The organism is Thermococcus sp. LS2 (assembly GCF_012027375.1).
Lineage (GTDB): Archaea > Methanobacteriota_B > Thermococci > Thermococcales > Thermococcaceae > Thermococcus_B.
In genome coordinates this window covers 285008-340436 of sequence record NZ_SNUI01000001.1, presented here as the reverse complement: position 1 = coordinate 340436, position 55429 = coordinate 285008, and the positions used below count along the sequence as shown (strand labels likewise).

Here is a 55429-nt window from a genome sequence, read left to right as displayed (position 1 = left end):
GGAGGGAGGCCAAAGAAGGTTGTTGCTATTGATCCGGACAAAGTTTTTAGCGAAATAGAGCAGAAATACGTGAGGAAAGTAAGCCTTGTTAAGGAGATGCTCAAGGAGCTTTACAATCCCGGTGAAAGTGAAGTTGGCAGTATAATTGTTGTCAAGAGCAAGATAACCTTTGAGAAATATGTAAAAGAAGCAATCAAAAATGCTAAGAGGCACATCTCTTTAGCACTCCCATCTTCCTTCTTAATGCGGATTCAAGATGACCTAATGAGAAAGAAACAGATGGGCGTCGAGATAGATTTATTTGTATATGGCGTTGGTGAAGTACCCCCAGTTGCTCATAAAATAAAAGTCAGAGAGGTCTCTGATCCCTTCATTCTAATTCAGGATAAAGAGACCGGAATTTATGCACCGAGTGAGGCTTTGATGTCAAAAACCTCGAGCCTTCGCGGCTACGCGATGATAATTAAAGACGAAAATCTGCTTTTCATGTTTGACAGATATTTTTATTACGCCCTCTGGCCTACTGGAAAGACTGTGTATGAAGAGGAAAGGAATCTGGTGCTTCCGAAGGAGTACATCCACATAAGGAAGCTCGTCAGGGATATACGGCTCTTTAACTTGGTGAATTCAAAAGTTAAGATAATAGGAAAGTTTGTTAAAAGCGGAGAGCCCGTGGAAATTGAAGGCAGAATAGTTGATTACTACGAGGACAAAGCTAAGGTCATCTCTAATATCACTGTTGAGACTGAAGACGGTAAGAGATACATTGTTGGTGGCTGGAAATCTTCTCTTGAGGACATTGAGGCTGATTTGTTAATATTGAAAGAAAAGGGAAGCTAAATTATTAAAGATACCAAGTCCCAGATTGCCTTTTCTGGGTCTTTTGCTTTTGTGACTCCGCTTGCTAAGAGAACACCAACTGTTCCGAGCTCTAAGGCCTTCTTTACATCTTCTCCCGTTGAAATTCCAGCACCACAGAGGACTTTCACGTTTGGATTAACCCTCTTGACAAGGTCTACTGTATCTGTAATAACCTCTGGTTTTGCTTTGCTAACCGGTATGCCTGTTCCGATGAGCTCTGGCGGCTCAACAGCGACGTAGTCTGGGTCTAAGGCGGCAACAGCTGCTGAAACCTTTGGATTGTTTGAGCAAACCATCGTCATCAAGCCAACTTCTTCTGCTCTCCTTATTGCCGCCTCAAGGTCAGCCAAAATCATTCTGTTTTCGGAATGGTTCAAAAGGGTTCCAACAGCTCCAGCCTCTTTAACTGCCTCCGGTAAGACATGGCCCGTATGGCTTCCAGGCTTTATTGGATCGATATGCTGGGCAAAGACTGGAATCTCAACCTCTTGGGCTATTCTATAAAGATCTGCCAACTGCGGAGCGACAACGATCATTATTCCTGTCTCTTTGTAAACTTTCTCAGCGGCTTTTGCAATTCTCAAAGCTCCTTCTCCGGTAGCTTGAGCGTAGGTCTTAAAATTGATTGCAATAATTGGCTCTTTCAACTTCATATTACCACCTCCAAAATTGAATAAAGAATGAAAGCTCAAATAGTCCAATCAACTCCCAAAATTTCGCTGTAAGTATCAAGCACTCTCTTTAGATATTCCTTTGCCGTTCCGACTTTGTCCTTCTTGAACTTCTCCGCCCATTTCTCGTTGCCAAACTCTTCTGCACCTGCAGCAACTAAATCAATCACCCTCATTGAGTCCCAGAATACAGGTTCATAGCCAGCTTTCTTTGCGTAGCTTATTAATCTCCTTAACTGCTTCTTAGAATGCTCCTCCATTTCAACGTTCTCGCCATAAGCTTCGAGGAACAGAGCCTTTAATACGGGCTTAAGCCAACCTCTGTGGAATCTACACCAGCCAATGTTGTCGTACCAGAACTCCCAAGTTGCACTCGCTATAATTTTGCTCGCCAGCTCCTCAGGCTCAAGGAAGACTCCAAACTGGTAGAACGTCCAGTATCTTCCCTGGATTGGCAACGGAATATAATTGCCGATTGCCCAGTACATTGTTGGGCAAATCTCTCCATCCTCGCCGAGAGGTGTAAAGACTGCGTAGTCCTTGAAGCTCTCACCGTAGTTTAGTCTATCTTTGAACTTCTCATCAAGAATTGCACTTGCTTTTCTCTTTCCTAGGCCCAAAATTTTAGTAATCTCTGTCTCTGCAAAAGCAACTCTGTGAGCTAACTCAGCGACCAGTTTAGCGTTCTTTTCGCTTGCTTCAACAGGTTTTAGGATCAGAGCGTCTTTGCTGAACTCTGGCTTATCACTTAAGCCAACTTCCTCTGGTTTAAGAAGTCCTCTGTAAACGAGCTCAAGAACCCATGCAGCTAAGCCACCAAATTCGATTGCATCAAAGCCCATAGCATCAACTGCATGGACGCTTATGTCGCTTGCGTAGAGGTAGATGCTTCCGCTTAATGGACCGTTTGCCTCATAAGGCTCATATTCAACGTGATGCCCTTTGCGGAACTTCTTACAGACAACAGGACATGGTTCACCACATGTAGTCCAGTTCTTTGTCTCAATTGCTTCCTTGTTAAAAGGCTCCCAGTAGTGCTTCATTATGTTTTCGTGAATCTTGATTCTCTCCTCTTTGTTAATGTAGGGCATCTGCCAGTTTAGAATTGGTACGAAGTCTCCTTCAGCTGGGTAGTTTCCTCCAAAGGTCCCCCCGGTTTTCAGCTTTGGATTGTAGCGGTACTTGGTTGTTTTCTCTCCAATAACTTGGAACATTGGCTTCTTGTGGACTCCTTCCACTATCTGCTTTACAACTTTAACGTTTCCTATGTCCTCACCAGGGAACTTCTTCTTCGCCTTTCCACCGAAGATTATTGCGACGACGTTGTGAGCTCTAAGTAAAACACTTCCAGAACCGCCACGGGCGGCCCAGTCTTCTCCACCTTCAACTCTCTTTCCGTTCTTGAGAACTTGCGAGAAGATTGCGCCGAAGTTTGTGTTAAGAGAGGCAGGTCCAACACAGGCAATTCTAAATTCGCTGTCAAATTTGTCCTTGAAGTTGTCTATGAGGTATTCAGTTAGGGCGTAAACTCCCTCTTCTCCTTTGTATCCCTTCCAGATTTCAAGGACCTTTTCCAACTCTATTTCATGTAGCTCAACGCTGACGTTTTCTCCATCTCCTTGTAGCAGAATTACGGTTGGCTTCTCTCTCTTACCTTCAAGAACTACAAAGTCCACTCCAACTCTCTGGAACTGATACGCTGCTCCACCCATCGCTGAAGGGAAGATGACTCCGTAGAGCGGTGAGCGGAAGACGAACATCAATCTGTGTGCTCCCGGAAGGACAGAACCAGCAAACGGGCCCTTCCCAAAAACCGTAACGTTCTTCGGGTCATAAGGATCAAGCTCATATGTTTTGTAAACTTCATCGTGAAGGTAAAGAGCGTAGTCAATGATTCCGTAGATTCCTTCCTTTTCCACGCTTTCCATTTTGATATCTTCGCTGTCCAGCTTAATTTTGAGAACCGTGAACTTCATACTAATCCCTCCGTATCACTCTGAGTGTTAGTTTTAGAAAAGAATTATTTAAGGTTTTTGAATTGAGAAAGTTCGCAAAAGCATGTACAAATAAGTACGTGAAAATTAAAAAGAATAAAGGCTTTAGAGGGGCTCAAATCTGTCTTTAAGTCTTTCAAGAACGTGTGGTAGAGTTGTGTACTCCATCTCTTCAAGTGGCAATCTGTGTGGCTCGAATGGTCCATGTCTCCTTATGTAATCTGTAATCTCCAGTGCTTTTTGTCTTGCCCAATCAAATGCTGGATCGTCAAAGAGGTCAACTGGGCCAATTAGCTTTCCATCTTTGTTTATTTGCCAACCCAAAGCTATTACTCTTGGAGGACCATCAAACCTTGAGGGTGTTGCGTACTTTAATGGGACAGGCATTATTGGTCCGTTGTGAGAACCTCTCATCCAACCGCTTACCAAGTGTGGGAATGCGAATGGCTCTAAGACCTCTCCCAAAGCTGGCAAACCGCTCTGGGCTCTTACTATTGCAACTGGGTCGTCTTTTCCTACGTACTCACCGGCAATTTCAAAGAGCTTTTCAGTGCTGACAACAGCAACTGGCTCGTCTTTTGGGATTTTGTGTCCTTCTTTGGGGAATACCCCTTTGATTACGTACCTTGACTTTGCACCGATCAATGCTAAGATGTCGTAGAGTTCCTCTGGGGAGTTTAGAATAACTCTCTTGTGTTCTCTGATGTCCCAGATTTCAAATCTGAAGCCCATGTGCATGTTGGGGTCAATTACAAGTCCAGCAGTGTTGAATGGGTCAGCGAACATTCTGAAGATTGGCAGGTTGAATGCTCCTGGCTCAGTTTTGTCCATGTGGAACGTAACTATTGGCTCGCTTTTCCTTAGGGTAATTTCCATCTCAGCTGCTCCTGGACCCATTCCTCTAATATTTCCACTGAATGCATTTTTTAGCAAATCTTGTCCTGCTCCATAAAGGCCAAGCTCTTTGGCTACTTCAGTTGCCTCTTTGAATGCGTTCCAAGCCAAGCCGTGGATATCTGGGCTGTCAACTCCCTTCTTGTGCGTCATTATCAATTGCAAATCATCACCGCAGTATGTGACGTGGAAGTCAATGATTGTTCCCTCTTCTTTTGCTTGTGCTAAAACTTCCTTTGCCTTCTCTATCAAGGCTGGATGAACCTTGTGATGCCCTGGCCAGCCTCCAATATCTGCCTTTATAACGCTAATTGTTATTTTTTCTCCAACTGCCATTGTTCGTCACCAAGTAACCCTATGTTATTTTAGCCTTATAAAATTTTGTTAGGCAAAAATGTATCACTACAAATGATACAAAAATCCGAAAAAAGTTGCTGATTTATGAAAACATTTACTTGTAAAATATAAAAGAACTGGGGAAGATTCTTTATATTTATCACTCGCAGATATCAGTCCATCCAAACTCCTCTTTAACAACTTTGATTAGGTTTTTGAGCTCCTCTTTCTTGATGTTCACACTGCTTGTTGCTCCCACTAGAGCTATAATTCCGTGAATCTCTTCTTGTACTTGTATGACATCATCACTGACCTTCATGACCTTAAGTTCCCTCTTGGCCACCTCATCTTCGCTAATCTTAAATTTATCTTGTCCAATCATTATTACAGTCATTTCTACCACTACAATATTTTTGTAAGCTAAAGTTAATAAAACTTTCCGCAAAATTAGGGGTAAAACTTATAAGCTGATGCATAGCTAAGGAGTATTGGGTACGGGGGCGTGGTGTAGCCTGGTCCATCATCGCGGGCTCCAGAGGTGTGAAGACAGGCGGGTTTGCTGATTGGGGATGAGCCTTTGGAGCTCTGACCCGGAGAAACCCGCGGACCGGGGTTCAAATCCCCGCGCCCCCACCATTCTCTCAAACTTTGTCTGTGCGAAGTTTAATTAAGGTTCGTACGTCTCTTTTGAATTACTAGTCTTAAACGTGGACTCACTTTTCAATTGGCAGTTTTAGAGTGTTTAACTCAAAATAGCGCCCTTTGGGTGCGGAAAGAAGAGGAACAAAATCTAAAGTTCTGATTTTGGATTGAGCCCACATTGGTTGACCGTTAATAAAAGACGTACAAACTCATCCCAGCTTTTTGGAAGAGAGTTACACTTTGATCAAACTTTGCTCTGCAAAGCTTGTGCAGGGCTCATTCAAGTCCTCGCGTCATCATAAAAATCAGAAAGGAGAACGGTAATCATCGCCCTAGATAATCATATCTCCTCTTTTACAGTCACAAACGAAACCATCGTTACAGTTTGGTCAATACCCTTTATTTCCCGTAGCTTGTCAATGACTATCTTTCCAATATCTTCAGCTGAAGGAGCTCTAACCTTTATGAGCAAATCCCATTCTCCGGCTATAATGTGAACTTCATAGACTCCCTTAATGTTAGCCACTCTCTCTGCAACTTCTCTCTGACTTAATCCAGAATCTGGATCATAGCGTGCTAGTATGAATGCCGTTGTTCCTAGGTTAAGCTTTTTGTAGTTCGGTTTTATAGTGAACCTTTCTATAATCCCCTCCTCAACGAGCTTCTTTATGCGGTAGTGAACGGTTGTCCTGGGTATGCCCAACTTTTTGCTGAGTGTTGCTATGTTCTCTCTCGCGTTTTCTTTCAGCTCTTCAAGGAGTCTTAAATCAATTCTATCCAAGACTTCCCCCATTCTTAGTCCCTCACCTTGTTGTCATTTCTCCAATTTATGACCTATCATTTTTGTCGTTTAACCATTATATAAGGTTTTCTTTTAGCCATTTTGAGAATGTTGCAAGTGCCCTCCCTCTATGTGATATCTTGTTCTTTTCTTCAGTTGTCATTTCGGCAAAAGTTTTGTCAAATCCCTCGGGAATGAATATTGGGTCAAATCCAAAACCTAAGCTTCCTCTTTTTTCGTATCCAATTCTTCCCTTCACAATCCCCTTAAAGATATGCATCTCCCCATCATAATACCCAATAACGCTCTTGAAGTATGCTTTTCTGTTCTCAACGCCTTCCATGAGCTTTAGAATTCCCTCGTTCCCAAGGGTTTTAAAGACATATGCAGAATAAACTCCTGGAAATCCGTCTAATGCCTCAATGAATAGCCCTGAATCATCTATAAAAAACGGTTTGTCAAGCTTATCTTTGAGCCAGTTAAGTGCGAATTCAACAACATCTTCAAGCTCTTCTGCTTGAATTTCTGGATATTCAATTTTTTTCTGAATAATTTTGATTCCTAAAGGTGCGAAATATTTTTGAGCTTCTTCGACTTTACCTTTGTTTGAAGTTATGAACACTATCTCCATATTCCTCACCAATAACGGTCAGGTACTTCAATCCCAAAATAAAAGTTTTTTTGTAATTGGAAACATGGAGATAACAAAGAAGAAAAGGGATTGATATCATTCAGTCAATAATGTAGCCAATCTTTTCAACGAGTTCTCTTCTCTCTTTCTTCTGTTCTTCTGTCTCAATTTTGTTTGCTGCTTTGCCGTCAACTATTCCAAGTACGGCTCTTCCCAGCTCTGTTTCTGCAACTATAACTTGCATTGGATTTTCACTTGCTCCATAAACCATAGCAACTGCAGGGTGGTTTTTAACTGTGTTGAGAACGTTTATTGGAAATGCATTTCTCATAAGAATTACAAACACATGCCCAGCACCAATTTTTACAGCATTCTTTGCAGCAAGCTCCTCTAGTTCTTTGTCATTCCCGGTATATCTTGTCAGCTGTGGTTTTGCCTCATTCATGGCTATTCCAAATTTAATCCCTGGAACGGTTGTCAGTAATGCTCTCGCCAGGTCATCGACTGTGAATATTGAGAAATTGCCTTGTCCGATAATGCATTCAACGCCTTCTGGTTTTTCAATATCAACAACCTCAATCTTAACCATAACCACCACCAAAAATAATTTAATTATGAGGACATAAAACTTTTTCTTAGGGAGGTCGAATGAGCGAGGTAAAAATTGAAGAAGTCGAGTATCTAGTTGAAATCTTGGAAAAGTATCCGCGTGAGAGTCTTTTAAAGATAGCAAAGAACGAGGGCATAGATTACTATAAGCTTAAGAGGCTTTATGACAGGTATTATGGTAAATATGTTCATGTTTCTGCCATCTATGATATTGCAAAGCTTGGATTAAAGAGCTATGTGGCTTTTCTATCTGTCCCTAGAGAAGATATAAGAATGGTTGCACTTCAAATGTCCAAGAATCCGTTTATTCCTTCAATAGCAGCGATGTTTGGATTTAAAAACGGTATTTCCGCTGTTCTCCACGTCCCAAAAGAACAGACAAATCTGATAGATGAGCTCTTATCAAGATACTCTGACGACTATGAATATTACGAAGTGAGAGCTTATCCGGAGAAACCTAAGGAGTTTGGAGATTGGAATTTAAGCTATGAGTATGCTGTTTTAATGGACATACTGAAATATGATGCTAGAACTAGTCCAACAAAAATGTCAGAGATTTTGGGAAAATCTAGACCTACAATTAACTACATGATTAAAAGGCTCGAAGAATTAGGAATAATTAGAGGATACCATGCAATGGTTGATATGACTGCATATGACAGAGGCTTCTGTGGCATAACCGATGAGCTTTCTGATGTTATTCTTAAGAAGTTTAGGGATTATGAAATTCTCCTCGGAGTTCTAAAGCCTAAAGGGTATCTTGTTGAGTGGTATTTCTCTTCGAAAGAGGATATTGGGGCTAAGATATTCGAATTCAGCAGATATGTTAAGAAGGTTGCAATTTACTATTTTGACTTGCTGGAAGGAATTGAGCCAAACTACAAGTTTTCAGAGAGGGTAAAAAAGGATGGAAGTGGATATAGGTCAATTTTAGAGTTCTAAATTGCAGTATTCAACCCCAAATATATCTCCGCTCGCTTGGTATTCAAGTGCTCTGCAGTCATGGCAGAGATATTTGAATGGACAAGTGCTGCAGCCTTCAATGCTGTCTTTAGTCAGCTTCCAGAAGTTTTTGAGTCTTTTCTTCCTTAAAAGCTGCTTTATGCTTTCCTTCTTGGCATCTCCAACGATATAGTTTCTTAGGAGTGGACAAGGCAAAGCGTATCCATCAGCTGTAATTGCTAGCGTTCCAGCAAGGCAGTCATGATAAGTGTTGGCAGTTGGTGTATGGATTCTCTTCATCTCAATGATGTTGAAATTAATGTGTCTCAGCGACCCTGGGTAGAGTATGTCAAGATATACCTCACCCTGGAACTGGGGTGGATGCTTTATGAACTCTTTGTATTGGTCATATGTCAGCATTATGAGTGCTCCATGTACCCACTTAAGTTTTTCAAGCTTTTTGAGGTTTTCTTGAGAGTATTCGAGTTCTACTATAAAGTTAATGTCTTCCTCCGGAGATATCTTTTCAACATCTTCTAATCTAACGATGGCGTAAACTTCCTTAATCCCAAGAGCAGCGGCATACCTTGCAATTCTGGCTAGATACTCAACACTGTCATAGTTAGTTAGGTAAATCTCTCTTCCCCTAGCAAAATAAAACTCTTTAATGATTTCTTTAACTCTTTCAACACTTAATGGCTCCCTTCTTAGTATGAAGTTATTGTTCCCAATACACCCAATAGATCTTGGAATACCCGTAACTTCGGAGAATTTCCCTTTACCACTACCGAGCTGAAATATTAATCGCTCAAGCTTCCCCGAATGGGAGTAGTTGCTCCACGGTGGCTTTGCTATAGTTGCGATGTTCCATGTTCCTTTTATGCCGACCTGAGGAACATTGACACTGATTACCTTCTCCATTAGCTCCACCGGGAATAGAATAGGGAAACGGAGCTATATATACTTTTTCTATGCGGATTTTTATTACCACAGCACTTAGTTTGCAAAAAATGAAGAGTACAGAAATGTACAGCAATTAGTCTGCGGGTATTACCTTATCCCCTTCTATCCAGAATTCGCCCTCATCAGTTACCTCTCTCTTCCAAATGGGGACTCTTTTTTTGACTTCGTCAACTGCCCACATGCAGGCTTCAAAAGCTTCTCTTCTGTGCTTTCCGGCTGTGACTATTAATATTGTATTTTCCCCGACTTCGAGCTCACCATAGCGATGCCATATCAAGATTTCCTCAATTGGAAACTTTTCCTTTGCTTCTTGCCTTATTTTCTCCATTTCTTTGAGAGCCATCTCCTCGTAGGCTTCATAAATCAGCTTCTTCACTTTTCGTCCGTGGCTTTCTTCCCTAACTTTGCCTAAAAAGATTACAATGCCTCCAGTTTTTCTTGAAGAAACTAGCTCAATAGCTTTATCAACGTCAAAATCCTCTGGCTTTTTAAACAGCTTTGCAAACATTTTTAACCCTCCAGAAATTCATTAAGCGGCAGATTTTTCCTTGGATTTTTGAAAACTAAAACATCTGAAACCCCAAAGACTTCATGTTCCATCTTAGTTATGAGTTTGAAATCTTTAAAGAAAATGCTCCCTATACCTAATATTCCAGCTATATCCCAGAGTCTGTGCTCCTCTTCGCTAACTTTTTCAAAGCCAGGTATCTTGTAGTACGTTCTCTTGAACGTGCCTCTCTTTAAATTATACCCTTCGTGAACTGAAATCACAGTATACTCCTCTGTCTTAGTTTCGACAAGGAAATCTCTGTAACCTACCCTATAGAGAATGTTGAACACTCTGTCTGATTCCTCCATTAGGAAAATACCATCTTCTTTAAGAACATAAGAGACGTTAGCAAAAATCTTTATGGTTTCAAAAGGGTCAAAATGGGGCATTGTTAATCCCCATAACATGGCAACATCATAATGGGATTCTTCAAAATATCTATGCAGCTCTCTGATATCTGCTGTCACAGTGTTTGCCTTTGCATTCTTAACTTCATATGCTTTAATCCACCTATCAACGAAATGCAGGTCTTTTTCCCTAAGGTCAACAGCCGTCAGCTCAACTTTAACTCCTCTCTCACCAAGAACCTTGGCTAATGCAACACCAGCAATTCCAGTTCCAGCCGCTAAGTCTAGAATTACGATTTCCTCTTTGCTCTCGATAATCCCATCTTCGATTAAACTGCTAAAAACTCTCACAATTTTCTCAAATCTTTTTCTTGCACCTTCATCATCTGGGTGCATGGGCCAATGAAGAAACTCATAGAGTTCTTCAAGACTCATCTTAATCCCTCAACAGCTAATTCTTAGTGCAAGACTTTAAACCTTACCACTGATGTCAAAAGTTTTAAGTCGACAAGGTTTACACACATGAATTTTAGCTGAAATGCAAAAATAGGACGGGAAGTAAAAAGAGCTTACTTTTTCTATGTTCCAAAAATAGGGGTTAGAGCGCTCTTTGAAGATTCTGAATTACCAGAATATCTGCTTAAACATGCATTGGAGCTTGGATTGGCAAAAAACTTAAATAAGGAGGAGCTTCTCCAGAGACTGGAGGAATAAGTATGAATGGAGTTTCACTCATAACACTTTTCCTCAATAGAGGCAAATCACCTAAAAGCTCTTGGGAGTGGAAAAAGATGGAGTGGGATGAGTTCCTAAAAGAGATTGAAGAAAATCCTTTTCTCTTAATGGGATTGCTGATGATAGTCTTAGGTATTCTGTCTTTGAGCAAAATATTGGTTTGGATGGGTGTCTTCATGGTGATAATGATAGTGCTGTTGACGGGGGAATTCGACAATTAAAATAATGGAGATGCTGTTTGATGACAGTGATGAAGAAGATTGAACTGCTTGGGAGATACATGCTCATCATCTGCGGAATTCTTATGATTGTGGGTGCCTTGCTCTTAGGTAAAGCAGAGTTCATTGGATGGGGACTTTTCCAGATATTCACTGCTATGGCTCTCACCGAGCGTAGCGATCTCTGCAGGAAATTTGGAATCTTTGGTCTTCTCTTTGGAGGGATAATCATGCTCATCATCAGTGCCGCTGGAAGGGACACCTATTCCCTGGTGCTCAGCATATTTATGCTCAACCTTGGAATGCTGTTCTTAACGGGAAAAGCTAAAGGTGGTGGGTTTAAATGAAGACATTCCTTATTTTTGCCCTCTGGCTTGTGACGATCATTGTTCCTCCCTTGGTAATGAGATACTGGGGAAGGAAAATCCTCGCAGAAGAGCTGCCAAAGAAGGAGAAGAACTACAGGTTGCAGAAGATTGAGGTTCTCTGCATCTTCGGAGCCTTAGTTATTTATCTCCCAGGAATGATAGCCCTTGGAATCCTTGACTGGGCATCCAACTTGGTAGACAAGCTTCCTTTACCTGCGATAATTGAGGTTTTTGCATTTGCGGCAATTGTTCTCTTCCCGCTTCTCATCTCAATCTTCCTCATCATCTACGAGACCGTTAAAATTGGGGTAAATATTACGGAGGAAAGGATTGAAAATCCAAAAAAGGAAGTTTTAAAGGCTCTGGCTCTAATTCTTGGCCCAATCTTTGGCTTTGCCTTCATCTGGGTGTTGCTGATTCTGTATCTTCCAAGCAGTTTAACTTCAAAGTGGTGGTTTAACCTTACCATGTATGCTCTTTTGGTACTCATCTTCTTTGCTGTCTTTCCGCTTATTCTCATTAGGATTGGGCCGAGGAGCGACCTTGACCCTGATCTTAAGGCCGAGCTCGTGAAGTTCTGCGAGGAGCAGGGAATCATGGTTAGGGACATCCTCGTCAAGGGTAAGCCGGGGCAGAGGCTTGCAAATGCTATGGTGACGGGAATAATTCCCAGATACCGCTACGTTGTTCTAACGCGCGGTCTCGTCGAGAACTTCGAGGAAGATGAAATTAAGGCAGTTTTGGCCCATGAAATTGGGCACATAAAAGGAAAACACCTCTGGATTAATGCTACACTAACGATTGGCTGGTTCGTCTTCTGGATTGGAGTTGTTTATGCCCTTCACAAGTTCGGCATTAAACTCTTTTCCTCACCATGGGTCTTCTTTGGTGTTTTCTTCTTCGCTTACTTTACGTATCTCTTCATAATTGAAGCCAAAATTGCCCTTAGAAATGAGTTCAAAGCCGACGAATTTGCTGCAAAAGTCGTGGGTAAAGAGGCAACAATTAGGGCTTTAGAAAAGTTGGCTGAATTAAATTTAACTCCCAAAAGAACGGGTAAGTGGTTTAACTTTTTGAGCTTTCATCCTTCAATCGAAGAACGGATAAAGCATCTTGAGGAGGTAGAGGAATGAAAAAGTTGGGAATTCTGCTGGTTGGAATACTTTTAGTTGGTTTAGTTGCTGGTTGTATTGGAGAAAAAGAATCGACTTCCACAACATCAACGACTACTCAAACCCCAACACACTTAACTCAAGCAACTTCAACAACCCACTCAGAGACATCAGAAACAATGACATCTTCAACAACTACAACGTCAACTAAAACAATGACCCCAACAGAAACCCAATCTACAACTCCAACTCAAACACAAGTCAAGCCAAAAATTTACACAAGGGAAGAGCTCTTGGAAAACTTGGAAAAGATAAAGAGCTTTACATACTTGGAGAACACAAGTGTAACATTTGATGTGAAAATAGAGCAAGGAAATACCACAGTTAACGCTGGTGAAGTAAGCATAATTTCAAAGAAAGTTGGCTACATTGATTTAGAAGCTTATGAGGCAGACATAAACACAACTATGACGACTTTTCCTGGAGGGGGCTCGAGCTTTACAAGGCAGATAATAAAAAATGGGGAAGTTTACCTCTATGCCAACGGAATGTGGCAAAAGCTCACTAACGAAACCCTAGGGGTACCTCCAGAGAAGTTGCTCAATTTAACTTGGAAGTACAACCTTGTGAGCCTTGTTAAGCTCTACCTACAAAAAGAACCTCGAAATGCAACCATCGTTAACGGAAGCCAGATTTTCTACTACAACATAAGTGATGAGGACTTAAAGTGCATTATTGAGGCATTCCTTGGAACTGCTGAAAACGAAAACATGACAATAAGCTTCAGCAACGGAATAATGGAGGTAGTCTTCAAGAATGGACAGCTCTACGGCGGTAGACTGATGTACAATATGGAGATTAGAATAAAAGCTCAAGACTTGGAAGGAAAGCCGATGGAAATCATCGAGATAGGTAAGGAGTACGACGAATTTGTGATAAAAGAAGTTAATGTGAGGAAGAAAGTTGAAGCTCCAAAAGGGGAAGTCAGGGCTTAGATGAGCTCAACAATCTCAAAGGAGCCATGGGCTAAATCCACTATCAATAGCTTGTTTGCTAGCACTTCCCCATAACCCGTAATCAGCTTAATGACTTCAGCTGCTTGGATGGTTCCAATGACTCCAGCGGTTGCTCCTAAAATCGGAAACTTTTCTTTTTTCTTTGGGGGTTTTGGAAATATCTCTCTCAAACATTTTGTCTTTCCAGGAATTATGGTTGTAACCTGCCCAAACATGCCTTCAACGGCTCCATGAACCAGAGGAATTCCTCTTTTGTGTGCGAACTCATCTAAAAGATACCTTGTTTCAAAATTATCTAGGCAATCAACAATAACGTCAACATCATCCAGAACTTCTTCAATATTCTCTTCTGTAAGCCTTCCTACAAATGTTTCAACTTTTATGTCTGAATTGAATCTCTCAAGCTTCCACTTGGCCGATATTGGCTTTGGATTCTTATCTATGTCCTCCTCCCAGTGGAGTATCTGCCTGTTTAAATTGCTCAACTCTGGAGTCTGCTCATCAATTAGAAGTAAAGTTCCAACTCCTGCAGCTGCCAAATAATAGGCAACTGGACTTCCAAGCCCTCCAACTCCAACGACAGCTACCTTGGCTTTTTTGAGCTTTTCTTGACCATCTACTCCAAAAATTCTAATTTGCCTGTCATATCTTTCAAGGTCTCTTTCGGTTAGCATCTCAACCACCGCTTGCCGGCGGAAAGAGGGCAACAACGTCTCCATCTTTTAGTTCTTCATCAAAGCTTACATAGTTTCCATTTCTCGAAACATTAACGTCAGCATCTTCATTCTGGGCAAAAACTTCATTCTTGAACTTTGGATGCCTTTCTTTTATAATTTCGATTAAATCTCTCACCTTAGCGCCATCTGGGAGCTCTATAATCTCCTCGCTAACTCCTGCCAGCTCTCTGAAGCGGGCAAAATACTTTACCTTAACCTTCATGTTATCACCAAGAGATTTAACCATCTCACTTTAAAAAAAGTTTGTGTAAAGCTTAAATGTTTACCAAGGAACGCTCTTCCACTTCATTTTGTATGCAAATATGTTGGCAAACCAGTGAATGAAAGGTGTGACTGTCAGTAAAAACAAAACTTGCCCAGTTAAAAGTGTCTTTATGGGATACGCCAAAATTAAAGCTGTGATTAGGAATCCCCACTGGTCTAAGCCTACAGCTGGATAACCACGGGGCATTCCTATTCTTCTCTTTATGAAGCTACCAATTAAATCGCCGAGAAGAGCTCCTAACGATAGAGCAAATCCTAATTTTAGCGCCATGGTGAAAGAGCCGTAGAAATTGGGAGTTATATAATACTGAACAACAGCGATAAGGGTTCCTGTGAACAATCCTCCAAAGAATCCTCTCCAAGTTTTCCCATCTCCTAAAATTCGTCTACCATCTCTGAACTTCTTTCCAAAATCCATGGGGGTTCTTCCTTTAAATATCACCGGAGATGCATTTGCGAAGTATGCTGGGAGAATGTACCAAAGTGCCTCAAGCAGAGGATTCATTTAACCACCTGTATGATTTACTTGCTTTCCTTTTTAAGCTCTTCCTTTTCAAGCTCCTCCAGGTATAGTATCAGCTTCTCAAGGAGCTTTTCTTCATCACTCCTTATGAGTAGCTTTACAATTTTTTCAGTTATCTCGTTCCTTTTGAGCATAAATTTAAGCTTTTCCCGTATTTTTTGTGCTTCTTCACTTTTATCATTCTTAATTTCTTCAAGAGCTTTTTGAACATTTATCTTTGTTTGGTGGATATCTTCAAGGAGCTTGTTGTAATATGCTGCTTTCCTCCACTCTTTTAGGTTTTTTATTGCTGTGAAGTAGGCCTTTTTATCTCCCGGCTTTTTAACCCTTGTAACTAAGCCGACGCTTTCGAGGAGCTTTAAAGCAGAGCTTACATGAGAAATTGAATATCCTGTTTTCTCTGCGATTTCACCTAAACTTAACGGTTCATCTGCAAAGAACAAGACGCCGTAAATGTACCCATAGAGCTCGCTCAGTCCAAACCTTCTTGCGGCATTTGCAAAGTGGTTCATTATGATTCTCCTAGCTTCTTCGATTCCCAACACAATCACCTCGCAGAGATTAGAGTCTCAGTATATAAAATACCTCTATTTTCTTTTAAAATTTCGTTTCTAAGCTCGTTTAGTCTTTTCAGATCTTCAACTTCCACTTTGGCAATGACATCATAGTCCCCATATAGTACGTATGCCTCTTTAACCTCCGGAATCTTTTTGAGGTTTTCTGCAATTTCATTTTCCCTCCCGTTTTGGGCTGTAATTAGGATAAATGCTATCATTTTCAAACCTCCTAAGATTGTACCAAAAGATTTTTAAGCTTTCTTAATTATAAAACTTTCGGAAATTTCCGAAAGTTGGGGGGATTGAAATGCTCAAAAAATTATCAAAGATCATCGTCGAGTACAGAGTTGCCTTCGGTTTAATTGCGATATTCTTGCTCATCCTTTCATTCTACGGCATGACAAAGCTCAGCTTTGAGAGTGATCTATCTAAACAGCTTCCTGAAAACTTGAAGGCAGTGAAGGACTATTATGCACTTCAGGATGAATTCCAAAGCGGAGATGTTGCCATAATTATAGTGAAGGTTAACAGCGTAGAGGAAGGGGGTGTTTATGACATAAGGGATCCGCAAGTAATCCAGGCAATCTACGAGCTTGAGCAGAGGCTTAGACAACATGAATATGTAACGGGCACAATAAGCATAGCTGACATATATGTTCAAACTCTTGGAAGATTGCCAGAAAACGAAGATGAAGTGCGGTTCGTTCTGGATATGCTCCCTGAGGAAGCTAAACAAGGATTGATAAGCTCTGATTATAGAACAACGATGATAGTGGTGACCTTAAACAGAGAAAAAGATTCTAAAGTCTTGCAGAGGGTTTATGAAGAACTCCAAGAGGACATTAATGAAGTAAAGTTTCCTAAAAACGTTGAAGTTGTTCAAACTGGAACTGTTGGAATTGCCTATAGACTTTTGAAGCTTTTGCAGAGCGATTTAAATAAAACTATGGGAGTTGCTTTTCTGATTGTCGTTTTGATACTGCTCTACTTCTATCGCTCTCCAATAAAAGCCGCAGTTCCCCTTATTCCCCTCATCTTTGGGGTTATAATGACTCTCGGATTTATGGGGCTTTTGGGCATTCCCCTTGACATGGCAACTACAACCGTCGGTGCTATGCTGATAGGTATGGGTATTGATTATGGTGTTCACGTAACGAACAGATATTACGAAGAGAGAAAGAAGGGAAGGAGCATTGAAGATGCAGCAGAAGAAGCCATAGCTGAAACAGGTAAAGCTCTGCTTGGAGCTGCGTTGACAACCATAGCTGGATTTGCAGCGTTAAGCCTTTCCATATTGCCTTCACTGCAGAGGTTGAGTGTTGCTTTAATAATGGGTTTGAGCTTAGCAGCATTGAACGCTGTGGTGATAACTCCAGCGATCATAATTCTGGAGGAGGACTTAAGGAAAAAGTTCACTGGTCAGTATGAGATTCCAGAGATTAGAGCTCATTCAGGAGTTGTGGCTAGGGTTTTTGAAAGCCTTGGAAGAACAGTTAGGGATCATCCAAAGAGCTTCTTGGCGTTAGTGCTTATTGTGACTCTGTTCTTTGGGTACGGCTTGACCAAAGTGACTACTGAGGTCAGGCTTGAGAAGATGATTCCAGAGGGAATACCAGAGATAGAGGTGATGAAAGACGTTAGGTATGAATTCGGCGGTCAAGATGAAGTAGATGTTTTGGTGAAAGCAGATGACGTTAGAGATCCAAGCGTCGTTAGGGCCATTTACCGCTTTGAACAGAGCGTTAAAGCAGATTCTTACTATAACAACGTCTTTGAAGCTAATAGCATCGCCGACATTGTGATTCAGAAGTACGGCTACATTCCCAATGATAAGGAGAAGATAAAGAAAGCTCTGGAGGAATATCAAGGGCAGAGCTTGGTGAACTCAGATTATTCAATGGCAGTAATTCAGTTTAAAGGAAACTTCATGGGAGTTACACAAGATCAGTTTAGGGGAATAATGAAGTATTTTGAGAATGAAGTTGAAAATGCCGACTTTCCACCAGGAGTGCAGGTTTCTCTGGCTGGAGAGACTTATTTGAGCTATGTCTTGGATGACTTAACGAACCAAGAACTCGGTAAAATCTCAACCTACGGAACGCTCTTTGTGCTTCTCATAGTCATTCTACTCTTCAGAAACGCAAAGCTCTCAGTAGCGATGGCAATGCCGATGTTCCTTGGTGCACTGTGGACTGTCGGCTACATGGGCTGGGCCGGAATTCCATTCAGCCAAACACTGGCTGGAATTATCTCAATGATTGTAGGTTTAGGAGTGGACTACGGAATGCATCTAACTCACAGATTCATGGAGGAACTAGATGAAGGAAATCCGCACCCAATAGTTACTGCTGTCAAAAGCGTTGGCCCTGGAATCTTGATTGGTGGTTTAACAACTGCTGGTGGATTTTTGGCTCTGCTGGTTGGCCAGCTAACTCCAATCCACGATTTAGGAAAAACTTTGGCTGTTGGTATATTTTCCTCAATGTTCGCTGCTTTCCTTGTTACCCCTGCTTTACTGCAGATATTTTATGGAAAAAGGATTAGAGGTGATGGAGAATGAGAAAAATGGGAATTTTAATTGGTCTTTTGCTTATTTCAAGCCTCTTTAACGTAGTTTTAGCTCAAGATACATTGCTCTTTGAAGGTTACTTGAATAAAGGGGAGTACCTCCTCGTTGGTCCATTAGTGATAACGGTGGCAGATGTTCAGAAGAACTATCTAAACAATACATACCAAGCCTTAATCGTTGTCACAAAAGACGGAAAAGTGCTTAATACAGTTGCAACTCCAGTAATAACTCCAAATACAGCTTTAATTCAGAGTCTGCTCAGCAACCAAACCTTCTTAATCTTAATGGGAGAAACGCTCGGCTACAACATGACAGATGCACAAGACCAATTGGCATTCTACCAATGGCTACAAACAGCAAGCGAGGAAGAAATATTTAACGCGATACTTGCAACCATTCAAGCACATCCAGAACTCGGGTTGACCCCTCGGGATTTGGTCAACGTTCAGATAAAGTACAACTACATAAGTGAAAACGAGACAATTGAGCTTGATGTTGATGGTGAGAAAGTTACAATTACGGCACTTCAAATATATCCAAACGGTGCAAAGCTCAGCATAAGCGGTCCCTATGGATGGAAAGCATCAACATTGCCTGCTTTCATAACAACCAGCATAGAAATTCCAGAGAAGGTCAATCCCGGTAATGAGTTCACGATAAAGGTTCACCTAAAGAACGAAGGTGCTTTAAAAGCGAGATACATCAATGTTATAGTTTCCCCGATGCCAATGAGTATGAGTGAGGAGGAGCAAGGAAGTTCAAGCAATGCTTTAGCTCAAGCTTTAACTCAAAGCGGTGTCGTTCAAAGTCTTTTAATGCCTGTCGATACTGCAACGAAGTATATAGAGTATCTCGAAGGAAAGGAAGAGAAAACTTTGGAATTCAAATTTAAGGTTAATGAGAATGCTGCTCCAGGCATTTATCCGGTTTATGTAACTGTAATCTATTCAGTTGGAATGGGAGAGAGCTTGCAGCAGATGCAGAGCTTCAACTACGCTGGAATTACCGTTGCAAGGGAAAGTGATGCAACTTTTGTAATTGAAAGCGTTGAAAAGCCGGATGTTGTTTATCCGGGAGAGGACTTTGAGGTTAAAGTGAAGCTCAGGAACGTTGGTGGAGAGGAAGCTAAGAATGTTCTGGTAGCTCTTGAGCCAGTTATAACCCCGAACATTCAGGATTCCTCACAACTTCCAAAAGTTTCGCCTGAGAAAGCTATATTAATAAGCAACAACTCAAATCAGTACTACACTGCGATTGTAAGGGCAAATGGGGAAGTCGAATACAAGTTCAAGCTCCACGTTTCTGAGAACGCAAAGACTGGAAGCTATCCTGTAAACCTAAAGCTCACCTACTACAGTGGAGACGCAAAGGAGTCAAAGAGCCAGAGCTTTGAGTTCTCAGTTCAAGTGCTTAGAAAAAGAGAGGCATTTATAGAAATTGAAAGCATTGAAATGAGTCCAAAGAAAATTGAGCCAGGAGATGAGTTCACGCTTAAGATTAAGATCAAAAACGTTGGAGAGGAAACTGCAAGGGCCTTTGAGCTTAAGATTTTGCCCTACAAAGCTGAAGTTCAGGGAGAGATAAAGAACGTTGATTTGTCATCTCTTCAGAATTTGCCCATCCAAGGAAGCCAAGCTATAGGCGAAAACCTTCAAACAGCCTTAAACCAGATAATGCAGGAGTTAGCTAAGAGGAACGTTGAAGCGTTTTTGCCAATTGGTGAAGACAACTCAAAGTACGTCAGTGAAATACAGCCAAATCAGGAGGTAACATTGGAGTTCCACATAAAAGCTAACGATAGATTGGAAAACGGAGTTTATCCACTGAGAATAGGAATTGAGTATCTCTCAACTCCAGACGACGAGAAAGTGAGCGATGAGCGCTTAATGGGTATCAACGTCCTTGGAAAGGAGGAACTGATAATCTCAAAAGTTTCAACTTCCCCAAGCAGAGTTTTAGCAGGAACAAACAATGTTGAGGTAAGTCTTGAAGTTGAGAACATTGGAAGCGGAACTGCGAGATATATTCTCCTTAAGCCAAAGCCTAAAGATCCATTCGAGCTAAGCGAGACGAGCGAGCAGGTAATAAACCTTGGAACTTTAAGACAAGGGGATTCAGCTAAAGCTGTCTTCAGGATTAACGTAAAAGATGGAATTAAAGGAGGAACCTACGAGATTCCAGTTGAAATCACTTACAAAGACTCATTGGGAGAAACGAAGAGCATAACTCTAACTGTTCCAATAATAGTGAACGACAAGCCGAAGATAGTAGTTGAAAGCGTCAGGTTCGACAAAACACCGATGCAGGGTGAAGATGTCAAAGTTTATGTCAAAGTCAAGAACGTTGGCGGAGAGCAGGCAGAGAATGTTATCATTGAGGGAGTCGTTAAAGCCAGCCAGCCATTTACACTAACTAAAAGAACTGACTACATAGGAACTCTCGATCCCGGAAAGAGCGGAGAAGGAGTCATAGAGCTGAGCATAAACAGGGACGCGATTCCAAAGGAGTATACAATCCAAGTTAGAATCAGGGCTGTTGGAGACAAGGAAAGTGGAGATGACAACGTTTACGTCTTTGAGGACAGCATAAAGGTTCCAGTGGAGGAAAACACGAAGCAAGCTCACACACTGAAGTATCTTGGCGTCGGTATTGGAGTGTTAGCAGTTTTGGCAATTATTATTACTTATCTAAAGAGAAGGGAGTGAGCTTTTCCCTTTTTCCTTTTTTTAGAAAACTTTAAACGGTCTTTGTAGTGATTATCTATGTAGGTGGTGGAGGTGAGAGTTGTTAAAATAATAATTGGAGTACTGCTAATTCTGATAGTGTGGCTTGGATATTTAGGGTACTCTGCAATGAGCTTAAAACCCAAAATAACTGCTGAGTGGGGATATGTTGGCGATAAGACAACTGAACTGTGGCTTCACATATATTTGGGCAAGGGGTTACCGATTTCCATAGATGTGAAGAATGTTACAATAGAATGGGCTGGAGTTAAAATTGGAAAAATTGAGAACATGAAGCTCGGCTTTATGCAGGACAGGGTTGATGGAGTTCTGGTCCTTGACAACTACAAGGCTATTGAAGCTTTAGAGAACCACATAAAGAACGATGAAAAAAGCAGTGTGAAGATCACTGTTCAAGCATCAATATTTGGCGTCCCTCTCTTTAAAAAAGACTTCACCCAAGAAGTTGAGACAGACATCTTATCTTACTTCAACATAACGACGGAAAGTACTGGAGATTTGATAAAGACGCCAGCGGTTGAAGGAATTTCCTCAAAATGGGGACCAATAACGAACGATTCAATAACAATCTTCAGCAATATCAAGCTTTACAACCCAAACAGCTTTCCAATTCCAGTATCTGGTGTAGTGTTTGATACAGTGGTAGATGGATACAAAGTTGCTGACGGGGAGCTAATTAAACCAGTGATTTTACCCGCTAAAGGAACAGCAATTGCTGAAGTTAAGATAAAAATTGACACATCACTGCTTCCAAAAGTTTGGGCCGAGCATATAAAACGTGGAGAAGAAAGCGATGTGTCCATTCACATATACCTTCGTGCAAAGGTTCTGAACAGCGACATCAAGATTAAAGTTGCAGATGTCCAAAAGAAAATCAAGACAGATATCATTGACCAGATCAATTCTATGCTCCAAGGTTAAAGCTAAACTTTAAATTTCCTTTACCTTTCTCTTTTCTGGAGGTGAGAAGGTGGATTTACTTGAGATTCACAACTTGCTCAACTTTATCTGGGGGGAGATATTTAGGCTTAATGAAGAGCTGAAGGAAAAACTTAAGCCTTTGGGATTTGAAGTTGAGCCAGTTGAGGAGGTATTTAACGCTTACCTCTACCTTGATGGAGAATGGAGGGAAATGCTCTATCCTCATCCAGCCTTTGAAGTTAAGCCAGGTGGAGAAATTGGGGCAACTTTGCAAGGATTTTACTTTGTGTTTGGCATTCTCAAAGATAAGATAAGTGAAGAATTCATAAGGGAGTTTGTCCAAAAGTTCAAAAAATCATATATTTATGGAAGCGAGAACTTTCTTGAAGATTTTTACAATTACCAGCATCCTAAAGAGCTAGATAAAGTGTTTGAGGAGATAAGAGGGAGTAATGAAGAGCTCATAAACTTTGAAGTTGGGGAGCTGAGTGTTGAAGAACTAAAAGAGTATCTCTTTGAGTTTATTGAGCTCATCAAAAAATATGGTCTTTTTGATCTCTAAGGTGGTATCATGTATCTTGACGCATTTCCAGAAGAACTTCAAGAATACTATAGAAAGCTATTTGGGGGAGAGGCTGAAATACTAATGCAGAAGCTTAGAGAGCCTGTGGAGAAATATTACATAAGGGTCAACACACTTAAGATAAGCAGGGACAGGCTGATTGAAGAGCTTAAGAGGGAAGGACTTAAGCCCAAGCGAAGCCCCTATCTTGAAGAAGGCGTTTATTTTGAGAGGGAAGGCCCAAATTTCCCTGATAATTACAACCCAAATCTTCCAACTGTTGTTGCAAACAAATATGCAGCTGAAAGTGTGTATCAAGGCGCGATGCTCTATGCTCCGGGTGTCCTTAAAGCAGATAAGGGTATTAAAGAGGGCGATGAAGTGCAGATAAGAGATCCAAAAGGTCTTTTGGTTGGAATTGGGATAGCGAAGATGGACGCAAAGGAGATGATAAAAGCCACCAGAGGAGTTGCTGTTGAAGTAACTCTGCCGAAGTTCAAGCTCCCGAGCTTAAGTGAGCTCAAAAGCTTCGAGAAAGGTTACTTTTACCCTCAAAGTTTGCCTTCTATGATAACTGCCAGGATTCTCGAGCCCAGTGAAGATGACTTAATCATTGATATGGCAGCTGCTCCGGGAGGCAAAACCACTCACTTAGCCCAGCTCATGCAGAATAGAGGAGAAATCATCGCAATTGATAAATCTAGAAACAGACTTAAGAAGATGGAGGAAACATTAAAGCGCTTGGGAGTTAAAAATGTCAAATTAGTTCACATGGACTCAAGGAATCTGCCAGAGTTGGGCTTAAAGGCAGACAAGATTCTGCTCGATGCTCCGTGCACAGCTTTAGGAGTCAGACCTAAACTCTGGGAGAGCAGAACGCCGAAAGAGATAATGGCAACAGCTCGCTATCAGAGGCACTTTATAAATGCTGCAATAAAGAGCTTAAGGAATGGTGGGATTTTAGTATATTCAACGTGCACTCTTAGCTATGAGGAGAACGAAGGAAACGTTAAGTATATGCTTAAAAAGGGATTGAAGCTTGAAGGGCAATCAATTTTCATAGGCTCTCCTGGGATAGGAATCAAGGAAGTGCAGCGCTTTTATCCTCACAAACATTTAACTCAAGGATTCTTCATAGCAAAGCTGAGGAAGGTGAGGGAATGAAGAAAAAGAGAATTCCAATGATAATCATTGGAATTTTGGTAATATTTGCTCTCATCTGGTGGGCTGGGATAGATGAAACCATAATGTTAGTGATGAGTGCTGACATCAACTATCTTCTCTTAGCTTTGGCAATGCAAATCTTGGCGACTTTGGCATGGGCTTTGAGGTGGGGGGTGTTTTTGAAAACAGCGGGCATTCAAGTTGGATTTAAACAAATACTCATGGCCACCCTCATCGGTGTGTTTTTCAACAACATAACACCAGGAGCGAGAGCTGGTGGGGAACCTGCAAGGATGGTTGTTATCAGCAAAGAATCCAAAAGCGGCTATGGACAGGTTTTTGCAACTATAATGGCAGATAGGATCCTCGACGTCATTCCAGTTATGGTGTTTACGTTCATAGCTTTCAAATATGCCTTGAGCTTGAGGATACACATTTTGCTTTTAGTTCTTTCAATTTCGACAGTTTCGCTGATGGTAATTCTAACTGTTTCAATTCTATTGTCTTTCAATGAGAAGCTCGCAATGAAGTTCCTTAAGTGGATCATAGGTATCTTAAAGAGGATCTTCCCAAAGAAGTTTGAGGATATAGAAGAGAAGCTCGAAGAGAGGCTCAAAAAATCAATATTTGAGTTCAAAGAAACATTAGTTGAACTTTCAAAAGACAAAGCAGTTTTGATAAAGACGATGTTTTACTCATTTGCTCTCTGGATTTTCATGATTCTCAGGACGTACTTTGTCTTTGAGAGCATAGGTTATCCTCTTGAGCTTTACAAAATTCTCATGGTTCAGATGGCTGGGATAGCGTTGGGAATGATAAGCATCCTCCCCGGAGGTGTTGGCATAACGGAAGCAGTGAATTCGGCCCTCTACTTAAGCTTGAGTATAAACAAGAGCTTAGCAGTCACCGCAACAGTGATTGACAGGTTTATTTCCTTCTGGCTTCCGAGCATAGTTGGTGGAGCTTTGAGCATTTATTTGGGTGTTAAAAGTGGAGGAATTAAAGAAAAATCTTAACATTTTAGTCTGTCCTCGCTGTGGAGGTGAGTTAGGGCTTAAGGAAAATTATTTATTTTGTGAGCGCTGTAATTTAAAATATCCCATCGTTGATGGTATTCCTCAGCTTGTGGTGAGTGTTAATGAAGTTTGGCGTAGTGGCGAGAAGGGATAAGGAGGCGGCATTAAAGCTGGCGTACAGAGTTTACGATTTCCTCAAGGTTAGTGGATTTGAGGTTTTTGTGGATATCGAGACTCATAAACACTTTCCCCATTTTAACGAGGAAGATGTTGTTCCTCTTGAGAATATGGATGTTGATGTTATAATTGCGATTGGAGGAGATGGGACTATCTTAAGGATTGAGCACCGCACCAAAAAGGACATTCCAATTTTAGGGATTAACATGGGGACGTTGGGCTTTTTAACTGAAGTGGAGCCAAATGAAGCATTTTTTGCCATAAATAAGCTGATTGAAGGTGATTACTACATCGACGAAAGAATAAAGCTGAGGACTTATTTAAATGGAGAAAACACCGTTCCAGACGCTTTGAATGAAGTTGCAATCTTAACTGGAATTCCTGGTAAGATAATGCACTTAAAATATTACGTTGATGATGGGTTGGCTGATGAAGTTCGCTCTGATGGCCTTATAGTTTCAACTCCCACTGGATCAACAGGCTATGCGATGTCTGCAGGTGGGCCTTTTTTAGACCCGAGGATTGATGGAATTGTTATAGCTCCTCTTGCTCCAATAGCATTAAGCTCTCGCCCAATGGTCGTTCCGGCGACTTCTAAGATCAGCATTAGAGTCATGACTCTAAACAGAAACGTCATTCTGGCAATTGATGGTCAATTTTATACATATTTGAGCCCAGATGTTGAAATAACTATTAAAAAGTCTCCTAGAAAAACAAAGTTCATTCGCTTTTCTAAAGAGATATATCCAAAATACACTCTGAAAATCAAGAAGAAGTTTTGAATTTCTGCTTTTCTCTGATGATGTTAGCAAGTGGGGAGTAAAATTGGAAACACAAATCTTGTTGGAGTTTTTAGTGTTTTTAAAAAGATTAACTTAGACTGATTTTTAGATACATTAGAGCCGATATCGATAAAAAACTCAGTTACAAGAGTATTGTGTGGTGGTATTAGTGGTTGCATTTAAAAAATTATTAACATATGAGGGACTGGTAGAATATTTAAGAAAAAAAGGGTATAAAGAAATTAGAGAGGGTGAATTTGTTATCGGTTCTTATGATGGTGAGCCCGGAATCGAGTTGCTTGTTGTGAGGAAAGGCGATAGTTATAGAGAGTCTCTTGACAAATTGAGAAAGGAAATTGAAGAATCTGTTGGGAATGAGAGAAAGAAATATGGTATTCTTTTTGTGGATAATTATATTGTCTTTTTGAGAAAAGTCATGTGGGGTTTAGCTCCCAAAGTAGTTGTTCTTAGGAAATCCCTTGACAAAATAACCCCCGCGTTTGAAAAGAAATTCAAGAAGTTTTTGCAAGATGTAGCGGATCCTGAAAGATGGGAATTTCTATTTGATAGAACAGATGTCATTGAGGAATTCTACCAATTGTATCTTAAAGCAAGGGAAAATTTAATCAGAAATATTGGAGGAATCTCTGATGATAAAAAGAAGGAGGAGTTCGCAGATAATTTGGTGATGCAATTATTGATAATTTGGTATCTCCAAGAAAAGGGCTTTTTGGATGGCAACCCAAGATATCTTATTGACAAATTTAGGGAGTATAAGAATCTTGGGTTCAAAACCTATTATGAATTTCTGCTTAACCTTTTTGGAATTATGAAAAGTGGGCCCAGGAAAGATGTTGATGATAGGTTTGGGAAAATTGTTGTTACAGGTCCTGCTCCCTTTTTAAGTGAGGATGGGGACTTTGATGATCTTTTGCAAAAGGTGGAAATTCCCGATAATGTGTTTTATATTGATAACGCTACCGAAAAATTGATTAAAGTGGACCCTAAGGGGCTTACTCCAGAGGATGTGCCAATTCTGAACTTATTTGAAAGTAGGGATTGGGCTGAGGGTAATATTGATGAGTTTGTTCTAGGTGCAATCTTTGAGAAGCTGATGACCGCAGAAGAAAGAAAAGAAAAAGGTGCTTATTATACTCCCGAAGTAATTACAAGGTACATCTCAGAGAATACAATATATCCTTATCTCGTCGACAAAATAAACGAGAGATTTGGCACGAATTATAAAACTCTCCAAGAATTCTTTGAAAAAGAGAGGGATGTTGAAAAATACAAATATCTGTATGAGACTCTGCAGGATTTGAGGATAGTAGATCCTGCTTGTGGAAGCGGGCACTTTTTAGAGACTGCGATAGATGTTTTAGTTGAAATCTATGAAGTTCTTAAAAAGAAAGCAGAAGAGCTAGGATTCAATGAAGGCATTTTCTCAATAATAATAGCTGATGAAAACGGCAATATCCAAAGAGAGGATTTGTTTTCAATTTCTAATGAAGATGAATTTAAGCTAAAAGTGAAGTTTCACGTAATAATCCCAAAGAACATCTATGGTGTGGACATCCAGAGAAGTGCCATTAATGTTGCGAGGGCTAGGATGTTCCTAACTCTTGCAAAGCATTTTGATGCTAAAAAGAGAATCTTTGTTGAATTTCCTAACGCCCACTTTAATCTGAGAAGTGGAAATAGTTTAATAGGCTTTGTTGATTTCTCTGGTTTTGAAAGAAATGCCATAAAAGAAAAACAGACAACCTTAACAGAGTTTCTAAGCAGAACCACTAAGAAAGAAATATCAAAACCAAGAAGATCGCTTCATTTGAGTATTACGAAGGAACTTGAGGATTATTTAAAGAGAATGGATAAACAATTGGGGATCAGGATATTTGAGTTGGTTAAAGAGATAAAGAAAATATATGAACAGCCAGTTAGTGTTGAAGGTATCAAGAAGGTTCTTGAGTTCAAAGCCAAACTGATGAATATTATGCTTGTCTCCCTGAATTTAAAGTTTGCAAAGGAAATACGAGACCTTTTGGAGTATGTTACTGAGGCATTTAACAGTAACCTTAACGAGGAATTCTTATATTACCTCGAGAAAAGAGGAGTTATACTCACTCAGAAAGATTTAGAAAAAATTGGATACTTCCACTGGATATTGGAGTTTCCAGAAGTATTCTACGAGTCCAAAAAGGCTGAAAGAAGGGGATTTGATATTATTATCGGAAATCCACCTTATGGTGATATACTTTCAGATATTGAAAAAAGGATCGTTACTCGGTTATATGTGGTCAGTACATCTGAAGGAGAATTGAAAGGAACTAGAAATGCTGCAGGGCTGTTCATAGAGAGAGCTTTTCAATTATTAAGGTATCAGGGGTATTTTGGCATGATAGTGCCCAAATCCCTTTTGTATATTGAGGAATGGGGCAGAGTTAGAGCACTCCTGTTAACAAAAGTTGATCTTAGAAGAGTCGTGGATAACAGCAGGGCATTTGGAGACGTGAAATTAGAAATGTGCACGATCATCTATAAAAAGTCACCTCCCATCTCTGAGCATGTAATTGTGCATAACTTGTATATTGGCCGCTTATCTAAGTATTCTACTTCACCAACAAAGATTCCTAGAAGCTTTCTAACTACGGAGCGCTTTATTACGGAATTTGATGAGAATAGGTTAAGATTGTATGAGCTTATTACTTCTAAAAGCATCAGATTGGGTGAAATCTCTAAAAATTATAGGGGTCTCAGTTTAAACCGGTATGTGCAGGATTCTTTGTCAAGCAATGATATGATTCCGATAATTAGGGGCAAGGACATTGGGAGGTATAAAATAAGAGGGTTTGGCTATATTCATAAGAAGATGCTAGAAAAATCAGGTGGATTTACTCCAGGGGATATTATAACTCAGAGAATTGTCGCACACATTGAGAATCCTGTGCCTCATATTGAATTAATGAGCACAATCCCGCCATCTTCCAACGTCCCTAATGTTAATACTGTTACTAACTTTAAACTCAACGAAAAAGCCGCTGCACTTGGAATAACGCCAAAATACGTGGTGGCACTTCTTAATTCTGATATTTTAAACTGGTTCGTTTATAAATACATCTACGTGAACGCCATAAGGAGCATGGATTTTGTTGGGAAATACGCGGATCAGACACCGATTCTAATTCCAAAGAATGAGAAGTTCGTAAAGATAGTTGAGAGGATGGTAGATTACATTCTCTTTTTAGAAACCTTAAATGATGACTCTGAGCTGCGAAAAATAACTAGATACTTTAAAGGCCTAATTAATGCAATTATTTCCCTTGGATATCTAGAGGAGATTGTTGGAAATATAAATCTCTACAGTTTCGTTGAGTATTTAGATTCTAAATTGATACAAATTCCGTATGATAGGTATCATCATCTTTACTGGGAATCTACTTTAACACAACAAAGAATGCAAGAGGAAAACAGCTTAGATGAACTGAAGAAAGAAATTTTGGGGATGATTATCCGGAGTTATAATGGAGTTGTTAATGATATCTTAGTTAAAAGTGTACTCTCAACTTTGAAGGCACACCCCCTAGTACGGATTTTTAAGATACAATAATACTTTTAAACTTATAACCACTCAAAATATAACAATATTACTTTATGGAGGAAAATCAAATGACTCCATGGGCAGTAAATAGATCAAGAGATAGAGAGCGGGGAGAGAGAAGTGAATTGAGATTTAAGGATGAATTAGAGAAACACTCTTCTTATGAAGTTAGGCTAAATCAGCAAAATGTGAACGGAGCTTACAAAATATGTGGATATATTGGCCCAGATGCCCTTATTATTAGAGATAACTGTCCGATAGTATGGGTAGAAATAAAGAGAAAGTATCCAACTTCTACCTGCCACTTCGGAATTGAATTATACCGTTTGGCTGATTACTTGAAAATCGAGGAACTCTTAGGTCTTCCTGTGTACTATGTTATACATGTTGACTACGCAGAAGGTAAAAAGGGGGCTGAAAAATACGTTCAAAATTGTGGGCTATCTAAAGACATCTGGCTGTGGGCTAAATTTTCAGATCTTTGGGAAAAAGCAAAGGAGAATATTGGTATAATTAAACAAGACTTCTTAAGTTATGATAATGTGAAGTTTAACGGGAAAATCACTGATGACGAAATTTTAGGGTATATATCAGAAATACGAAGAAAAGAGAAGAGAATCTATATAGAATTTGATGAGGCATCAAAATTTTTAGAGGCTTGTGAAGATGAATATTCTCAAGACATTGCATTGATGAGACTGGCTGATAAAAGTTATTACAGCGGAAATAGGGGGACAAAAGCAACAGTTGTTTATTTTCCGGTACTATGGTTCAAGAAAGGCCTCAATGCCTTAAAGAGTGAGCTTGAGAGCACTGGATGCTTGCCTCAAGCGAGATATCTCTTAAAACAGTTGCCGAATTCTAATGATTCTCTCATTAAATTCCTTGAAAGGATAGACGTTGAAAAAATGAAGGCTAAAACTGGAGAGTTTCCATTTGAAAAAACGGCTGATGGATCTTGGATAGTCAAGTATGGTATAAAAATTACAAAGGACGGGAAACTGGAAAAATTGTGGTAAATGCGTATGAAAGTGAAATATTTTAAAAATGCTAGTATAACGCATTTGGGGAGAAAAAATGAATGAAATCTTGACTCACAATGAGTTGGTGGATGTGGTCTCACAAGCAATTTTGAAGAAGTACCGAGACCACTTTAAAGATATGTTCATAACAAATGTGTCTATCGATTTTCCAAAACCCGATTTTATATATATGCCCTATAGATTTGTTGAGATGAGAAAGATTACACCTAAAAAACTTAAAAATTTGGTAAGTGTTGATTCTGGAATTATGGTTCCAGTAGCCTTTGAGCTAAAGCCTCCTTATGCAATGAAGCATGAATATTTAACGGCTATTGGCCAAGCATTGGCATATACCCTTGTTTTTCCTGTTTCGTATCTCGTCATTCCAGAGTTCTCGATTAGAGAAGATTTCGACGGTGTTCAGTTTGTCGAAAAAATCATAACTAGGCATAATTTGAAAATTGGGATCATCTCATACAATAGCAATAATCCAAATAAAGTTGAGCTGATAAGAGAAGCTGAGCCTATATATGATACACTGGATTCGGATACTGTTAGTGCTATGATTACCAAAATAAAGCGCTCTTATTCTTATTGGAGGGATACAAGGCCTGAAGAGGTTTATGATGTCTTAAAAATAGTAGAGAGAGTAATGTTGGAAAAAAGAGAATCATCGAGTATTATGGATGATGTATTCAATCGTGTTTGGGAAGAAATATTGTCTTCACGCTTTAGTGAAGCTAGTAAGAATTCATACATACTCAATTACAAATTGTTTTTTGTCCAAAATGGATTGATTGACAAAAATGGTAAGATTACAGCTCTGGGATTGAACTTGCTACTGTTGGGGGAGAGATTAGGAAGTGATAGTAATGAATTTAGGGATTTGGTAACTTACGTTCTGCTTATTTATGGGGGCCATTATCAAGTTTTGTCGAAGATTTATAAAATTCAAGAAGCAATGAAGGAGACTATGAATGATGAGTGTCTACTAGATGAAAGCAAATGGCTTGAATGTATTAAAACAAATTGAAGGAAGAGTACAATTTTTACATAAGCACGGAAGATTTTAGATTTGACAGAATCAGACTTCCCTATGCTTACGATAAATATTTCGGAAAAATCGCTAGAAAAAAGTTCTATCCTGGACATGGCATGATAATTGACTTCCCTAGAATCTTTGATATCATAAATAAGGGTTCAACTCTGTTTAATGTATAGGCAATCTGACAGTAAGCCACATAAATTCACTCATGAATGGTGGAACTCTCTCCTTAATAGGGCAACTTCTGATTCTTTTAGTGTCATGGGATCGACGAATAGTATGAGCGTTGCTCCTTTTATCATCAGATAGTCTTTTAAGCTCACTAGGAACTTAAAGACGCTTCTAAAGCCATTGTAAATAATGAGATACTCCAGACAATCTATGATAACCGTAGTACCGTTGTTTTCAGACGTAAATCTTATTGCTATGTCTTGAAGAACATGAAGAGCAGTAGGTGAAACTCCTTTGGAATCTGCCGTTGTTATCCACACTATTTTAACGTTGTTGCTTTTGTTATATAGGTGAGGATGCCTGGTGAAAATCAGCACTGGGCCTTTGAGGTTTCGCATAAGCTTGGCAATCTCTTGAGTGATTTCTGAAGATAGCACAAGATATGCTGTTCCGGGGGGTTTTCTCTTTTCTTCAGAAGTGCCAATGGAGGTAAGGGGAATATAATAACTCTCTAGGGTTTTCATCATCGAGATGAATATCCAAATTAAACCTCCAATTGAGATGATATGAGTTATGACGTGAATTTCATTGGAAAAAGGTATGTGAATGAACAAAACCAGCACATCTACGAGCCTGCCAAGGGTTCCAATTGCTGAGAACACAGCAGCCAGCATCATTAAGAGCCTCAGATTTCTTGGGTACTTGTTAACTCTGAGGCTGATGAAAACAGTTAAAGAGAGTATCATTAGAAATAGAAAAACTCTGTAAAAGAGAGAGGTTATATTTACCATACCACCTCAACCTCATCTGTTCTAAACCTTTGATTGACAATCGTCTCCTCGATTCTAAATGTTATGCCAGCTTTGTACATTCTCAGACCGGTGTAGGCTATCATTGCACCATTATCACGACACAAATCGTAAGGCGGGACAAAGAACTTAACCCCTCTGTCCTCTGTCATTATCTTTAACATCTCTCTTAATCGGTTGTTTGCAGCAACTCCACCTACCAAAACTACCTCCTCTTTTTCAGTATGTGCTACTGCTCTTTCAGTAACCTCAACCAGTGCGGCAAATGCCGTCTCTTGGAAGGAATATGCTATGTCTTCGATTCTGTATTTTCCGCTTTTGAACTTTCTAACGGCTTCAGTTAAAAGACCTGAAAAGCTTAAATCCATACCTTTGACGGCATAAGGTAATTCAATGTATTTCTCTCCCTTTTGGGCGAGCTTTTCAATTTTAGGCCCACCTGGAAAGCCTAACCCAATCTCTCTTGCAAAAGTGTCGAGGGCATTTCCGATTCCGATATCCAAAGTCTCTCCAAAGACCCTGTATCTTTTGCCTTCGAGGGCTAAAACTTGAGTGTTTCCGCCGCTTACATACAAGCCGACAGGGTCTTTAATCCCAAACATCTTCGTTATTTCGACGTGGGCAATGCAGTGGTTTACGCCTACAATTGGCTTGTTGTACTTTATCGCTAGAGCCCTCGCTGCTGTGGCAACTACTCTCAGACAAGGCCCTAACCCTGGACCCTGAGAAAAAGCTATAACATCAACATCTTCAATTGAAATTTTGGCTTCTTGAAGGGCTTTCTTTAAGAGAGGCTTCATGAGCTTTGCGTGATGCTCGGCAGCTTCTTTGGGGTGAATTCCCCCTTTCTCAGTGGTGAGAGTATCAAATACGTTGGCGAGGACTTTATCTTCGGTAACTATCCCAATGCCCAATGTATGTGCTGTTCCTTCAATTCCTAAAGCAATCATTGTTTTGGGTGTTATTGTAGGAACTTAAAAACATTTAGGGTTATTGTAAACATAAAGAATTTGCAAGAAAAATTGACAAAACTTAAAACATAAAAACAGGTACTTATTCTCTTTATTCTGTTTTGTAAATCTTATCCTCAAAAGTCACAAAGTCCGTCCATGCTGCATGGGCTAGGAATTTGAACTTCAAGTTTGGCTTGCCATTTTTGAATGCCTCACCTTTGTAGCTCCAGCCAACAACTTCACTAACAAACCACGTGTGGTCACCATAATCCCTTGCATCAACAACTCTGCACTCAATGTTTGCCAATGCCTCCCTTATGCTAGGTGTGTCTATTTTCATTGAGGGTACCAAAGTAATGTTCATTTCCTTAAGCTTTGATGGACCGCTCTTTGTTCCGGCAATCCAAACATCTCTAAGCATATCCAAGCTTGGAACGCTCACAACGAACTCTTTGTATTTGCTGATTAGTCTGTGAGTATATCTCTTTGGTGAGACTGCCACTCCAACCATAAACGGTTCGTGTGATAGTATAGTTACCCAATCAGCTGCCATAACATTCACTTCCTCGCCGTGGCCTGAAACTATCAGATAGGTTCTCATCGGGTACAATAGCCTATATGCATTCACTCTCATCACCAAGTAAGAATAAAGAAAAGCTAGTAATTAAATCTTTTCCCTCAAGCTGAGCCAATACAGTGCTTTTGCCGCTCTTTCGGGTGTTAGAAAGTTCTTAATTCCTCTCTCCGCCAGAAGCTTAACTCCTTCTCTAACGAGCTCTCCAGCCATGAAGTTCACTATTATTGGCTTCTCGCATTTTGCATCAATTACAGCTTTTGCTATCTCTTCACTTGGGATGAAAATTGGAGGCACACAGATTACAAGCAAGGCGTCAACGTTTTCATCTTTCCCAACAATCTCAATTGTTCTCTTGTATCTTTCATAATCAGCATCCGCAATTAGGTCTATGGGATTCTTAACGGAACACTGGGGAGGTAGAAATTCTCTGAGAGCTTTTACAGTTTCCTCACTAAGCTTTGCAATCTCCAAGCCTAAGCGTTCAGCTTTGTCCGTTGCCAAAACTCCAGGCCCGCCAGAGTTTGTTATAATTGCTATTCTCTTTCCAGCTTTCTCATACATCTCAAAGGCCTTGGCGGCATCAAAAAGCTCCTCCATCTCTTCAACCTCTATTGCGCCAAACTGGGCAAATGCTGCTTTATAAATTTCATAGCTGCCAGCTAATGAACCAGTATGGCTCTGAGCAGCCTTTGAACCGCTCTCGCTCTTTCCAGCTTTTAAAATTATCACGGGCTTTTTGGATGTAGCATATTTCAAAGCTTCAATGAACTTTCTCCCATCTTTGACACCTTCAATGTACAAAGCTATTATCCTAGTATTCTCATCGTCAGCGAAGTATCTTAAAAAGTCGCTCTCCGTTAAATCTGCGGCGTTTCCATAGGATACAAAAGCGGAGAAGCCAATTCCTTCTTCATTCCCCATTGCTAAAGCTGCTCCACCAAAGGCTCCGCTTTGAGAAATTAAAGCTAAGCCCCCTTTTTCAACCCTAACCTCAAAGGAACCGAAGAATTTGCCATGAACTCCGAAGATTCCAGCACAGTTGGGGCCTATAATTCTAACTTCCTTCTCTCTCGCTTTTTTAACTAATTCTCTCTCAAGTTCAATATTTCCAATCTCACTAAAACCAGCAGAAATAACAACGGCACCCTTAATTTTGTCCCCAATTTCCTCAATTAATTCCGGAACTAGCTTTGCAGGAATTGCTATTATAGCAACATCCACTTTTTCGTCGAGCTTTTTCTTTATCCCAAACTTCTTTCCAGAAATTTCTAGTTTTCCCCCTTTTGGATTGATGGGAATTACCTTCCCTTCAAAGCCTCCCTCAACAATGTTTTTTAGAATTTCATAAGCTATCGCTCCCTTTTTGAAAGAACCAAATATCGCAACGGAAGAAGGATAAAAGAAGAAGTCTAAATCCATTGCTTCACCTCCTGCGTTTTCTCAGAAGCAGCGGTAGTAAAGCTAATCCCACGACAATCCCGGGCCCACAGATTTTCTTCTCCTCAAACACCATGGTGACCTTGTTTTCGGTAATTTTGTTGCTCACCATTACAACGTCTTGGTTATTAGGCGGCACTATGTGAACCTTGTCAAACTTGAAAGGTAGCTTTACCGTGACATTCCACGTCTTTTTTGTCAGGGTCTCCTTATATTGAAGCATTGGCTTTGCCTCTCCAGAAAAAGTTACGCCATTTTCTGTGCTTTTTATGTCAAATTTGATTAAATCCATGGTTCTGTTAAATTCATCAATGAGCTTTGCAATGTGATACTGCTGAGGCTTCATTCCAGTCATTGTTCCATTGAAGTAAACTACACCTCCGAAGGTATCGTATTTGATTGTTATTATTTTTGTAGTTTTGTTGAGGAACTCTTCAAATGGTATTATTGTCGTGGTATTTGACCTCTCCCTCTCAAAAACTGTCTCGTTGAATGTGAGCACGATTATCGGGAGGTAGTTTCCATTTTCCCAGATTGCAACATTCTCAGTAAACTCTTTTGGCGCTGGAGCTAGGTTTACAACATACATTTCCTTTGGAAATACAAGCGTCAGCTTCTTCCAGGTATATGCAAAGACATGGTTTTTGAATAAGAAACGCATTGGACCATATACAGAGCTCTGGAGTGTCTGATTTTTCTCAACGAGGAAATTGTATATCTTAAAATTCACAACTGCAGTCCAGTTTTTGCTAATTTTAATAAAACCTGTCTCTGGGATGACAATCATGGCTTCTTTGGATTTTTCTTCCACTTCTCTCTTGAAGTTTCTATAAATGAGGGAGTAAACCATCTTTTGGAACTCATTGTTGGCACTTTGGGGATTTGAAATGTTTAAATTGGTGAGGTATGCAATAAATGCGGGGTCTATCAGCTTAGCGTTTATTTTAACCATTGCAGTTCCGCTGGGATAGACTGTTATATACATTTCTATGTCAAAAAGCCTTTGTGGCTCGTAAGCAAAAGCTTGATTAGCAAAACTTAATGCAGTGATGAACATTAGAACAAGCACAAGGCCCTTTCTCATTTTTCTCACCTCCCTAAACTTTTTGTAAGTGGATACAAAAATTTATTGGTGCAAATGTTGAAGGGATAAACATGAGATACAAAAAAGTCGTAGTCGGTGGGACTTTCGACAGGCTCCACTTGGGTCATAAGGCTTTACTTAGGAAAGCCTTTGAAGTAGGAAAATATGTATACATCGGTTTGACTTCTGATGAGATGATTAAGAACAAGCTTTATGCTGAAAAAATTCTCCCTTATGAAGTCCGCTTGAGGGATTTAGTGAAGTTCTTTGAAGTTAACGGATACAAAAATTACCGCATAATAAAAATCCACAATGCGATAGGATTTGCTGACAAGCTGAAAAGCTTAGAAGCAATTGTCGTTAGTGAAGAAACCTATAAGGGTGCACTGATAGTTAATAAAGCGAGGGAGGAAAAAGGATTAAAGCCCTTGGCAATTGTAAAAATAGGAATAGTTAAGAGCAAGTTAGGATGCAAGATAAGCTCATCCCTCATAAGGGCTGGTCTTATTGACCCATTTGGAAATCCCAAGAGGTGATAAAATGAGAGTTGTAACAATTGGCGCTGGTCTTGGAGGTCTTTTAACTTCAGCATTTTTAGCAAAAGCCGGTCATGAAGTAGTTGTCTTAGAGAAATCATCTTTTATTGGGGGTAGATTCACGAACTTGCCGTATAAGGGTTTTCAGCTCTCAACTGGAGCTTTGCATATGGTTCCTCACGGTGAGGACGGACCGTTAGCTCATCTCCTTAAGCTTCTCAACGCCAATGTGAAAATAGTGAACTCAAACCCAAAAGGGAAATTCTTCATTGATGGAAAGCTTTATCACTACAGGGAAGGGTGGAAGTATCTTAGCCTGAAGGAGAAAGCTAAAGCAATGAAGCTTTTGGCAGAGATAAAAGCAAACCGTCTACCGAAAGGAGAAGAGGCTCAGATGAATGCTTGGGAGTGGCTGAGCGATAAAATTGGAGAGAATGAATTTGCTTATCTCTTCATAAAGAGCTTTCTCGGCTGGGCTGTGAGCTTAACCCCAGAGGAAGTTCCGGCGATTGAACTGGCTAAAGAGATTAAGGCTACGCTTAAGTGGGGAGGCCCAGGGCTGATTAAGGGTGGCTGTAAAGCTGTGACGGATGAGCTTGCTAGAATTGTCAGAGAGAATGGCGGAAAGATAATAACGAGAAAAAAGGTCGTTGAGGCTGAAGAGAGTAAAGTTGTTACGGCCGATGGTGAGGAGTATTTTTATGACATCTTAATCTCAAACATTGGAATTAAAGAGACTGTCGAGCTCTTTGGACGGGAGAACTTTGACAGAGAATATCTCAAAAAACTCGATTCATTAAAACCAGCGGAAGGGATAAAGATTAACATTGCACTGAAAGGAAAGCCAAGAATTGGGAATACAGTAGTGTTCACCCTCGATACAAAGAGAATTAACGGCTACAATGAGCCCTCAGCTTTGAGTCCAGAATTAGCTAAGGAAGGCTACACTTTGATTATGACTCACCAAGCTCTGAGGAGCAGAAACATAAAGAAGGAGCAGAAACTGGGCATTGAAGACTTGCACTACCTCTTTCCAGAGCTTGAGGAGGAAAATATTCTCCTAATGCAGACATATCTTGACGGAAATCCAGTTAACAGAGTAGCCTCTGGGCAGCACTTGGACTTTCCGATGGAGAATGTTTACATTGTTGGGGATGCCAACAAAGGTGATGGCGGAATAGAGGTCGAAGGAATTGCTCTTGGAGTTATGAAAGTCCTTCAAGCTCTAGGACTTGGAAGATTCGATGAGTGGTACCTTTAATTTTTCTTACCTTTGTAAAGCTTTCTGCAAATTTTTCGAACTTTTTTCTAAATAAAACATTTTATCACTAAGAAAGTCTTTTATCAAATATTTGTGAAAAATCCATTCAGAGGTGAGTGTCATGAGGAAGAGAGTTGTCATTGCATTGGGTGGAAACGCTATTCTCCAGAGAGGTCAAAATGGGACTTATGAGGAACAGATGGAAAATGTGAGGAAAACTGCAAAGCAGATTGTTGATATAATTCTTGACAACGATTATGAGGTTGTAATCACCCATGGAAATGGCCCTCAGGTTGGAGCTCTTCTTCTGCACATGGATGCTGGGCAACAACTTTATGGAATTCCGGCTCAGCCGATGGACGTTGCTGGGGCAATGACTCAAGGGCAGATAGGTTATATGATACAGCAGGCTATAACAAACGAGCTCAAGCGGAGGGGAATTTACAAGCCTGTTGCAACAGTTGTGACTCAAGTTTTAGTTGATAAAAACGATCCAGCTTTTCAAAACCCCTCTAAGCCAGTTGGACCATTCTACGATGAGGAAACAGCCAAAAAGCTTGCCAAAGAGAAGGGATGGGTTATTGTAGAAGATGCCGGTAGAGGGTGGAGAAGGGTTGTTCCATCACCAGATCCCAAGGATATAATTGAGAAGGACATAATCAGAGATTTGGTCGAGAAAGGCTTTATTGTGATTGCTTCTGGTGGTGGTGGAATTCCCGTAATAGAGGAAAATGGGCAGCTCAAAGGTGTTGAGGCTGTTATTGATAAGGATTTGGCTGGAGAAAAGCTGGCTGAGGTTGTTAATGCCGATATCTTCATGATCCTCACAGATGTGAATGGAGCGGCAATAAACTATGGAAAGCCGAATGAAAAATGGCTCCATAAAGTTACTGTTGAGGAGCTCAAGAAGTATTATGCAGAGGGGCACTTTAAGAAGGGCAGCATGGGGCCTAAGGTTTTAGCGGCTATAAGATTTGTAGAGTGGGGCGGTGAAAGAGCTGTCATTGCTGCACTTGATAAAGCAGTTGAAGCATTGGAGGGCAAAACTGGAACCCAAGTTGTCAAAGAGTGAGCTTTTTAGCGCTTTTAACTTTTTAAAGCATTACTTCCGCTTATTCTTTAACAATGGAAAGCTCAGCATAAATAACGTAAAATAAACCTTACTCTAGCAGTTTTGGATTAACCAAAATTTATAAACTCCCCATTTAGAGCCAAAAAGTTTTTATTTACTTCTTACTTTTTCACATAGCGAGGCTTAAATAAGGGTGAGAGAATGGGTAACTATTCTAAAATTGGGGAAGGGGAAGATACTATGCAAGTAAAAGTGGATCCAGAAGAAATTAAGAGAATAAAAGCAGAGATTGAAGCTCTTGAAAAAGAGAAGAGAGAAATTCAAGCCAAGCTTGAGGAGCTTCAAAAGGAGTTGAATATTTGGATACAGAAAAGAGATGAAAAGAATAATGAAGTTAAGCAGCTTAGACAAAAGGCTAGAGAATATAAGCAAAAGAGAGATGAAGTAAACAAGCAAATACAAGAGCTCAAAAAGAACAGAGAAGAGATCAATGCAAAGCTTGACCTTCTTTATCAGGAGATCCTTGAGTATAGGACAAAGAGGGATGAATATAATCAGCTGAGAAGACTTAGAATGCCAAAGGAGAAAATTGAAGAGAGAATTGAGAAGCTTGAATGGGAGCTTCAGACAAATCCAAACATAACTCCTGAGAGGGAAAAGCAGATTGTTGATCAGATTCAGGTTTTAGCGACGGAGCTTGAGATAATCCAGCAGGCAGAGAGATTCCACCAGAGGCTTCAGGAGGCCAGAAAGAAAGTCGAGAGCTTGAAGAAGGCAAGAAGAGCAATAAGCTTGGAGATTCAAAAGCTGGCAAACCAAAGCCAGCAGTTCCATGAGCAGATGATTAAAGCATACCAGCAAGCAGATGAGATAAAGAAGGAAGCAGATGAATATCACCAGAAAGTTATCGAGCTTAGGGAGAAAATAAGAGAAGTCAGGAGACAGCTCCGTGAGATTGAGAGGAAGATCATGGAATACGACGAGAAGCACAAGGAATTAATTGCTTACAAGCTTGTTGCAAGGATGAGGGCAAAGAGAGATGCAACATTTGAGAAAGCTGTTGAGGCACTGGAGAAGTTCAAGCGCGGTGAAAAGCTTACGCTGGATGAAATTCTGCTGTTGCAGAGATACAACCTGGTGTGATTCATGGAGATCCTCAAACATGAAGGCCCTGGAAGGCTGGGGTTAGTTAGGTTAAAGGATAAATCTTTCAGGACTCCTGCTTTGGTGAATGTAGACTTTACCTTATCTCCCTTCAATTCCTACTTCTATCCGAAAGACTTTTCTGAATATGACTTCAACTTAGCCCCTTCCATACCGATAAGCTTCTACACGCCGAGCGAGATTGTGGAAAAAGCGTTTTCCCGTTTAACTAACATTGATTACTCAAACTTCAATGCTTTTTACCTCCCAGCGATTAGAGACGTTGAAAAGCTTGAGAGATTTCTTGATGAAATTCTAGCTAACAACAGCTTTGATGCCCTCTATTTGGGCAATTCAAAGGTTTTAGTTAAAGATTATCGCAGATTTGTGCAGACCTTGAGAATGATTAGGGAAAAAGACCCCAATTTAATGATAATCACCGATCTGGAGCCCTTCTTTTATCCTTTGGCCGTTTATCTTGGCGTTGATGCATTCGATACGCGCTCTCTAAAGCTGTATGATTTTCACAAAAAAGCTTTCACTATGTATTCACCTCTGCTCTGGGAAGAGGGAGAGAACTCTTTGGAGTTTGCCCAGAAGGTTCTCTCCCTCGTGAGGAGAGCCCTTGAAGAAGGCAAGCTGAGGTATTTAGTTGAGAACTTCTTCTACACTCAGAGCCATGCAGGAATTTTGAGGATAGCTGATAAAGAGCATAGCGACTATCTCGAAAAGTACACGCCAATTCAGAAAGATACTGTCTATTTCATTAGCGATGCTTCTCAAAACAGACCCGAAGTTAAAAGGTGGCACCAGAGAGTAATAGAAAGGTTTGTTCCCCCAAAAGCTGAGCTTTTGCTTTTGTTCCCATGCTCAGCTAAAAAGCCTTATTCGAGATCAAGGAGCCACACTCTCTATAGAAAAGCTCTGCAAGAAGCTTTAGGCTCTGGGATTTATAAGATTCACGAGCTTATTCTAACTTCTCCTTTCGGTGTTGTTCCAAGGGAGTGGGAGTGGCTGGCTAAGTATGATATCGTAGTCACTGGGCATTGGAGTGAGGAGGAGATAAGCTCGGCAGCAGAGCTTTTGGCGAAAACCCTTGAGAAGTATCCGGATATTCCAATAGTTGCTCACCTCGATGAGGCTTATGTCGAGATTGCAAAAAGAGCAAGCGAAATGAGCGGAAAGGAAATAATTTTTGTCCCCGTTAAAAATGGCACAACGTCAAGAGAAAGTCTAAATGCTTTGAAGAAGACTCTTGAAGAGCTCGGCTTAGATTTAAAGGCTGGAAAAGAAGATAGAACTTATCGCTTCTATGAGAACATTAGGAAAATCTTTGACTTCTACTTTGGTATTGGAGCTGGAGGTGCTGTTCTTCCAGATGACGCCCAAATTAAGGGCTCAAGGATGCTGAGGATTTTCGTCGAAGGCAAGCAAACCGGAACTTTCCAAGATGGCGTAATAAGCGTAACCCCTTACGGAATGCAACGCATTTACGAGGCGACAAAGAGCTATTATGTTAGGATTGACTTCGATTTAAGGGGAGATGTATTTGCTGTTGGTGTGAATGAGGCTGATAGTAAAATAAGACCGGATGATTTAGTTGCTGTTGTGAGAGATGAGCAAGTTGTTGCCGTTGGAAAAGCTGTTCTAAGCGGGGAAGAGATGATTAAAGCTAAGCGTGGAGTTGCCGTTAAAGTTAAGAAGAGGGCTTAGAGATGCCCAAGCACATCAAAAAAGGCGTCAAGCTTGAACATCATCTCCTCAAAGGCATTCTGCCGGCTCTTGAAGAGATTGCGGAGATAGAGGGAGTTAAGAAAGTAATTCCGGGGAGGATTTATGCCAGCGATTCGCGAGGCTTCGAGATTAAGGTTGTTAGAGAAACGCTGACAGGATTAAAGCTTTTAGCGAAGAGTGACGGCAGTGTTCAGGAAATCTTCTTGGTTGTTGATAAAGCTGATAGGGAGCGAGTTAGGAGAGAGATAGAGAGGATTAGTGAAAAGTGGAAGAAATCTTAAAGCTCTCTCTTCCCTTCAAAGAACTCCTCAAGCTCTTCGTCGCTAATTTCCTCATCAGAATCAAAATATCCAAGCTCCCTCTTCTGCAACTCAATTAATCCCGGCGTAAGCAAAAGCTTTCCATTCAGCTTTGGGACGGCATAATGCAAAGTAATCTCACTGAATTCATCGAGCTTTATCGTTGGATTTTCTTCATACTCTATTTCCTCCAAGCGTTTGCCATCAGCAATCAGCTTTGCAACTATCGCTGCACCGTCTATAGAGTACTGCGGCTTTCCAATGTGCCTAACTTTTACACCTTCCATCTTCGAAGTTATGAACTCCTTTGTCCTCCCTCTCGGCACGGCATCCCCTAGAATTCCTCCGACAACAATTATTGTATCCTCCTCTATATCTTCGGGCTTAAGCTCTTCCTTAGCTTGCAGGTCAAGGACTATTATCTTTGACCTATCAAAAGGAAACTTTGTAACGCTCTCTGTAATAACGCTTCCCAATTTTGCGAGCTTTTCTCTTTCATCTTCTCTAACATTGGTGAAAATCAGCTTATCCTTCCACCACTCGCTTACATGCTTGTATTCGAGCCAGAGCCACTCGCTTATCTCCTCAAGGTGCTCGATAACCAAATACACCATTTCACTCACCGCTGAAAATTAGGGAGACTCTTTTAAAAGCCTATGCCCACTTATTTTCATGAGCTATCGGAGAAAATACGCTAGGATTGCAAGGTGGTATGAGCTGTTAGAGAAGCCTCTTGACAGATTTTTCTGCCCACTAAGGAGGAAAGCTTTAAGTTTTGCCAGAGGGAAGGTTCTTGAAATCGGCATAGGGACAGGAAAGACGCTCAAATATTATCCGAGGAACGTTGAACTCTATGCCGTTGATGGAACACCTGAAATGCTGAAAATCGCCGAGGAGAAAGCTGAAAAGTTGGGAATTACCGCTAAGTTCTATATAATGGAAGTTGAAAATTTGAAATTTTCTTCAGAGAGTTTTGACACTGTGGTTTCCTCCTTTGTGTTCTGCACAGTTAAAAATCCCAAAAAAGCAATGAAAGAGATTAGGAGAGTTTTAAAGCCCGATGGTAGGGTGATATTCATTGAGCATACGAAAAGTGATTCAAAGCTGATAAATTTATTCTTTCTGCTTCCGATGAAGCTCATTCTGTATCCTATCTTGGGGGATGACACCTTGAGGAATACTCATGAGCTCATTAGAGAGTTTTTTGATGTTGAGCTTGAGGAGAGCTATTACAAAGGGATAGTGCGGCTGATTGTGGCTAGGAAAAGGGAGTAGAGCTTACATCACACAACATTCGTAGATTATTTCAACATCTCTTATGGTTTTGGCCCATTCAATGACTTTTCTTGGGGGATTCGTTATTCTATCCACCCCAGCTAAAATTGCACCTTTGTCGAACTCTAAACGCCATTTTCCAAGGGGGCGCATGCAGCCGATGCTCAGCTCTCCATCAAACCTTTCTCTTGCATATCTGACAACTTTCAAGCTCTCTTCAACGCTTGGCTTTTTAACATTCTCCATCTCACTTCCCTTTGTTGGAATCAGCACGTCCAAAACGAGGACATCTATTGGATACTCAACGAGCATGTCTATTGCTTTATACTCCCACCAAATTTTTCCAAAATCGAGCCCAATGGTTATATGCGGTGCAACTCTAACGCCGTTTTCTGTTAAGATGTCTAAAATTTTGAGATAATCTTTGACAGTTTTGTCAATTTTGTATACTCTTTTTATCACTTCATCAGCCCCGACAAAATCCAGAGATACTGCATCAACGTATTTAATCCACTCTAAATCTTTTTCATCAATGAAACCAACGTGAGCATTGAGCTTCAGCTTAGTTTCTCTCTTGATGGCTTTTATTTCTTCAGCAAACTTGTCAAGCGGAACTTTTAACCGATTATCAAGTCCTCCGCTGAGGAGACAACCCACACAGCCTTCCCTTTCGAGGCTTTTGCAGTATTCAACTAAAGATGAGCGGGTAACCTTCAGCATTCCCTCTAAGTAATGTCTCCCGCAGTGAGCGCAGTTCAATGAGCAATAGTTCCCGGTGAGTGAAATTGAGGGGAATTTAATTCCGGGGATGTAAATCTTGAGCTTTCTCATGGGACATACCTCTTTATTTCATAAAGTTCCACTCATCTCTCCCATAGCGCTCTTCAATCAGTTTTTCAGCGAGTTCAAGCTCATAATCTGTAAGTTGACCCTCTTCAAGTGGAAACTCTTCAAAGAACTTCTCCTTTAAAAGCTCATAAGCATCGCTTCTGCTGAGCTTTATCCCTTCTCTCTCAAGTGTTGTAACCCTCTCCCAGATGCTCTTCACTCCTTTATCGGCAAGCTTTTTCTTTGAGACCTTTAGCACTGAGGCCAGAATATCAAGCCTCGTTGCATACATAAAAGTTCCATGCTGTAGAATTACTCCCTTCCTTCTCGTTTGAGCAGAACCGCTGATTTTCTTTCCATTTGCTATGATGTCATTCAGTCCAGAAAACTCAGCCTTAATGCCAAGTTCCTTCAAAGCTTCAACTAAGGGAGAAGCTAGCAAGCGATAGCTTTTGTATATATCTCTTAAATCTGGATGTAAATCCTCACCAACTACAACGCTGTAGGTTATCTCCCCATAGGCGTCGTGGAAAACGCTCCCTCCGCCGGTTATCCTCCTCACAACCGGAATGTTAAGCTCTTGGCATTTCTCTAAGTTAACATCATGCTTAATGCTCTGAAACCTCCCAATGGTTATTGAGCTTGGCTTGAAAACATACAATCTGACTGTATCTTCGACTTTACCCTCAATTCTCGCTCTTAAGATTGCTTCATCAATTGCCATTTGAACTTCAGGGCGGGCAATAATCAATGGGATGAACCTCATAATATCACCAAAGATTAAAAAGAATTGAGAGCTTAAAAAGGTGTGCGATGATGACGCCTAAGCCCTTCTGAAGGGTGATGAAAGCGGTCACCACTGAGCGGTCAGGGGCCGATTAGGTCATCACAGTTCAGCTACCTACCCTCACATCATCCCGGGATATTCAAGTTAAGCCCAGCCTTTCTCTGATTTCCAGCGGGATCAGACCAATCTTTGGAAAGACGAGTAGAGCTTTTGCCTCAACAGCCTCTTGTGGAACACATGGTAGGATTTCTCCACCATATGGATACGGATCAGGTGCAGGGTTGTTGTCTCCCCAAGTAACAAAACAAAGCTCTTCCTTACCGTTCAGCACAAGCTTTTCAATTGCCCTAACTCTGTGGATTATAGGATACTTAGTGTATGGCCTTTTGTAGACAACTACATCGCCGATTTTTATATCCTCTGGCTTAACCCCTTTGAGAAGCACGACATCGCCCCTATAAAACACGGGCTCCATTGAACCGCTTACAACGATGACAAGGGGCGAATCGGTGTGCAGGACTATTTTTAGCCCGTTGTGTATTGCAAATACGACAATTAGTGAGATTATAATGAACGCAAGGTCATTTTTCCAGTTTTTTATCTTCTCATCCATTTTAGCGCCTCCATTAAAGTCCTAATTTTAGTAGGTATTGCTCCTATAGCAGTGCATGTTTCTAAGCTTATTCTTTTGCCATCTGTTATGTCCAAGTGGTACTCAGCTAACTTAAAGATTTCCTTTGGAAGTCCGTGTCTTCCCAAGCCGACAATCAACATAAAGCTCTCTCCTTTTAGGGCTCTTTTAGCAACTTCTATGGCTGTTATTTCTTTATCCTCATTGGGCTTTCTGGTTGTTGCTATTATATTGCCAAACTGGGGTGGAAATCCTCTTTTTGGAAATTCTAACAGATGAAACTTATTTTTCTTAGCAAGTTCAAGAAGATATTTTCCTCCTTCTCCAATTGTTGTATTTTCGGATATTCTCTCTGCCAAGTCAAGTGGCTTATCATCGAATGGGAATCCAATTAGAGCTAAGTGAAAATCGAATGCATAGCAAATTGGAGCTGCCCTAGCAATTGCCCTTAAATGTGCCTCATGGATTCTCTTAGGATCATATGAGTTGTATAGCGCTAAGGTGAGCATTTTTATCACCACTGGCACTAGGCAAAGTTATTAGACAAAGGTTTTATAAGGATTTAGGGAAAATATAAGTATCATGACTACAATAGACGATATTTTAGTCCTTATAGAGAAAGGTCTGTATGAAGATGCCTTGCTAAAAGTCAGCGAACTTGATGACAATTTAGAGAAAGTCCGTGCACTCAGTTTAATTGCTCTTGATATTTATGAAAAATTTTCAGATGTTTCTCTTGCTTTAGAACTCATGGAAGATGCTGAATATTTTGCGAAGAAGATTAAAGATCCCTTTGATAGAGTCGTTGCTCTGAGCAGTATTGCATCCACTTATTTAACAATTGGTGATAAGGAGAAAGGGGTTAAGCTTTTTGAGAAAGCTCTTGATGAAGCGTTGGACATAGAAGACAGCGGGAAAAGGGTTATCGCTCTTGGAAAAACTTCTTATTATATGGCCATATCCGGGTTTGTAGATAGTGCATTGGAAGCATTTGATGTTGCTTTTGACACATTGATTAGGTCTAAGATGGATTACACTCAAAAGACTGACTACTTAATCAAGCTTGGTGAGCTTTTGGAAGCAACTGGGGATTCTTTGCATTCTAATGATGCTCTGTCTTTTTATGAGAGGGCTTATGATTTATTTGACAAGCTTCACGTGAACATTAAAGCAGCCGTGCTTGAGAAGAAAATTGCCCTTGCAAAGACCATGAAGAAAACGGGAAGTCCTGAATTACGGAAAGCCCTATTGGAAGGAAGATATAACTATGCAATTGCCAAAATTACAAATTTATTCAGAGGGGAGGAGCAGATTATTGGACTCTTAGAAGTTGCCCTTTGGATGAAGAGGGTTGAAACTTCTGAATATAAACAGTTAATCAGGGAAGTCTTGGAGAAAATGAACGCTGTTGATTTTTCTCAAGATGGTATAGGATATATTGCAACTCTGCTCACAGAACTGGGTAGCATTAGAGAGGCTTTAGTATTTGCGAGCAAGATTGCAGACATTAAAAAGAAAAGTGAGGCATTAAAGGCTATTGCTCTTGAGCTTGCTAGAGAAAAAGAACTGGAAGATGCATACAGAGAGTTGTTGAAGCAATTCCAGATGGGGAGGTTAAAGAGAAAGCCCTTCAAGAGTTAATAGAAATTGGAGCAATGCTGTAAACGTTAAATACTCTAAACTCGTTCTTCTCTTGGTGGTAGCATGATCTTTGATGCACATTCTGATTTGCCCACTTATGTCTATGATATGCGAAAAGAAGGGAAAAGCAGGGTTCTTGACAATGAATTCGAGAAGTTCTTTGGGGAGTACATAAAAGCTCGTGTTATGGCAGTTTGGACGAGACCAGATAGAAGGCATCAAGCTTTGAGGTATGGGCTTGAGGTTATAAACCAGCTCTACAAAGATGTCCTTGAAAGCGAAAAGTTTGCAGTTGTAACCACTGTTGAAGAGATGAGAAATGCCATAAAAAACGGTAGGGTTGCTCTATGGCTTGGCTTGGAGGGTGGAGAGCCAATAGAGGACAGCTTGGACTTGCTTGAAATATTTTACGAGCTTGGATTGAGGGTTCTAACATTAACATGGAGCTTAAGAAATGCAATAGGGGATGGTGTCTTTGAGAGAACTAACGGTGGTTTGACTAACTTTGGAGTTGAAGTTCTTGGAAAAGCCGAGGAGCTTGGAATAGTGATCGATCTAAGCCACATAAACGAGAAGGGCTTCTGGGATGCCCTTGAAACGACAGCCTTTCCAGTTATAGCTTCGCATTCAAATGCAAAAGCTCTCTGCGACAATAAGAGGAATTTAACAGATGAGCAGATTAAGGCGATAGCTGAGAGAGGTGGAGTCATCGGGGCTGTGGCGATTCCAAGCTTTGTTGACAAAGAAAAGCCGACGCTTGATAAATATGTTGAGCACATTGCTTACATGGTTGATTTAGCTGGCTATCAGCACGTGGGTCTAGGTTTTGACTTTGTGTATTATCTGAAAGGCTGGAAAGGAGACACCATTGAAGGATTTGAGGATGAGAGCAAAATCCCAGCGCTTTTAGAAAAGCTGAATGAGAAGTTCAGCAAAAAGGAAGTTGAAGCAATAGCTTTCAAGAACTTCGAGAGGGTTTTTGAAAGGGTTGTTGGTTAGGGGCGGAATTTATTGTTTGTGTTTTTGTGTGTTATTTTGTTTTCTTTCGCTTCAGTCCTCTGAGGGCTATGAGGTATGCTGATGTTGTGTGCTTGTCTAGTCCTAATTTCCTCTGCAAGGCTTTTGTTCCGGTAGAAGTTCCAGCGGGATTCACGAAAACTACATCAAACCCATACAGAGGGGCTTTGTATACAATCTTCTCAATTACTGAATTCCTGAACGTGGCAACCTTGTAATTATAATCCTTCCCACACCGTTCACCGTTCCTAATCCAGTAATACTTCAAGTAGCCAAGCACTTTTGGATTTTCAAGAGCAATGGTTGAAACACCGTGATAATACGCATACTTCAAAACCTTATGAATACTCTCGCCAAGCAGACTCCATGCCTTTTTCTTCGGAAAACCTCTTGCCGTAATTTCAGAAAACCAGACCGTGTACGTGTCGAGGAGTTCACCACTCCTGTTCACGACAGCAAGGTTTATTCTATCAGTATTTACATCAATTCCACCAACATTATCACCCAAAGGGCTCTCGAATCGCTTCATGACTTCATGGTAAAAGTCAAGACGAATCATGACTTGAATTTCTCCAAAAACATGCATGCTGTGAGGGTAAAAGTTTGCTTCTCTCACAATAACTCTTGCCGGGTACGCGAGTTCTCCACTCACCGAAAGCTCCACAACCCTATCAAGAACCATCCTGTACCCTCTCGGAAACTTTATATCAAGCATTATCCTCTCAGGATTCTTGGAGTAATCAAAAGTGAGCACTTCCACCTTGTCCTTGTAGAGACGAATGTTTTGATTCCCCTTCTTGTCCTTCTCACCCTCACACTGGAATAAAAGCCAATCCGAAAGCTCAAGCTTTTGAATATCCACCCCAAGCTTTTTCGCTGACTGAAGTGTAGAGTAAACGAGCTTCGCCATTCCATCAATATACCTCCTGTTGGGGAGGATATCCCTCGCCTGTTTTCTTGCGATAGTTTGAAACTTTCTCTCGTGAAAATCCACAAGGGGTGGGCTCTGTTTTACAAGGCTCAAAAGCCTGTGGGCAACTAATTTTGAGAACCAAGATGTAAAGTAAATTCTCCTCGCTTTTTCACCACTTGCTGAGAGAGGAATCGTGAGGGTTACGTATTCAGACATCCTTTCACCTATAGGGGTATATTCCCCGAAAAATTTATAAAGTTTTCTGGAGTATCAAATGCTGGTGGGCTTGGGTTTCCGAGAACCGTAGGGTGATGATGCCCCTGGCAACGGGGGTTGAGCTTCTGCGGTGAGGGGGCTCAAGCGTCGCCGTGATGACCCGCCCTGTGTTGGAGTGATATACTCCGATACAGGACGGGAGAACGGTGGATTTTTAAACTTTCTCTCTTTTGTTTTTCTAAGGTGATTAACTTGAAGCCTGAGTTTCAAGCCTATTTTTTTAACATTTAGAGAGGCACGTAGGGTTCTGCTCTCAAGGGGTGAGGTTAGGTTAAACCTCGATTTGAGAAAAACAAACAGAACTTTTGTTGTAAAAGTTGAGGAGGATAAGATAATTTTTCCCGATGAGAGTGAAGTTGAGAAGGAAATCATCGAGAAGATAGCAAAAGACGATGGCACAGTTTATTTCGTGAAGAATGGACATGTTTTTAAAGCTGCCATTGCTGGTGAGCACTTCTACAAGCTTGTTCCAACGATCCCGCCAACGATAGAGATTAACGGAATAAGAATGCACCGCACCAAAGATACGAACCCTCTCTGGGATACAAGGGCTAAGGTTAAGACCGTTGAGCCAAAAGAAGGTGAATTTGTTTTTGACACGTGCATGGGATTGGGTTACACAGCAATAGAGAGCGCAAAGAGAGGAGCTTATGTGATAACTGTAGAAAAAGACCCAAACGTTATTGAGCTTGCTAAGCTAAATCCTTGGAGCTATGAGGTCTTTCACTCTCAAAACATTCAAGTAATTCAAGGAGATGTTTTTGAGGTTATCAAAAAGTTTAAAGATGAAACCTTTGATGTGATTATCCACGACCCGCCGCGATTTTCATTGGCTGGTGAGCTTTACAGCGAGGAGTTTTATGCTGAACTCTTCAGAGTCCTTAAGCCCGGGGGGAGGATTTTCCACTATGTCGGCAACCCCGGAAAGAAATTTAGGAGAAAAGACCTGCAGAGGGGGGTTATGGAAAGATTGAGGAAAGTTGGCTTTAAAAATGTTAAAAGAGTGGAAGAGGCTTTAGGGGTTGTTGGGAGGAAATTTGGGTGATATCAATTCTCTCCCTTCTCTTCCTTCAGTATCTTCTCGATGTCGAAGCCTTCTTCGTATTTCTTTAGTTTTCTTTCGAAGAATTCCATGAAGAGTTTGTATCTCTTTGCTCTGTGTCTTGGTGAGCCTCTTATGCTGTGCCCATGCGCGCCTCTCTTGAAGATTGCAATGTAAGCTTCTTTTCCTAAGTCCTTGAGCACGTGGTAAAACATAACGCTCTGATCGAGCGGACAGCGGTAGTCCTCGAGACTGTGGATGATAAGTATTGGGGCTTTAACGTTCTCTGCATAGAATAGTGGACTTAACTTTTTGTAGTTCTCATTTTCAAGTGGATTGTCGCCGATAACTTCCTTGTCGAACCACAAGCCTATGTCGGAGAAGGCATAGCTTGTCAACCAGTAGCTTATGCCGTTCTCGCTAATTCCAGCTTTGAACAAGTCACTCTGTGTTAGTGCCCAGTTCGTCATAAAGCCTCCGTAGCTTATTCCGGTTATTCCTACTCTCTCTTTGTCAGCTTGAGGCTCAAGTTTAAAGAACTCTTCAATTCCATTCATTATGTCTTGAAAGTCTTCTAAGCCCGTTCTTTCGAGAACTCTCAAGGCAAAATCTTCATCGTAACCGTTACTTCCTCTTGGGTTGACGAAAACTATGTAGTAGCCTTTGTCAGCCATTAACTGCATTTCGTATTTGAAGTAATAGCCGTACATCCCCTTTGGACCGCCGTGAACGAAGACTATGACTGGAGCTTTTTCACCTTCTTTAATGTCAGGCTTGATGTACCATCCATCAAGCTCCAAATCAAGGGACTTAAAGCGGAAGTGCTTTATTGGTCTCGTTTTGAGCTTCGCTAAAATTGGGCCATTGTAATCAGTTATTTGTTTGAGCTTTCCATCCCAGAGGAACACTTCGCTGAGCTTTGTGTCTGTCTGCTTTAGAAGAACGACCTTACCATCATCGCTCACATCAAACCCCATGACCCAAGCGTTCTCATCAACTATTGGAATCAGCTCGTCTCCACTAAGCTTATATAATGAAACTCTCCCCTCTTTGGGACTTAGGAAGTAAACATTTCCTTTAGCATCGAGCTTTCCACCCCAGTTGTTGTAAATGAAGCGCTCTGTCAATGGCTTAACTTCTTTGCCATTCCAAAGATAGAGGTAATCATGCTCACTGATTTTTTCCTTTTTTGGCTTTCCTATGAGCAAAACTCCTTTTCCATTGGAGTCAATTGCTGCAAATGAAACTTTTTCGAATATCTTTTCCCTCTCTCCATCTTTATAGCGGTAGATGTCGTAGAACTTAAAGAACTGAGGCTTGTTGTCCTCTCTGTGAGGAACGTTGTAGATTATCTCCTTCCCATGCCAAATTCCAGAGGAGAATTTATCAGTTGTGAACTCGTCTAAAATCTCTTCCCCTTCAGTGTCATAAATCCAGAAAGTTGTTTTTTCGCCATCGAAGAAGCCCTTGCTGTCAAACCACACTGGAACATCATCTTCAAATATAAAGTCCTCATCTTCTCTCCTCTTGAAGCCGGTAATTAGCAAACGCCTATCATCGTCGCTCCAGCTCACGTTGAGAATATTCTTAACCTCCATGAGCTTCTTGGCACTCATTGACCTTAAATCAACAAGCCATAGCTCGCTTGTCTTTTTCTCTTCATTAGGTCTTACAAAGCTCATCTTTGTCCCGCTTGGAGAGAAGCGGGGCATTGATGCATTCTCTACAAACTTTCTAACTCCACTTTCAAGGTCTTCAATGACGATTGTGTTATCATATTTATTGTCTTTGAGGTTTGCTTTTGTCAGAACATACGCTATCTGCTTTCCGTCTTTGGAAATCCTTACATCGCTCAAATAGGAAAACTTTGCAAATGTATTTTCGTTCCATTCGATTTTACTCATAACGTTACCACCTATATTTAGGGAATCTTTAAAAGTATTTAAAGTTTAACCATTTTTTGCGGGGTGAAAAAATATGAAGGTAGAATACAGAATTGGTTTAATTCTATTCATTGGTCTTATAGTTTCGGTAATCTTGAGAACATATGCTGGAATTGTCATCGCAGCATTGGGGATTCCATTTTATCTAGCATATATAGCAAGGGAACAGAACATCTTGGCTAAGTCAAGGCTGTTTGACAAGGATTTATTCTTAATGATGGGATTAACAGTTCTCGTAATATTGGCTTTTGAGTATTTTTCAGATCCGAGAATAGGATTAATTGCAATGGCTGTCGTAATTCCTCTAGCAATATATGGCGTTGACAGATTAAAGGCTGGAAATAAGAGTTAAAATCTTTTTGACATTTTTGCTTTCTTTATATTCCCTTAAAGCTTTTCTTAATTCTGCTAAGAATTCCTTATTTATCTCAAATTTCTCTCGAATTCTCTTTGATATAACATTTTCATTCAAAAACAGCATTGCCATGGCAGATGTTAAGTTCTTGGGCTTTCTCCTCGTGCTGGCTTTTTCAAAGTCAATTATCCACACAGCTTCCCCAATTATAATATGCTTTCCCCCTTGAATCTGCCCATGATCTATACCAAGAACATCGAGTTTATGAGTCTTTTTTGCAATTTCGATTAAATGGTGTTTTTCAACATCTGCATACAGCAGAGGTTCTCCCTCAGCAAACTCTCTCACTAAGTACTCCTTTCCTTCAAAGATCCCATAGTTTATAAGTTCTGGAGTTATACTATGTCCTTCGAGCAATTTCAAGATCTCTGCCTCTCGTTTGAAATTTTTGCGTGGAGTATCTTCTCTCTCAAGCTTCACAATAACCTTCTTCCCTTGGAATTTTCCAAGAAAAACTAGGCTTGTGATTCCCTTTGAATAAAAGGTTAGCTCTTCTATGCCCTTTTCTCTCATGAATCTCTTGAACTGCTCTAGTTTTTCTCTGCTGATCAAATGCTCAATCATGATACTCCCCATTTTTTATGGCCGGGCTTGGAATATATATTTTTGGACCTAATTTAGCACTGTCTTTAAAGAGTTCAGCTAAATTTTGACACGATTCATTAATTTGTATTCACATTTCCGATAGTCTTAAATATCTCAGAAACAATACTATAAATTGGTGGTAAACATGGTGACAGCATTTATTTTGATGGTTACAGCAGCAGGAAAGGAAAGGGAAGTTATGGAGAAACTTTTGGCCATGCCCGAAGTTAAAGAGGCTTATGTAGTTTACGGAGAGTACGATTTAATCGTTAAAGTTGAGACAGACACACTCAAGGACTTAGACCAGTTTATAACAGAAAAAATAAGAAAAATGCCCGAAATACAGATGACATCAACAATGATTGCAATCTGATGCTTTCCTTCTTCATTTGTTCATCATAAGCCTTATTCTCTCAGCTGAGTCCTTAGCCTTATCTGAGATGTTGCTAAGCGTTCTCGCTATGTTTAAGATGTAAAACCCATCTCCCCAGCTGAGTTTATCTTCGTTCTCAAAAACCAGTTTCATGAGCTTCGTATCAAGTCCATCTATTTTGCTCTCAACACTCTCTATCTCCTTTATCAGTTCATATCCCTTCTCAATCTCTTTTTCACTAAAACCGCTCTCAATTACAGTGTCCATCTGGACTATTGCTTTGTGAACGAGCTTTGCAGCTTTAATGCTTTCCTTCCCCATCTTCAAGATAATTTCTTTGATTTCTTCTGGAATCTCTTTGGGCCTCTTTATGAGCAGCCATTTTGCAGTGTCTTCAGCAGCATCTGCTATTTTATCCTGCATGTGGAGGTACTCAAGAATGTCATTTCTGTTTACTGGCATGAAGAGCTTTGTCGTTAAGCTGTCTCTAATCTCTTCCTTAATTCTATCAGCAATATCTTCCAAGTTGTCAACTTCAATCGCTACTTTTTCCATTTCGTCATATTTTTTATCATACCACAGCTCAAGGGCTCTCTCAAGAGTTTCCACAGTATCTAACACGACTTCAGCGTGTTTTATTAAAGGCTTAAATGGGCTTTTCGCAAAGAGCTTAGTCCAAACTTGCATCTCATCCCACCACCATCAAAATCTTAAATATTATCCCGCTGACAATAGCGGCTATTGGCACAGTTACAAACCATGAAATTATTATATCTTTAACAATGTCCTTGTTTATTGCTTTTACTCCTCTTGCCAACCCTACACCAATGACCGCTCCAACTACTGTGTGTGTAGTTGAAATTGGGAGTCCAAGCCATGATGCAATTAAAACGACAGTTGCTGCTGAGAAGTCAATGCTGAATCCTCTTGTGTTTGTCAGCTCTGTGATTTTCTTCCCAACAGTTTCCATGACCTTGTAACCATATGTAGCGACACCAATTGCAATTCCTAAACCACCCATTGCCAGAATCCATCTCGGCACTGGAACCTTTATTCCAGCTAGCCCCATTGTGGCGACAGCATAAACCGCTGCCACTGGACCGATTGCGTTGGCAACGTCATTGGCTCCGTGGGATAGAGCAACATAAGCCGATGTTAGAACTTGGACTTTCTTAAATATCATCTCAACTCCAATATATGGATCATCAGATTTGAAATTCCGTCTTAAAACCACAAAACTTATGAGAAATGCTACAAATCCTGCTGGAATTCCAAA

General features: G+C 40.6%; 60 protein-coding genes and 1 tRNA gene (2 of these 61 cut by a window edge). 31 read left to right on the top strand and 30 right to left on the bottom strand.

The genetic code is table 11. The features are described 5' to 3' along the window. A protein-coding gene (locus E3E24_RS01785) for a TrmB family transcriptional regulator (protein WP_167915542.1) crosses the window boundary here: on the top strand, positions 1-840 show its 3' portion. It extends 192 nt beyond the left edge of the window; 840 of the gene's 1032 nt are visible here — the last part of the coding sequence; its start codon lies beyond the left edge, outside the window; the stop codon is at positions 838-840. Here E3E24_RS01785 and tpiA read toward each other — a convergent pair. The 4 genes from tpiA to E3E24_RS01765 all read right to left on the bottom strand — a co-directional run bounded on the left by tpiA (position 837) and on the right by E3E24_RS01765 (position 5150). Beyond that, positions 837-1514, bottom strand: coding sequence for a triose-phosphate isomerase (gene tpiA / locus E3E24_RS01780; protein ID WP_167915541.1), 678 nt, complete (start codon positions 1512-1514; stop codon positions 837-839). The genes E3E24_RS01785 and tpiA overlap by 4 nt on opposite strands. 35 nt (positions 1515-1549) lie before the next feature. After that, positions 1550-3508: a glyceraldehyde-3-phosphate:ferredoxin oxidoreductase gene (gene gor / locus E3E24_RS01775; protein WP_167915540.1), complete on the bottom strand. Its 1959-nt coding sequence runs from the start codon at positions 3506-3508 to the stop codon at positions 1550-1552. A 123-nt stretch (positions 3509-3631) separates the two neighbouring features. Then, positions 3632-4756, bottom strand: coding sequence for a fructose-1,6-bisphosphate aldolase/phosphatase (gene fbp, locus E3E24_RS01770; protein ID WP_167915539.1), 1125 nt, complete (start codon positions 4754-4756; stop codon positions 3632-3634). A 160-nt stretch (positions 4757-4916) separates the two neighbouring features. Further along, complete coding sequence (locus E3E24_RS01765) at positions 4917-5150, bottom strand: hypothetical protein (protein WP_167915538.1); 234 nt, start codon at positions 5148-5150, stop codon at positions 4917-4919. Between the two features lie 102 nt (positions 5151-5252). Here E3E24_RS01765 and E3E24_RS01760 point away from each other — a divergent pair. Next, positions 5253-5392, top strand: a tRNA-Trp gene (locus tag E3E24_RS01760). A 346-nt stretch (positions 5393-5738) separates the two neighbouring features. On the opposite strand, the gene E3E24_RS01755 is transcribed toward E3E24_RS01760, so the two are convergent. The 3 genes from E3E24_RS01755 to E3E24_RS01745 form a co-directional block, all read right to left on the bottom strand. Then, complete coding sequence (locus E3E24_RS01755; protein ID WP_167915537.1) at positions 5739-6191, bottom strand: Lrp/AsnC family transcriptional regulator; 453 nt, start codon at positions 6189-6191, stop codon at positions 5739-5741. Positions 6192-6255: 64 nt separating this feature from the next. After that, positions 6256-6810: an XTP/dITP diphosphatase gene (locus tag E3E24_RS01750; protein ID WP_167915611.1), complete on the bottom strand. Its 555-nt coding sequence runs from the start codon at positions 6808-6810 to the stop codon at positions 6256-6258. A gap of 100 nt (positions 6811-6910) precedes the next feature. Continuing rightward, positions 6911-7399, bottom strand: coding sequence for an adenosine-specific kinase (locus E3E24_RS01745; RefSeq protein ID WP_167915610.1), 489 nt, complete (start codon positions 7397-7399; stop codon positions 6911-6913). Between the two features lie 59 nt (positions 7400-7458). On the opposite strand from E3E24_RS01745, the gene E3E24_RS01740 reads away from it, so the two are divergent. Beyond that, on the top strand, positions 7459-8361 hold the full coding sequence (locus E3E24_RS01740; protein ID WP_167915536.1) for an Lrp/AsnC family transcriptional regulator: 903 nt from the start codon (positions 7459-7461) through the stop codon (positions 8359-8361). Here the strand turns inward: E3E24_RS01740 and E3E24_RS01735 are convergent. The 3 genes from E3E24_RS01735 to E3E24_RS01725 form a co-directional block, all read right to left on the bottom strand. Then, on the bottom strand, positions 8350-9282 hold the full coding sequence (locus tag E3E24_RS01735; protein ID WP_167915535.1) for an SPASM domain-containing protein: 933 nt from the start codon (positions 9280-9282) through the stop codon (positions 8350-8352). The two genes, E3E24_RS01740 and E3E24_RS01735, sit on opposite strands and share 12 nt — an antisense overlap. A 115-nt stretch (positions 9283-9397) precedes the next feature. Beyond that, a complete protein-coding gene (locus E3E24_RS01730; protein WP_167915534.1) occupies positions 9398-9832 on the bottom strand; it encodes a molybdenum cofactor biosynthesis protein MoaE in 435 nt (144 codons plus the stop codon). 2 nt (positions 9833-9834) lie between these two features. After that, a complete protein-coding gene (locus E3E24_RS01725; RefSeq protein ID WP_167915533.1) occupies positions 9835-10656 on the bottom strand; it encodes a class I SAM-dependent methyltransferase in 822 nt (273 codons plus the stop codon). 281 nt (positions 10657-10937) lie between these two features. On the opposite strand from E3E24_RS01725, the gene E3E24_RS01720 reads away from it, so the two are divergent. From E3E24_RS01720 to E3E24_RS01705, 4 genes are read left to right on the top strand one after another with little or no spacing between them, the layout of a single operon-like run. Next, complete coding sequence (locus tag E3E24_RS01720) at positions 10938-11177, top strand: hypothetical protein (protein WP_167915532.1); 240 nt, start codon at positions 10938-10940, stop codon at positions 11175-11177. A 20-nt stretch (positions 11178-11197) separates the two neighbouring features. Further along, the gene (locus E3E24_RS01715; RefSeq protein ID WP_167915531.1) at positions 11198-11521 is read left to right on the top strand and encodes a hypothetical protein; all 324 of its coding nucleotides are present in this window, start codon (positions 11198-11200) and stop codon (positions 11519-11521) included. Next, a complete protein-coding gene (locus E3E24_RS01710) occupies positions 11518-12675 on the top strand; it encodes a M48 family metalloprotease (RefSeq protein ID WP_167915530.1) in 1158 nt (385 codons plus the stop codon). The genes E3E24_RS01715 and E3E24_RS01710 overlap by 4 nt, the downstream gene beginning before the upstream one ends. Next, on the top strand, positions 12672-13649 hold the full coding sequence (locus E3E24_RS01705; protein ID WP_167915529.1) for a hypothetical protein: 978 nt from the start codon (positions 12672-12674) through the stop codon (positions 13647-13649). Before E3E24_RS01710 ends, E3E24_RS01705 begins: the two co-directional genes overlap by 4 nt. On the opposite strand, the gene E3E24_RS01700 is transcribed toward E3E24_RS01705, so the two are convergent. Genes E3E24_RS01700 through E3E24_RS01680 form a run of 5 tightly spaced genes read right to left on the bottom strand, consistent with a single transcriptional unit; the run spans position 13646 to position 15969 of the window. Continuing rightward, positions 13646-14344 carry a ThiF family adenylyltransferase gene (locus tag E3E24_RS01700; RefSeq protein ID WP_167886364.1) on the bottom strand — a complete coding sequence of 233 codons (699 nt, stop codon included), beginning with the start codon at positions 14342-14344 and terminating at the stop codon, positions 13646-13648. The two genes, E3E24_RS01705 and E3E24_RS01700, sit on opposite strands and share 4 nt — an antisense overlap. A gap of 1 nt (position 14345) precedes the next feature. Continuing rightward, positions 14346-14609 carry a ubiquitin-like small modifier protein 1 gene (locus E3E24_RS01695; protein ID WP_167886363.1) on the bottom strand — a complete coding sequence of 88 codons (264 nt, stop codon included), beginning with the start codon at positions 14607-14609 and terminating at the stop codon, positions 14346-14348. 60 nt (positions 14610-14669) lie between these two features. Then, on the bottom strand, positions 14670-15176 hold the full coding sequence (locus E3E24_RS01690; protein ID WP_167886362.1) for a CDP-2,3-bis-(O-geranylgeranyl)-sn-glycerol synthase: 507 nt from the start codon (positions 15174-15176) through the stop codon (positions 14670-14672). A gap of 17 nt (positions 15177-15193) precedes the next feature. Next, positions 15194-15736: a GbsR/MarR family transcriptional regulator gene (locus E3E24_RS01685; protein ID WP_167886361.1), complete on the bottom strand. Its 543-nt coding sequence runs from the start codon at positions 15734-15736 to the stop codon at positions 15194-15196. Positions 15737-15741: 5 nt separating this feature from the next. Then, positions 15742-15969 carry an Lrp/AsnC ligand binding domain-containing protein gene (locus E3E24_RS01680; protein WP_167886360.1) on the bottom strand — a complete coding sequence of 76 codons (228 nt, stop codon included), beginning with the start codon at positions 15967-15969 and terminating at the stop codon, positions 15742-15744. An 89-nt stretch (positions 15970-16058) separates the two neighbouring features. Between E3E24_RS01680 and E3E24_RS01675 the strand changes: the two genes are divergently transcribed. The 12 genes from E3E24_RS01675 (at position 16059) to E3E24_RS01620 (ending at position 31527) form a co-directional block, all read left to right on the top strand. Continuing rightward, positions 16059-18311 carry a hydrophobe/amphiphile efflux-3 (HAE3) family transporter gene (locus E3E24_RS01675; RefSeq protein WP_167915528.1) on the top strand — a complete coding sequence of 751 codons (2253 nt, stop codon included), beginning with the start codon at positions 16059-16061 and terminating at the stop codon, positions 18309-18311. Next, positions 18308-21025, top strand: coding sequence for a COG1361 S-layer family protein (locus tag E3E24_RS01670; RefSeq protein ID WP_167886358.1), 2718 nt, complete (start codon positions 18308-18310; stop codon positions 21023-21025). Before E3E24_RS01675 ends, E3E24_RS01670 begins: the two co-directional genes overlap by 4 nt. A gap of 72 nt (positions 21026-21097) precedes the next feature. Then, on the top strand, positions 21098-21985 hold the full coding sequence (locus tag E3E24_RS01665) for an LEA type 2 family protein (RefSeq protein WP_167915527.1): 888 nt from the start codon (positions 21098-21100) through the stop codon (positions 21983-21985). 49 nt (positions 21986-22034) lie between these two features. Beyond that, positions 22035-22547 carry a DUF3201 domain-containing protein gene (locus E3E24_RS01660; protein ID WP_167886356.1) on the top strand — a complete coding sequence of 171 codons (513 nt, stop codon included), beginning with the start codon at positions 22035-22037 and terminating at the stop codon, positions 22545-22547. A gap of 9 nt (positions 22548-22556) precedes the next feature. Continuing rightward, positions 22557-23711: an RsmB/NOP family class I SAM-dependent RNA methyltransferase gene (locus E3E24_RS01655; protein WP_167886355.1), complete on the top strand. Its 1155-nt coding sequence runs from the start codon at positions 22557-22559 to the stop codon at positions 23709-23711. Beyond that, the gene (locus E3E24_RS01650; RefSeq protein WP_167886354.1) at positions 23708-24727 is read left to right on the top strand and encodes a flippase-like domain-containing protein; all 1020 of its coding nucleotides are present in this window, start codon (positions 23708-23710) and stop codon (positions 24725-24727) included. Before E3E24_RS01655 ends, E3E24_RS01650 begins: the two co-directional genes overlap by 4 nt. Further along, on the top strand, positions 24702-24881 hold the full coding sequence (locus tag E3E24_RS13030; protein ID WP_167886353.1) for a Trm112 family protein: 180 nt from the start codon (positions 24702-24704) through the stop codon (positions 24879-24881). The genes E3E24_RS01650 and E3E24_RS13030 overlap by 26 nt, the downstream gene beginning before the upstream one ends. After that, the gene (locus tag E3E24_RS01640) at positions 24850-25686 is read left to right on the top strand and encodes an NAD(+) kinase (RefSeq protein ID WP_167886352.1); all 837 of its coding nucleotides are present in this window, start codon (positions 24850-24852) and stop codon (positions 25684-25686) included. Before E3E24_RS13030 ends, E3E24_RS01640 begins: the two co-directional genes overlap by 32 nt. Before the next feature lie 169 nt (positions 25687-25855). Further along, positions 25856-29293, top strand: coding sequence for an N-6 DNA methylase (locus E3E24_RS13015; protein WP_167886351.1), 3438 nt, complete (start codon positions 25856-25858; stop codon positions 29291-29293). A 44-nt stretch (positions 29294-29337) separates the two neighbouring features. After that, the gene (locus E3E24_RS01630; protein ID WP_167915526.1) at positions 29338-30303 is read left to right on the top strand and encodes a hypothetical protein; all 966 of its coding nucleotides are present in this window, start codon (positions 29338-29340) and stop codon (positions 30301-30303) included. Positions 30304-30361: 58 nt separating this feature from the next. Further along, the gene (locus E3E24_RS01625) at positions 30362-31339 is read left to right on the top strand and encodes a hypothetical protein (protein ID WP_167915525.1); all 978 of its coding nucleotides are present in this window, start codon (positions 30362-30364) and stop codon (positions 31337-31339) included. Further along, positions 31336-31527 carry a hypothetical protein gene (locus E3E24_RS01620; protein WP_167915524.1) on the top strand — a complete coding sequence of 64 codons (192 nt, stop codon included), beginning with the start codon at positions 31336-31338 and terminating at the stop codon, positions 31525-31527. The genes E3E24_RS01625 and E3E24_RS01620 overlap by 4 nt, the downstream gene beginning before the upstream one ends. Positions 31528-31557: 30 nt before the next feature. On the opposite strand, the gene E3E24_RS01615 is transcribed toward E3E24_RS01620, so the two are convergent. The 5 genes from E3E24_RS01615 to E3E24_RS01595 form a co-directional block, all read right to left on the bottom strand. Beyond that, positions 31558-32313, bottom strand: a complete 756-nt coding sequence (locus tag E3E24_RS01615) for a DUF835 domain-containing protein (RefSeq protein ID WP_206205296.1) — start codon at positions 32311-32313, stop codon at positions 31558-31560. Continuing rightward, positions 32307-33281 (bottom strand): bifunctional N(6)-L-threonylcarbamoyladenine synthase/serine/threonine protein kinase, encoded by a 975-nt coding sequence (locus E3E24_RS01610; protein ID WP_167886347.1) that lies wholly within the window; start codon positions 33279-33281, stop codon positions 32307-32309. The genes E3E24_RS01615 and E3E24_RS01610 overlap by 7 nt, the downstream gene beginning before the upstream one ends. A 112-nt stretch (positions 33282-33393) precedes the next feature. Next, entirely contained in the window at positions 33394-33912 is a 519-nt protein-coding gene (locus tag E3E24_RS01605) for a flavin reductase family protein (RefSeq protein ID WP_167886346.1), read from the bottom strand. Between the two features lie 36 nt (positions 33913-33948). Then, positions 33949-35280, bottom strand: coding sequence for an acetate--CoA ligase family protein (locus E3E24_RS01600; protein ID WP_167915522.1), 1332 nt, complete (start codon positions 35278-35280; stop codon positions 33949-33951). A gap of 4 nt (positions 35281-35284) precedes the next feature. Beyond that, a complete protein-coding gene (locus tag E3E24_RS01595; protein ID WP_167915521.1) occupies positions 35285-36382 on the bottom strand; it encodes a CGP-CTERM sorting domain-containing protein in 1098 nt (365 codons plus the stop codon). A gap of 71 nt (positions 36383-36453) precedes the next feature. On the opposite strand from E3E24_RS01595, the gene coaD reads away from it, so the two are divergent. The 6 genes from coaD to E3E24_RS01565 all read left to right on the top strand — a co-directional run bounded on the left by coaD (position 36454) and on the right by E3E24_RS01565 (position 42409). Further along, entirely contained in the window at positions 36454-36918 is a 465-nt protein-coding gene (gene coaD, locus E3E24_RS01590; protein WP_167915520.1) for a phosphopantetheine adenylyltransferase, read from the top strand. Positions 36919-36922: 4 nt separating this feature from the next. After that, positions 36923-38179 carry an NAD(P)/FAD-dependent oxidoreductase gene (locus E3E24_RS01585; RefSeq protein WP_167915519.1) on the top strand — a complete coding sequence of 419 codons (1257 nt, stop codon included), beginning with the start codon at positions 36923-36925 and terminating at the stop codon, positions 38177-38179. Positions 38180-38300: 121 nt separating this feature from the next. Then, complete coding sequence (arcC, locus tag E3E24_RS01580; protein ID WP_167886341.1) at positions 38301-39251, top strand: carbamate kinase; 951 nt, start codon at positions 38301-38303, stop codon at positions 39249-39251. Positions 39252-39491: 240 nt separating this feature from the next. Beyond that, positions 39492-40394, top strand: a complete 903-nt coding sequence (locus E3E24_RS01575) for a coiled-coil protein (RefSeq protein ID WP_167915518.1) — start codon at positions 39492-39494, stop codon at positions 40392-40394. A gap of 3 nt (positions 40395-40397) precedes the next feature. Further along, positions 40398-42107: an archaeosine synthase subunit alpha gene (arcS, locus tag E3E24_RS01570; protein WP_167915517.1), complete on the top strand. Its 1710-nt coding sequence runs from the start codon at positions 40398-40400 to the stop codon at positions 42105-42107. 2 nt (positions 42108-42109) lie between these two features. Further along, positions 42110-42409: a DUF2103 domain-containing protein gene (locus E3E24_RS01565; RefSeq protein WP_167915516.1), complete on the top strand. Its 300-nt coding sequence runs from the start codon at positions 42110-42112 to the stop codon at positions 42407-42409. Here the strand turns inward: E3E24_RS01565 and E3E24_RS01560 are convergent. Next, a complete protein-coding gene (locus E3E24_RS01560; RefSeq protein WP_167915609.1) occupies positions 42406-43041 on the bottom strand; it encodes a hypothetical protein in 636 nt (211 codons plus the stop codon). The genes E3E24_RS01565 and E3E24_RS01560 overlap by 4 nt on opposite strands. Before the next feature lie 58 nt (positions 43042-43099). Here E3E24_RS01560 and E3E24_RS01555 point away from each other — a divergent pair, with 58 nt between their 5' ends. Beyond that, on the top strand, positions 43100-43702 hold the full coding sequence (locus tag E3E24_RS01555) for a class I SAM-dependent methyltransferase (RefSeq protein ID WP_167915515.1): 603 nt from the start codon (positions 43100-43102) through the stop codon (positions 43700-43702). 3 nt (positions 43703-43705) lie between these two features. Here the strand turns inward: E3E24_RS01555 and E3E24_RS01550 are convergent, their stop codons facing one another. The 4 genes from E3E24_RS01550 to E3E24_RS01535 all read right to left on the bottom strand — a co-directional run bounded on the left by E3E24_RS01550 (position 43706) and on the right by E3E24_RS01535 (position 46457). After that, positions 43706-44533: a radical SAM protein gene (locus tag E3E24_RS01550; RefSeq protein WP_167915514.1), complete on the bottom strand. Its 828-nt coding sequence runs from the start codon at positions 44531-44533 to the stop codon at positions 43706-43708. A gap of 13 nt (positions 44534-44546) precedes the next feature. Continuing rightward, positions 44547-45296, bottom strand: coding sequence for a biotin/lipoate A/B protein ligase family protein (locus tag E3E24_RS01545; RefSeq protein ID WP_167915513.1), 750 nt, complete (start codon positions 45294-45296; stop codon positions 44547-44549). Between the two features lie 160 nt (positions 45297-45456). Continuing rightward, positions 45457-45930, bottom strand: a complete 474-nt coding sequence (locus E3E24_RS01540) for a signal peptidase I (protein ID WP_167915512.1) — start codon at positions 45928-45930, stop codon at positions 45457-45459. Beyond that, a complete protein-coding gene (locus E3E24_RS01535; protein ID WP_167886331.1) occupies positions 45915-46457 on the bottom strand; it encodes a DUF531 domain-containing protein in 543 nt (180 codons plus the stop codon). The genes E3E24_RS01540 and E3E24_RS01535 overlap by 16 nt, the downstream gene beginning before the upstream one ends. A gap of 73 nt (positions 46458-46530) precedes the next feature. Here E3E24_RS01535 and E3E24_RS01530 point away from each other — a divergent pair, with 73 nt between their 5' ends. Continuing rightward, positions 46531-47589 carry a hypothetical protein gene (locus E3E24_RS01530; protein WP_167915511.1) on the top strand — a complete coding sequence of 353 codons (1059 nt, stop codon included), beginning with the start codon at positions 46531-46533 and terminating at the stop codon, positions 47587-47589. Between the two features lie 63 nt (positions 47590-47652). Further along, on the top strand, positions 47653-48588 hold the full coding sequence (locus tag E3E24_RS01525) for a dipeptidase (RefSeq protein WP_167886329.1): 936 nt from the start codon (positions 47653-47655) through the stop codon (positions 48586-48588). 31 nt (positions 48589-48619) lie between these two features. On the opposite strand, the gene E3E24_RS01520 is transcribed toward E3E24_RS01525, so the two are convergent. Next, entirely contained in the window at positions 48620-49735 is a 1116-nt protein-coding gene (locus tag E3E24_RS01520; RefSeq protein WP_206205295.1) for a hypothetical protein, read from the bottom strand. Between the two features lie 274 nt (positions 49736-50009). Here E3E24_RS01520 and E3E24_RS01515 point away from each other — a divergent pair, with 274 nt between their 5' ends. Then, positions 50010-50840, top strand: coding sequence for a methyltransferase domain-containing protein (locus tag E3E24_RS01515; protein WP_167915607.1), 831 nt, complete (start codon positions 50010-50012; stop codon positions 50838-50840). A 2-nt stretch (positions 50841-50842) separates the two neighbouring features. Here the strand turns inward: E3E24_RS01515 and E3E24_RS01510 are convergent, their stop codons facing one another. Then, the gene (locus E3E24_RS01510) at positions 50843-52741 is read right to left on the bottom strand and encodes a S9 family peptidase (RefSeq protein ID WP_167886327.1); all 1899 of its coding nucleotides are present in this window, start codon (positions 52739-52741) and stop codon (positions 50843-50845) included. Positions 52742-52814: 73 nt separating this feature from the next. Between E3E24_RS01510 and E3E24_RS01505 the strand changes: the two genes are divergently transcribed. After that, entirely contained in the window at positions 52815-53132 is a 318-nt protein-coding gene (locus tag E3E24_RS01505; RefSeq protein WP_167886326.1) for a hypothetical protein, read from the top strand. Here E3E24_RS01505 and E3E24_RS01500 read toward each other — a convergent pair. After that, positions 53109-53759, bottom strand: coding sequence for a serine/threonine protein kinase (locus E3E24_RS01500; protein WP_167886325.1), 651 nt, complete (start codon positions 53757-53759; stop codon positions 53109-53111). The two genes, E3E24_RS01505 and E3E24_RS01500, sit on opposite strands and share 24 nt — an antisense overlap. Positions 53760-53925: 166 nt before the next feature. On the opposite strand from E3E24_RS01500, the gene E3E24_RS01495 reads away from it, so the two are divergent. Then, the gene (locus E3E24_RS01495) at positions 53926-54153 is read left to right on the top strand and encodes an Lrp/AsnC family transcriptional regulator (RefSeq protein ID WP_010884736.1); all 228 of its coding nucleotides are present in this window, start codon (positions 53926-53928) and stop codon (positions 54151-54153) included. A 12-nt stretch (positions 54154-54165) separates the two neighbouring features. Here the strand turns inward: E3E24_RS01495 and E3E24_RS01490 are convergent, their stop codons facing one another. Then, complete coding sequence (locus E3E24_RS01490) at positions 54166-54840, bottom strand: TIGR00153 family protein (protein WP_167886324.1); 675 nt, start codon at positions 54838-54840, stop codon at positions 54166-54168. Position 54841: 1 nt separating this feature from the next. Beyond that, a protein-coding gene (locus tag E3E24_RS01485) for an inorganic phosphate transporter (protein WP_167886502.1) crosses the window boundary here: on the bottom strand, positions 54842-55429 show its 3' portion. 582 nt of this gene lie beyond the right edge of the window; the window shows 588 of its 1170 coding nt (coding positions 583-1170); its start codon lies beyond the right edge, outside the window; the stop codon is at positions 54842-54844.

Coding starts and splice junctions, on each gene's coding strand:
- E3E24_RS01715 (WP_167915531.1), top strand. CDS start 11,198: ATGACAGTGATGAAGAAGATTGAACTGCTTGGGAGATACATGCTCATC.
- E3E24_RS01755 (WP_167915537.1), bottom strand. CDS start 6,191: ATGGGGGAAGTCTTGGATAGAATTGATTTAAGACTCCTTGAAGAGCTG.
- E3E24_RS01510 (WP_167886327.1), bottom strand. CDS start 52,741: ATGAGTAAAATCGAATGGAACGAAAATACATTTGCAAAGTTTTCCTAT.
- E3E24_RS01520 (WP_206205295.1), bottom strand. CDS start 49,735: ATGTCTGAATACGTAACCCTCACGATTCCTCTCTCAGCAAGTGGTGAA.
- tpiA (WP_167915541.1), bottom strand. CDS start 1,514: ATGAAGTTGAAAGAGCCAATTATTGCAATCAATTTTAAGACCTACGCT.
- E3E24_RS01560 (WP_167915609.1), bottom strand. CDS start 43,041: ATGGTGTATTTGGTTATCGAGCACCTTGAGGAGATAAGCGAGTGGCTC.
- E3E24_RS01600 (WP_167915522.1), bottom strand. CDS start 35,280: ATGGATTTAGACTTCTTCTTTTATCCTTCTTCCGTTGCGATATTTGGT.
- E3E24_RS01655 (WP_167886355.1), top strand. CDS start 22,557: ATGTATCTTGACGCATTTCCAGAAGAACTTCAAGAATACTATAGAAAG.
- E3E24_RS01680 (WP_167886360.1), bottom strand. CDS start 15,969: ATGATAGCATTTATCCTAATTACAGCCCAAAACGGGAGGGAAAATGAA.
- E3E24_RS01555 (WP_167915515.1), top strand. CDS start 43,100: ATGAGCTATCGGAGAAAATACGCTAGGATTGCAAGGTGGTATGAGCTG.
- E3E24_RS01495 (WP_010884736.1), top strand. CDS start 53,926: ATGGTGACAGCATTTATTTTGATGGTTACAGCAGCAGGAAAGGAAAGG.
- E3E24_RS01540 (WP_167915512.1), bottom strand. CDS start 45,930: ATGGATGAGAAGATAAAAAACTGGAAAAATGACCTTGCGTTCATTATA.
- E3E24_RS01500 (WP_167886325.1), bottom strand. CDS start 53,759: ATGATTGAGCATTTGATCAGCAGAGAAAAACTAGAGCAGTTCAAGAGA.
- E3E24_RS01575 (WP_167915518.1), top strand. CDS start 39,492: ATGCAAGTAAAAGTGGATCCAGAAGAAATTAAGAGAATAAAAGCAGAG.
- E3E24_RS01595 (WP_167915521.1), bottom strand. CDS start 36,382: ATGAGAAAGGGCCTTGTGCTTGTTCTAATGTTCATCACTGCATTAAGT.
- arcS (WP_167915517.1), top strand. CDS start 40,398: ATGGAGATCCTCAAACATGAAGGCCCTGGAAGGCTGGGGTTAGTTAGG.
- arcC (WP_167886341.1), top strand. CDS start 38,301: ATGAGGAAGAGAGTTGTCATTGCATTGGGTGGAAACGCTATTCTCCAG.
- E3E24_RS01585 (WP_167915519.1), top strand. CDS start 36,923: ATGAGAGTTGTAACAATTGGCGCTGGTCTTGGAGGTCTTTTAACTTCA.
- E3E24_RS01565 (WP_167915516.1), top strand. CDS start 42,110: ATGCCCAAGCACATCAAAAAAGGCGTCAAGCTTGAACATCATCTCCTC.
- E3E24_RS01630 (WP_167915526.1), top strand. CDS start 29,338: ATGGAGGAAAATCAAATGACTCCATGGGCAGTAAATAGATCAAGAGAT.
- E3E24_RS01695 (WP_167886363.1), bottom strand. CDS start 14,609: ATGAAGGTTAAGGTAAAGTATTTTGCCCGCTTCAGAGAGCTGGCAGGA.
- E3E24_RS01615 (WP_206205296.1), bottom strand. CDS start 32,313: ATGGTAAATATAACCTCTCTCTTTTACAGAGTTTTTCTATTTCTAATG.
- E3E24_RS01530 (WP_167915511.1), top strand. CDS start 46,531: ATGACTACAATAGACGATATTTTAGTCCTTATAGAGAAAGGTCTGTAT.
- E3E24_RS01550 (WP_167915514.1), bottom strand. CDS start 44,533: ATGAGAAAGCTCAAGATTTACATCCCCGGAATTAAATTCCCCTCAATT.
- E3E24_RS01535 (WP_167886331.1), bottom strand. CDS start 46,457: ATGCTCACCTTAGCGCTATACAACTCATATGATCCTAAGAGAATCCAT.
- E3E24_RS01735 (WP_167915535.1), bottom strand. CDS start 9,282: ATGGAGAAGGTAATCAGTGTCAATGTTCCTCAGGTCGGCATAAAAGGA.
- E3E24_RS01675 (WP_167915528.1), top strand. CDS start 16,059: ATGCTCAAAAAATTATCAAAGATCATCGTCGAGTACAGAGTTGCCTTC.
- E3E24_RS01690 (WP_167886362.1), bottom strand. CDS start 15,176: ATGAATCCTCTGCTTGAGGCACTTTGGTACATTCTCCCAGCATACTTC.
- E3E24_RS01765 (WP_167915538.1), bottom strand. CDS start 5,150: ATGACTGTAATAATGATTGGACAAGATAAATTTAAGATTAGCGAAGAT.
- E3E24_RS01670 (WP_167886358.1), top strand. CDS start 18,308: ATGAGAAAAATGGGAATTTTAATTGGTCTTTTGCTTATTTCAAGCCTC.
- gor (WP_167915540.1), bottom strand. CDS start 3,508: ATGAAGTTCACGGTTCTCAAAATTAAGCTGGACAGCGAAGATATCAAA.
- E3E24_RS01750 (WP_167915611.1), bottom strand. CDS start 6,810: ATGGAGATAGTGTTCATAACTTCAAACAAAGGTAAAGTCGAAGAAGCT.
- E3E24_RS01745 (WP_167915610.1), bottom strand. CDS start 7,399: ATGGTTAAGATTGAGGTTGTTGATATTGAAAAACCAGAAGGCGTTGAA.
- E3E24_RS01625 (WP_167915525.1), top strand. CDS start 30,362: ATGAATGAAATCTTGACTCACAATGAGTTGGTGGATGTGGTCTCACAA.
- coaD (WP_167915520.1), top strand. CDS start 36,454: ATGAGATACAAAAAAGTCGTAGTCGGTGGGACTTTCGACAGGCTCCAC.
- E3E24_RS01610 (WP_167886347.1), bottom strand. CDS start 33,281: ATGATTGCTTTAGGAATTGAAGGAACAGCACATACATTGGGCATTGGG.
- E3E24_RS01700 (WP_167886364.1), bottom strand. CDS start 14,344: ATGCTAACCGAAAGAGACCTTGAAAGATATGACAGGCAAATTAGAATT.
- E3E24_RS01545 (WP_167915513.1), bottom strand. CDS start 45,296: ATGAGGTTCATCCCATTGATTATTGCCCGCCCTGAAGTTCAAATGGCA.
- E3E24_RS01725 (WP_167915533.1), bottom strand. CDS start 10,656: ATGAGTCTTGAAGAACTCTATGAGTTTCTTCATTGGCCCATGCACCCA.
- E3E24_RS01705 (WP_167915529.1), top strand. CDS start 12,672: ATGAAAAAGTTGGGAATTCTGCTGGTTGGAATACTTTTAGTTGGTTTA.
- E3E24_RS01710 (WP_167915530.1), top strand. CDS start 11,518: ATGAAGACATTCCTTATTTTTGCCCTCTGGCTTGTGACGATCATTGTT.
- E3E24_RS01650 (WP_167886354.1), top strand. CDS start 23,708: ATGAAGAAAAAGAGAATTCCAATGATAATCATTGGAATTTTGGTAATA.
- E3E24_RS01525 (WP_167886329.1), top strand. CDS start 47,653: ATGATCTTTGATGCACATTCTGATTTGCCCACTTATGTCTATGATATG.
- E3E24_RS01720 (WP_167915532.1), top strand. CDS start 10,938: ATGAATGGAGTTTCACTCATAACACTTTTCCTCAATAGAGGCAAATCA.
- E3E24_RS01490 (WP_167886324.1), bottom strand. CDS start 54,840: ATGCAAGTTTGGACTAAGCTCTTTGCGAAAAGCCCATTTAAGCCTTTA.
- E3E24_RS01505 (WP_167886326.1), top strand. CDS start 52,815: ATGAAGGTAGAATACAGAATTGGTTTAATTCTATTCATTGGTCTTATA.
- E3E24_RS01730 (WP_167915534.1), bottom strand. CDS start 9,832: ATGTTTGCAAAGCTGTTTAAAAAGCCAGAGGATTTTGACGTTGATAAA.
- E3E24_RS01640 (WP_167886352.1), top strand. CDS start 24,850: ATGAAGTTTGGCGTAGTGGCGAGAAGGGATAAGGAGGCGGCATTAAAG.
- fbp (WP_167915539.1), bottom strand. CDS start 4,756: ATGGCAGTTGGAGAAAAAATAACAATTAGCGTTATAAAGGCAGATATT.
- E3E24_RS01740 (WP_167915536.1), top strand. CDS start 7,459: ATGAGCGAGGTAAAAATTGAAGAAGTCGAGTATCTAGTTGAAATCTTG.